This window comes from Candidatus Methanomethylophilus sp. 1R26, assembly GCF_001481295.1.
Taxonomy (GTDB): domain Archaea; phylum Thermoplasmatota; class Thermoplasmata; order Methanomassiliicoccales; family Methanomethylophilaceae; genus Methanomethylophilus.
Window position 1 is genome coordinate 56,333 of record NZ_LOPS01000027.1, and the last position, 50,469, is coordinate 106,801.

The window sequence follows — 50,469 nt, forward strand, 5'->3', positions numbered from 1 at the left end:
TGTAGCTGCCGTAGCTCTCCGCCTCATGCAGGTACGACTCGTCGACGAACCTGTTGGCGAACTGCACAGAGTTGGAGAAGCCGAGGTCGGACATACTGTACCTGAGGGTGCTTGAGTTCGCCTCGACGATGTCGGCGATATCGTACTTAAGCTGCGTCAGGGTCCCGTCCTCGTCCGCGTAGACGTAGGTGATGTTGCTGAGGGCGTCCTTGATGTAGGTCTCGCTGAGTCCGGTGGAGCTCACGCAGGTGCTCACCAGTGCATTGTAATTATCGGACGAAGTGTCGCTGAGGGCCGCATTGACCCAGTTGACCGATTCGATGTATCCGGCGAGGAACCTCTCGGTGACGTCCTGGTGGCTGTTCACATAAGAGGAATAACCCGCGAGGACGCAGCAGGTGTGCCCGGGGAAGAAGTAGTTGGTGAGACCCAGGCCCTGGAATGCCGTGCCTTCGGCATCGATGACTGCAGAGTACTGAGGTTCCCATATGATCCCGATGTCCGGATGGGGAGTGTCGTTCATGATCTTGCTGGCATTGGTGAACGTCGAGATGTACGCCACCTGGCTGGATGACACCGATGTCCCGGATTCGTACAGCACGAACGAAAGCCCCATCGAGGTAACTATCTGGTTCATCTGAACGTGCTGGATGGAGGTGTTTCCCGGGGTTCCGCATATGAGGCCTCCCCAGGCAGCCGCATTATCCGAACTGACAGAATATACTAGATTTCCCTCAGAGTCCGCAGAGGGAGTGTAGAAAGGAGTACCGTTCCTGTAGGGGACGTTCACGCTGTATGTTACCTCTGAACCGTCGACGGTGGCGGTGAACGTCGTACTGACAGTGGATTCCACTTCGTCCTTGTCAATGTATATGCCCGATCCCTCGGTGTTCACACGTGCCAATATGTTGTAGACGTTGTTAGAGCCGTTGTCATCGTTGATGGATTCATCGTAGACGATGATGCCGGCCATCGCGCCCATGATGGCGACGACGATGATGGCGGTGGACCAAAATTTAGCGTTCATGGTATGCCTTTCTGTTGAAATCGAATCTGGCTGGATTCTATATGTACCTTTGTAAAATATTTTCCAAAAAGGATAAAATTTCGGGGATTATCGAAATTAATTCCTAATTCGGGGAGAACTTGCAATCAAGGGATAATCAATCCAGTAAATGATATCAGATCGCCTTCTCGTTATCCTTTTATCAATAATCCTTATTGGGAGAAGCATGGCAAGCATCGTCGACACCATATCGAAGGACAGGGTGAAGCCGGAGGAGTTCACCGCCTTCGTCGAGATCAGCAAAGGCAGCAAGATGAAGTATGAACTTGACGAGGAGACCGGTCTTCTCGCTGTCGACAGGATCCTCTACACCTCAACGGCCTACCCCTGGAACTACGGGCTCATCCCCCTGACCGTCGCTCCCGACGGGGACCCGCTCGATGTCCTCATCATCAGCAGCGTGCCTATCCAGGCAGGATGCCTGGCCAAATGCCGCCCCATCGGCATCATGAGGATGAACGACAGCGGCGACCAGGACGACAAGGTCCTAGCCGTCATGCCCAAGGACCCTATGTTCAAGGACTTCACCGACATCGCCCAGCTGCCCAAGCACCTCGGCGAGGAGATCCAGCACTTCTTCAACGTCTACAAGGCGCTCGAGGGCAAGAAGACCCAGACCGGAGAGATCGAGGGCCCCGAGGCCGCGAAGAAGACCATAAAGGACTGCATGGACGCCTACGCGGCCAAGCACTGACCGAAACCTTTTAGGGCCTTTGGACAGGGCCCACAATCGGCCTCTGGCCCGGTAATCAGTTATATATGCCAGAGGCCGTGGCATCGCATCATGGCGAAATACGTCTGCACGCTGTGCGGATACGTCTACGACGAGGACAAGGGCATACCCGAGAGCGGTATCGTCCCCGGTACCCGCTTCGAAGACCTTCCGGACGATTGGACATGCCCTATGTGCGGTTCGCCCAAGAGCATGTTCAAGAAAATCGAAGAAGCCCCTGCACCATCCGAGCCTGTCTCCGCAGGCCCGGTGAAAGATGCCGTATCCATCCCCGCCGGCGAGGGAGGCGACCGCATGAGGGAGATGTCCTTCGCGGAGATGGCCGACCTCTGCTCCAACCTCCAGAGGGGATGCGAGAAGCAGTACCTGACCGAGGAGGCCGGCCTCTTCGGCGAGATCTCGGATTACTACCGCAAGCGCGCGGAGCCTGCCTCGGACCTCACCGACGAGCGCCTTCTGGCACTCATCAACGAGGGGCTTGCCGCCTATGACTCGGCGGATGCCGCGGCAGGAGCGGCAGGAGACCGCGGGGCCAAGCGCGCCATGCTCTGGAGCACCAAGGTGGCCCGCATCCTGCAGGCCCTGGTGGAGCGCCTCGGCAAGGAAGGCGAGGGCTTCCTGGAGAATACCGGCGTCTGGGTATGCGACATCTGCGGGTTCATCTATGTCGGGAACGACCCGCCGGAAATCTGCCCTGTCTGCAAGGTGCCGCGCGACAAGCTGGTCAAGATCGAGAGGAGGCAGATCTGATGCATGCGATAAGGAATCTGAAGATGTGCGAGAAGGAATGCCTCTGCCTGTACGTATGCCCCACCGGGGCGACGGACACCGAGACGGGGCAGATCGACTTCACCAAATGCATAGGGTGCGGGATGTGCGTCCGCAGCTGTCCCAGCAAGGCCCTTTCACTGGTGCCGGACCTGTATCCGCTCCAGCAGCCGAAGGCCGCGGAGATCTGCGATGCCGTGTTCGCGCAGGCCCGCTGCCGCGTCGCCGCCGAATCGCTGTGCCGCGGGGCGGCGGAAGCTGCCCGCGACCCCATCCGGAAGCAGACCGCCGAGGCGATGGAGCTCTCCTTCCGCCGCCAGGCCGAGGACCTCTACCGCGAAGCGGGCTACATGATCCCCCAGTCCCCGAACGTCAGAAAGATGCTCGAGGCGATGGCCGGGTCGGACGACCCCGCCTTCCCGAAGCAGGCGGCCGCCCGTCTGCTTGAGCTCCTCCAGCGCCAGGGGCATTGAGCGCCGGGCGGGCCATGCCCGCCCCCCGCTCTCACCGACCAATTCTTAAATCTGCGTTAGGCCATCCATATGGCATGGCAATGATTACGCCCAAGATGAAGGCCCTGTTCGAGGACCACAAGAAATCGCACAAGTACTTCGCGCTTGCCACCGCCTCCAAGGACGGTGTCCCCACGTCGTCCCCATCGGCTTCCTGTGGGTTGCCAATGACAAGGAGATCTGGGTCATCGACAACTACATGAACAAGACCCTTGCGAACATCAAGGAGAACCCTGTCGCCGCCGTGTACGCCCTGGCGGGAGAGGGCCATGACTGCATACAGGTCAAGGGCGCATGCATGTACTTCGACTTCGGCCCCGATTACGAGGCCGCCGTCAAGATGGCGCACGAGAAGAACCCCGCCTTCCCTGCGAAGGGTCTCATAAAGATCGCCGTCACCGATGTGTACGACACGGCCCCCGGCGAGCACGCCGGCATGAAGTACAAGGAGTGACCGGCGCTCAGTCGTCGGGCGCTCCGTCCATGTACTTGACCGTATAGGCGCCGATCACGGCGCCGAATACGATCATGAGCATGTAGAAGAGCGAGTCGTACATGAGCCACCCGACCCACCCCACGGCGAAGCCCACGGCTCCGCCGATGATGGCCGCCCACTTCATGCGGTGGCGGGTCATGGCGGTGGTCTTGGAGCCCATCACTCGACCTTCCTCTCCAGAGCGGACTCGACAGCGTCGACCATCTTGTCGACGATCTCGCCGGAAGCTCCGGTGTAGCCTGCGGGGTCCATGACTGCGGCCAGCTCTTCCTTGGTGAAGCGGTCGCGGACCTCTTTCCTCTCCCAGAGGGTCTCGGAGAGGTCGATCTCCCTGTCCTCGGCCTCCATGGAGGCTTCTCTCACGATCTCGTGGGCGTCCTGCCTGCCGATGCCCTTGCCGACGAAGGCCATCATCACCGGCTCGGCCATCACAAGGCCGTGCGCCGAAGCGATGTTCCTGAGCATCTTGTCGCGGTGGACCTCGAGGCCGGAGAAGACCTTATTCATCTTATAGAGCATGTAATCGATGAGCGTGAAGACGTGGGGCAGGGTGAACCTCTCAGCGCTGGAGTTGGAGAGGTCCCTCTCGTGCCAGAGGACCTGGTTCTCGAAGGTCGGCATGACGAAGCCCCTCAGTATGCGGGCGAGGCCGCAGACGTTCTCGGAGTTGATGGGGTTCCTCTTCTGGGCCATGGTGGACGAGCCCACCTGGTGCTCCTTGTCGAAGTACTCTGAGACCTCGCCGATCTCGGATCTCTGGAGGTTCCTGACCTCCGTCGCGTACCTCTCGAGGGAGGTCCCGAGGGTGGCCATGAGGCAAATCAGCTCGGTGTACCTGTCCCTGCCGACGACCTGGGTTGCGGCCGGCTCGTAGGTGAGCCCGAGGTCCTGCATGACCATGGCCTGGATCTTATGGAAGTTCTTCCCGAGCGCGGCCCCGGTCCCGACGGCGCCGGCCATCTTGCCGCAGCAGGCCCTGGGCATGATCTCGATTATCCTCTGCCTGTACCTGAGGATCTCAGCGATGTACCCGGCGATCTTGAAGCCGTAGGTAATGGGGATGGCGAACTGAGCGTGGGTCCTGCCGATCTCCAGGGTGTCCCTCTCCCTCTTGGCCAGCTTGGCGAGGGTGTAGGCGAACTCATCGATGTCGTCCGAGACCAGCTTGAGGGCGTCGGCGATCTGCATCGCGGTGGCGGTGTCGACGATGTCGTTGGATGTGGCCCCGAGGTGCACGTACTTCCCGGCATCGCCCCTGCATTTCTCGGTCATCGCCTTGACCATGGCCATGAGGTCGTGGTTGGTGAGCTTCTCGATCTCCTTGATCCTCTCCACGGTGACCTCGCCGGACTCGGCCACGCGGGTGATCTCGTCGGCATCGGCCTGCGGGATCTCTCCCAAGGAGGCATGCGCCCTGGCAAGGGCCGCCTCGACCTTCATCTGGTAATTGATGCGGCTGGTCTCGGAGAAGATTGACTTCATCTCTTTGCGACCGTACCTGTAGTCCAAGGGACAGACGTAATCACTCATGCTTATCTCTGGAATCGGATAGGCTTACATTATTTAATAGAACTTATGCGCGCAGCCCCTGCTCGGCAATCGATTGCAGCCATTGCGGATGCCGTATGCGTCTGCAGAATCACATTATTCTGGCCAACTGCAGCCACTGGTCCTGACATTTTCCGGAGCGCCCGAAAAGGACCGATAATCCTACGTGTTTTGTGATTCCAGTACTAAACTTTATAAGGGATACCATTATAGAGCGCTTAAAAGTGGGCCACGCTTTGAATCATGGCCAAAACGAACGTGAGTGATATTTTTATGACTGACGAGGAAAAAGTCCAGGTTGAAGACACCGAACAGATGGCCGCCGAGCAGGCCGAGAACGAGCAGGAGCCGGAGAACGCCCAGGAAGAGCAGCAGGCCGAGAGCGAGCAGGTCCCTTCCGCTGAAGAGGCGGAGCCGACCCCCGAGGAGAAGGCCAAGCTGGCCGACCTCGAGGCCCAGAAGACCATCCTCAACAACGAGGCCGAGGTCCACAGGCAGAAGAGGGACGAGCTGAACGCCCAGACCAAGGAGTGGAAGTCCAAGAGGGACGCCCTCAACGCCCAGGTCAGGGAGCTCGTCGAGGAGGCAGGCAAATCCCGCGAGGTCCGCGACGGCTTCAACCAGAAGGTCCGCGAGTCCAAAGCAGTCAGGGACGAGTGGAACAAGAAGGTGTCCGAGATCAGGGCCAAGATCAACGAGATCCGCCCCGAGAAGAAGAAGGAAGGCGAAGAGGAGAGCCTCGGCCAGATGAAGGCCCGCCTCGACCGCATGGAGATGCAGCAGCAGACCATGCCCATGGGCGCTGACAAGGAGAAGGCCCTCGTCAAGCAGATCCAGGAGCTTGCCAAGCAGATCGGCGAGCGCGAGAAGGTCGAGGAAGGCGATGAGGAGATCCGCGGGCTCGTCCAGGAGCTCAGGGACGCCAAGGCCAAGGCCGAGGAGGCCCACAAGCAGGTCTCGATCAACGCCGAGGAGGCCCAGAAGGCCCACGACAACATGCTCTCGCTCTACCAGCGCGCCGATGCCATCCGCAAGGAGGCCGATGCCGCTCAGGCGAAGTTCGTCGAGTGCAAGCAGAAGGCCGATGAGGAGCACCGCCTGCACATCGAGTCCATCAAGTCGGTCCATGCGGTCGGAAAGGACGCCGACGGCATCAAGAACAAGAAGAACATCGCCAAGAAGAAGCGCACCGACTACGAGACCAAGAAGAAGGCTGAGGAGATCTTCGAGAAGTTCAAGGCCGGAGAGAAGCTCTCGACCGAGGACCTCATGATCCTCCAGAAGTCCGGGTACCTCTGAAAGTCACTCACGGAAACCCTTTACTTCCTCCGGGAACGGAGGAAGACACTTTTCAATTTTGTATAATCCGTTTCAGAATGCCGAACTGATTCGTAATACTGCTTATCACTCTATCCGGCATATATCCCCATGCAGAAGGCTGAGGCGGAAGCCGAGCCTTCCCAGGAGGAATCTGAATGGACAAGAAGGATCTTCTGAATGCCCTCGCGGATGCAGTGGAGTCCTGTAAGCCCGAAGTCGCGACGGAGGTCGCGAAGAAGCTCTTGACTCCGGAATGGATCCTGTAGAGGCCATCAACGAGGGCCTCGTGGTCGGAATGGACAGAATCGGCGAGCATTACGCCGCAAGGGAGATGTACCTCCCTCAGGTGCTCGTCGCCGCGCATGCCATGTACAACGGGCTGGATGTCCTGCTGCCCGCTATACCCAAGGCCGATCTCGCCGACGCGAAGAAGGCCGAGACCGCCGTGGTCATGGGAGATGTCCATGATATCGGCAAGAACATCGTGAAGACGATGCTGACCGCGTCGGGCTACATCGTCAACGACCTCGGAAAGGACGTCGATCCCAAGGTCATCGCTTCCACCGCCAAGGAGCAGGGGATCGGCGTGGTCTGCCTGAGCACGCTCATGACCCCGACTATGGACAGCATGGCCGCCGCTCTGAAGGCGCTCGAGGAGAACGGATACCGGAAGAAGTGCACCGTGACCATCGGCGGGCCTCCGACGACGGACGGGTTCGCCAAGGAGATCGGCGCGGACCACAGGGATACGGACGCGACCAATTGCGTCAAGTGGCTGAAGGAGGAAGGTCTATGAGCATGAGCTGCAGGGACAGGGTGCTCGCGGCCATGCACCGCGAGTCCCTTGACAGGCCGCCGGTGGCGATCTTCACCACCTGCGACACGATCGACATGATGAACGCCTGCGGGGCGGCGTGGCCGGAGGCTCACTCCGATCCGCAGAAGATGGCCACCCTGGGATGCGCCCAGGCCGATTACTTCGGGCTGGAATCCGTCAGGGCGGGGTTCTGCCTCACGGAGGAGGCCGAGCGCCTCGGGTGCAAGATGAGGATGGGCTCGAAGACATCGTCCCCGATGATCCTCTCCCACCCGTACACGTACGACCCCCAGAAGAGGATATTCGACGACCCCGAGAAGCTCCAGGAGATAATGCCCCTGGATGACTTCTGCAAGGGCGGCAGGGTGAAGACCGCCATCGACGCGATGGCGATCATGCACAAGACCCACGGGGACAGGTACGTGGTCGTCGGAGGGAACACCGGAGTGTTCACCCTCACCGGGCACATCCTGAACGCGGAGAACCTGATCTACTCGGTGTGGACCGATCCCGACAGGGCCAAGTCCTGGCTGAAGGCGGTGGAGCCTTACTGCAGGAAGTTCGGCGAGGAGCTGCTCGCGAACGGCGCGGACATCGTCCAGATGTCGGAGCGTCGGCGTCCACGGATATCCTCTCCCCCGACGATTTCCAGCAGATGTCGATGCCCTACGTGCACCATGCCCTCGGGGAGCTGCCCGGGATGACGATCCTGCATATCTGCGGGGACACGAGGAAGATCATCCCCTACATGTACCAGACAGGCGCCACGGGGATCTCCGTGGAGGAGAAGGTCCCGCCGGAGGAGGCAGTGAAGATCGCGAACGGCCGCGGAGTGCTGGTCGGTAACGTGGGATGCGCGTTCCCCCTGTTCAAGGGAACGCCTGCCGACTGCGCCGCCGCCGCGACGCGCTCTGCGGATGCCGGGTTCGACGTCATCTCGGCAGGATGCGGAGTGCCCATCGGGACGCCTGCGGACAACATCCGCGCGATGGTCAAGGCCATCAAGTCCCGCGCACCCGAGTGAAACATCTTACGGGCATATGCCCGGACCCTCTCCGGCCCATTTTTCCTGGCTCGGGCCGGGGACGGGATCGATGATGAGAAGCGCTCCTGCTCGATCATCTGAATCGCGGAGAGTATTCTCTCCGGCCGGCCGCCGCCAGTCTGACATCACATGCATATGTGTACTGAATCTCCGATGAATGTCAGGCCTGGGCGTGTCCAGCATGGATACGTAAACCTAAGCAGTTAAATATCGGATATGGTTTATGATATAATCGGGAACAGGTCAGTTCTGTAGAGTGCATCCCATCCCTTCTGACTGGCTGGCCTGTCCCGTACTTCTTCTGATCCTTGCTTGACAGGTGTTTTCTCCGCTCCGGCGCATCTTCGATTCGTTCCGGCCATAGTATCTGACGAATCCCTGTTCCGCACACAATCCCGTCCGCCGGCAGGGTTTCGGCCCTATACTAATAATAAAATAACCACCAGCGCATGGGGTGGTGATTAAATGGTAATGGACGGATTGGGAAAATCCCTCAGAGGCGTCCTCGACCGCATCAAAGGTTCATCCACGGTCGACGAGGATCTCATCAAGGAGGTCTGCAAGGAGCTTCAGCGCGCGCTCCTCCAGGCGGACGTCAATGTTCAGCTCGTCCTGAGGCTGACCGGCAACGTCCGCGAGCGCGCCCTCAACGAGAAGCCGGCCGCCGGCCGCTCCGCGAAAGAGCATGTGACCCGCATCATCTACGAGGAGCTCGTGGCCCTGCTGAAGAACGGCGAGCCCCTCGAGGTGAAGCCCCAGACCATACTCCTTGTCGGGCTCTACGGACAGGGTAAGACCACCACGGCCGGGAAGCTCGCGAACTACTTCATCAAGAAAGGGCTGTCCGTCGGCCTCATCGGCGCAGATGTGTACAGGCCTGCCGCTTACGACCAGCTCAAGCAGCTCGGCGACAAGGTGGGCGCGGAGGTCTTCGGGGACCCCACCCATCAGGAGAAGGACGCCGTCAAGATCGCCCGCGAGGGGATGGAGAGGTTCAGGGACAAGAAGGTCAGGATCATCGACTCCTCCGGACGCCACGCGCTCGAGGACGACCTGATCAAGGAGATCACCGACATCGCGGATGCGACCGACCCCGACGAGAGGATACTCGTCCTCGATTCGCAGGTCGGGCAGCAGGCCGGCCCCCAGGCGGACGCCTTCAACAAGGCCGTCGGGGTCACCGGTGTCATAGTCACCAAGATGGACGGGACGTCCCGCGGAGGAGGCGCGCTCTCCGCGGTGGCCACCACCAAGGCCAGGATCGTGTTCATCGGGACCGGGGAGCACATCAGGGACCTGGAGCCCTTCGATGCCGACAGGTTCATCTCCCGCCTCCTCGGCATGGGAGACCTCGCCGGGCTCGTGGAGATGGCGAAGGACAGTTTCGACGAGGACGTGGACGTCGAGGAGATGGCCCGCAGGATGACCTCCGGAAAGTACACCCTCAGCGACATGTACACCCAGATGAAGGCCCTCGGTAAGATGGGCACCCTCCAGAAGATCATGGGCCTCCTGCCCGGCATGAGCAAGATGTCCGACAAGATCGACTACGAGGCCACCCAGTCCAGGCTCTCCAGGTACAGGATCATCATGGACTCCATGACCGCCCGGGAGAAGGACGAGCCCTCGATCATCAAAGGGAACAGGATCGACAGGATCGCCGTAGGCGCAGGAGTGCCGGCGTCCGAGGTCAGGGACCTCCTGAAGCAGTACAACAACAGCAAGAAGACGATGTCCGCCGTGTCCAAGGACCGCAAGATGCGCAGGCAGCTGGCGAAGCAGATGGGCGGCATGGACCCTGATGCCCTGAAGGAGCTCAAAGACATCGAAGGCGGGGAGAAATGAGATACTTCGTCATCACCGGCCACAAAGCATTGGCGGACGGGTCGTTCAAGCTCGACGATATCGCCGGAGGGGCCGGGCGCGCCGACATCCTCGCGAGATGCGTGAACTCTGCGTTCATGCTCAGCCACGGCATCAGGAAGGACGCCGAGATCTACCTCGTCTTCGAAGGCGGGGACGATTCCCCCAAGACGGTGAGGATAAACGGGTCCCTGGTGCGCTACCTCAACCCCGACGAGAGGAGCACGGCCTCCCTCCTCAGGAACGCCCTGCTGAAGAAGATCCCCGAAGGGAAGGAGGCGGTCTCGTCTCCCGGCGTCTTCGTGTCGAAGATGTCATTCTACGATGTGATCGACATGCTGTCCGGGAAGGGGAGTTTCGTCTACCTGAAGGAGGACGGCAGCGACGTGAGGGGCTTCGACTTCCCCGAGAACCCCATTTTCGTCCTCGGGGACAACAGCGACCTGACGCAGAACGAGGAGAAGGCGCTCCTAGAGAAGGGGCCGTCCACCATCTGCCTCGGGCCGGTGAGCCTGCATGCCGACCACTGCATCATCCTGGTGCAGAACGAGATGGACAGAAGGGGGCTCTGAGACGGCCGAGGAGCAGCATACCGCGAAGATCCCGCAGCACAGGCACTGCAGGCGCTGCGGCAAGGCGTTCATCGGGGAAGGCCCCTACTGCTCGGACGAGTGCAGGGACCTCGACGGGCAGGCCGCGAAGAAGAAGCTCTACAGGTACATCGCCGAGATCGCCGTCCTCTGGGCGGTCGTCATCGCGGCGGTCCTGGTGATCGGGTTATGAAACAGTCCGCGGTCGCCGGCACGTTCGACGTGCTGCATGACGGCCACCGCGCCCTCATCGAGCGGGCGTTCGAGGTCGGGGATTCCGTTTTCGTCGGCATCACCTCCGACAGGTTCGCCGCCGCCGGAAGAGGGGAGCACCTTCCCCTCTATCTCAGGCGCAGGGCCCTCGAGGACCTGCTCTCGGAGCAGGAGAAGCCCTGGAGGATCGGGGTCATCGACGACATGTACGGCCCCCGTGAGGAGATGGACAGGGTCTCCGTCCTGGTCGTCTCCGAGGAGACCCTGGAGAACGGCAGGGAGCTGAACAGGGACCGCGCCTCCCGCGGGGTCCCTCCGCTGGAGCTTTCGGTGGTCCCGCTCGTGATGGCGGACGACGGCTCGAAGATAAGCGCCCGGAACATACTCAGAGGGGAGTACGGGCGCACCGGCAGGCACGGCGTGAAAGACATCGCCGTCGGCTCGCTGAACCGCGTCAAGGCGGAGGCCGTCCGCTCGGTCATGGAGCGGATATTCGGCGATGTGAGGATCACCGCCTGCGACGTCCCGTCGGGCGTCCCGGAGCAGCCCTTCGGTAAGCAGGCCCGCGAGGGCGCGATGAACCGCGCCCGGAACGCCCTGGGCGGCCATGAGCTGGCCGTCGGCATCGAGGCGGGGGCCTTCGAGATGGAAGACGGGCTGTACGATTACCAGTACTGCGCGGTCCTCGATAGGAACGGGAGGTTCACCGTCGGCACGGGATCGGGGTTCATGTACCCGCCGAAGGTGGCCGCCCTCGTCAGGGGAGGATCGACCGTGGGGGACGCCATGGGGAAGGTCTTCGGGCAGTCGGAGGTCGGGAAGAGGATGGGCGCCGTCGGGATCCTGAGCGGCGGCATCATCGACAGGAAGGCCCTCACGGAGGAGTCCGTCATGGCCGCCATGATACCCAGGCTCAATGATTCGTACAAGGAGGGAGATCGATGAGGTTCATCGTCCTGATCAAAGCGGGCCCGTCGGGAGAATCGCCCGATGCAGGGTCATTATCCGCCCTCGCCGCGGCGGAAGGTCTGAAAGAGGAAGGGGACACCGTCACCGCAGTGTCCATGGGGCCCGAGACGGCCGCCGGGGCCCTCGGGAGATGCCTGGCAGCCGGCGCCGACGATGCGTTCCTGCTCTGCGATGAGGCTTTCAGTTATGCCGACGTCTACGCGACCGCCAGGTGCCTGAATGCCTTCATCGGCAGGGAGGCTCCCGATTATGCGCTGATAATCGCCGGGGGAGGCATCGTCCGATTCGGGCACGGGCATGCTGCCGGCGGAGCTTGCCGAGATGCTCGGGAGGGACCAGTTCTACTACACCTCGAAGATCGAGCGCGACGGGTGCTGGTTCCTGATGACCCAGGACTACGGGGACGAGGTCCGCGTGTGCCGCACGTGCGGAGGCTCCGTGGTCTCCGTCCTCTCCGGCGCCTATCCGCCGGCGGACGCCCCCGAAGGGGACCCTTCCGCGGTCAAGAGGCTGGGTAGGATCGATCTGGGTCTCGGGACCTTCTCGGTCGGCGAGAGGGGCTCGAAGATCGTCCTGAAGGACATGGGGGCATCGGAATGAGCGGCTGCGAATCCTGCTCGTCCGGATCGTGCTCCAGCTGCTCCAACGGGCGCGTGAGGGACCTCCCGCCCGGGATGCTGCAGGCGTACAAGCTCAACTCTCCCCGCTCGGACGGATTCCTGGTGTGGATCGAGGTGGAGCACCGGCCCGAGGGCCCGCGCATAGCCCGCGTCAGCGAGGAGATCCTCTCCAGGATCCGCGAGGTGAACGAAGGCTCCCGCGTCTGGGGCGTCATCTTCGGCCATTCGGAGCTCAGGCCTCTGCGCAGAGAGCTGTTCTCCTACGGGATCGAGACCCTCTACGAGGTCCACGATAAGCGCCTCGTCGGTTTCGAGCCCGAGGCATACGCCGACTGCCTGGCCAAGATAATCATCCGCACCGAGGCGGCCGCGGTCCTCATGGGGGCCACCCGCCGCGGGAAAGAGCTCGCTCCCAGGACGGCCGCCAGGCTGGAGGCGGGGATGGAGGCCAACTGCGCAGGCTTCGGAGCCGACGGGAGGGACCTGGACATTGAGATCGGCGTGCAGGGCAGGCGCTGCAGAGCGGAATACGCTCATTACCCCCAGTTCGCGACCGTCGTCCCGGGCGCGCTGCCCCTCGGGAAACCGGATACCGGGCGCACCGGGACCGTCATCTATTGGCAGTACGAAGGGGACGACCTGAAGGACATCGTCCCCTCGGAATACCGGGCGTGAGCGCCCGCCGGGAGGGCTTATCCTCCCGGCCTTCTCATCTTATTCTCAGAATTCTGCCGGGCTGTCGTCGACGTAATGCTTCAGGGTGCCGTCGAGGACGCGTTTCGCATGGCCGGTGGCCTTGACGTTGCGCCAGGCCTCCTCTATAGTCCCATCCTTGCCGACGAGGTAGCTGGAGCGGATCGTGCCGGTGACCTCGCGGCCGTAGAGCATCTTCTTGCCCCATGCCCCGCATTCCGCGGCATACTTGTGGCCGGGGTCGCTCAGGAGCTTGACCTTCAGCCCGTACTTGTCCTTGAACTTCCGGTGGGACTCGATAGGATCCCCGCTGACTCCGATGACCGGGACGTTCCTGAGCTGGAACTTGGGGTAGAGGTCGGTGAACTCCTGGGCCTCCTTGGTGCATCCGGGCGTGCCGTCCTGGGAATAGAAGAACAGCACGAAGCGGATGCCGAGCAGGGCCGAGGAATCGATCCATTCCCCGTTCTCGTCCTGCAGGCGGAACGGGGGCATCTTATCTCCCTTCTCCATCAGAACAGCCTCCCGGAGCGCTCGGCGGCCAGCCCGCTGATGTCCATCTCCACGGCGATGACGGGGTGCGTCATCTCGTATCCGGCGATGACCGCGGGCGACATCTCTCCGAAGATGCCGATCCTCTTCCCCTTGTACACTATGAAGGCGCCCCTTCCGGCGATGAAGGTGGGGTAGGAGCAGGGCTCGAGCGAGAAGTCCCCTCCGATCTCACTCAGTATGGCCTCGGTGAGGGACTTGGCCTCGGTGAACGAGCTCTTGGACGCCGCCTGCAGGGCGCACAGGTGCAGGACGGTCTTCGCATCCCTGATGACGAACCCGGTCTCGAATATCCTCTGCGGGAGGTCCCTGTGCTTGTTGTGCCTCAGGATCCTCATGAGACTGGGCAGGAGATAGGAGCGCAGGCAGGTGTGGTCCTCGGTTATCGGGTTCTTGACGGTCACGGAATCGACCTCGGGGAGGCCGGAGATCTCGAACTCGTCCCGGTGGTTGGACAGGGTCAGGGTGGTGACCTCGGTGTAGCCGAGGCCGATCATGACGTCCTTGAGCTTCTCGGAGAAATCGGTCTCAGGGAGGAGCCTGCCGAAGGTCTGGGTCACCGGGACCTTCTGCTTCCCGTAGTTCCCGAAGCCGTACCCTATGGCCACGTCCTCGTAGACGTCGGCGGCCGCCAGGAAGTCCATCCTGTAGGCGGGGATGACGGCGGTGAGCCTGTCGCCTTCGCAGCCGGCGTCCAGCCCCATCCTCCTCAGCGAGGCGACAGCGTCCTCCGGGGAGATCGGCACTCCGATGAACTTCCGGCACTCAGCGAGGGAAACCGTCATCTTCCTGGGCTCCAGGTCGGGGTAGCTCTCCTTCGGAGCGCCTTCCATGTGGACGCGGCAGATGGTGCCGCCCCTCTCGGCCAGGGCCGTGGCGACGATGTTGACGCATTCCTCTACGGCCGATGCATCGAAGCCGGTGACATCGATGAGCAGGTTGCGGGTGTTCACGGTGACGGCGGTGAGCGCCCCGTTGATGATCGGGGGGAAGCTGAGCACGCTGCCGTTGGCATCGGTGATGAGCGGGTACCTGTCGAAACCGTCGAGCAGGCGGGCGTACGCCCTGCCTTTCTCGTGTTTCTCGAGGATCTCCCTCATGGTCATCTTCTGGGTCTTCGCGAGCGGAACGAAGGAGGTCTTATCGGGGTCGGCCGCGGAGAAGGTGAACGGGGGGACGACCTTGTCGAGATCGTGGATCCCGATGGCGACCTTCGTCCTCTTCCTTCCGACGGTGATGTGCAGCTTCTCCTGCAGCTCCATCATCGAGCGGAGGACGGTATCGTCAATCTCCACCCCTTTGACGGCGGCGCACATGAAGTAGGGACGGATCTCTCTGACCTCAGGGGTGACGATCGCCTTTATGTCCGAGTCCTCGACCTTGTAGGTCTTCAGCCCGGGCTCTATTCCGAGGTACTGCCTCATGGCCCTCGCGATGCCCTCGACGCTGTACAGGTCCGGCCGGTTGGGGAAGAACTCCACGGTCATCGCGTCATCGCCGGGGACGGTGTCGCCCGTGTCCGATCCGATCATCTGGAGGTCCTCGAGCGCCTTGTCCTGCGGCAGCTCCTTCCCGATGAGCTTCTCCAAGTCTTTGTAGCTGAAATTGACGTTGGTCATGCTTTGTTCCTCCCCAGCTGTGCGTGGGCCCTGCCGAGCTGGCCGGCGGCCTGGGCGGCCAGGGTCGACAGCTCGCCCGCGAGGACGGTTCCCGCGAGTATCTCGGCCAGTTTCCTGGCCTTGCCCTCGCCCTTGCAGCCCATCATCTCGAGCGCCTCGCGCTGGCACGGCAGGCCGGTGCCGCCGCCGACGGTCCCGAGCTCGACCGCGGGCATCCTGACGCTTATGTACAGGTCCCCGCCGACGTCCTCGCAGTCGGTGAGGGTCATGCTCCCGCCCACGACCTGCGCTGGGTCCTGCCCGGTGGCGATGTAGAAGGCGGCGACCATGTTCGCGGCATGGGCGTTGGCCCCGAGGGTGCCGGCGAGGGAGGAGCCGACGAAGTTCTTCCTCACATTGGTCTCGACGATGAGCGCGGTGGTCGTATGGAGCTTGGACTCCACCAGGTCCTTGGGTATGAGGGCCTCGGCGACCACGGTCTTGCCGCGCCCCTCGATCATGTTGACGGCGGCGGGTTTCTTGTCCGAGCACAGGTTCCCGGAGACCGAGACCATGACAGCTCCCGTGGCCTCCTCGATGACGCGGCAGGCGGCCTCCGAGGCGATGGTGGCCATGTTCATCCCCATGGCGTCCCCGGTCTCGAAGGAGAGCCTCAGGTAGAGCGCGCGGCCGGTGGGGAACTTCTCGATCCTGACCAGCCTGCCGTGCTTAGTGGTCGAAGCGGCGGCCGCCTTGATGTCGTCCTCATGCGCGTCGATCCATTGGATGACCCTGCAGGCGTGCGCCAGCCCGTCCACCCTGAGGACGGGCGCGCGGGTCATGCAGTCGGAGAAGACCTTCGTCCTGGCGCCGCCGGCGGCCGTGATGACGGACATGCCGCGGGAAATGGATGCCACCAGCGCCCCCTCGGTGGTGGCGAGCGGGACCAGGAACTCCCCTTCGGCGTACTCCCCTTCGACCTTCAGGGGCCCGGCGAAGCCCAGGGGCATCTGCACGGCCCCGATCATGTTCTCGATGTTGTGCTCCGCATCCTCTGCCCTGAAGCAGTATTTGGAAATCTTCTCGAGATCCGCGCCGGTGAACTGCTCGACTGCCCCGCGCCTCTCATCGACGTCCGCATGGGTGTGGCCCCTGTTCTTGAGCCCGGTACCGTCAGTCATGCTCCGAGCGAACCTTTCATGGATATTATAATTATTTATGCGCCCGCGGGAAGGCAGCTGATGCGCGGACGGACGCGCATACGGACGGGCGCATCTTCCGGGCCGTCCATGGAAGTTTTATATACCTTCCATGAATCTCCGCAATCACGGATTTGGATGCCGTTCGGTATCTGCCGTGGAAGGAATTGCTCCTTCGGGGCGCGCGGGGCCTTCGGGCGAACGCGTGCAGTGGTTTTTTCGCTATTGCTTCAGTGTCAGCGTTAGCGCCAGTTGTTTTTATATACATGAAGCGGCTATTCCGCCCTGCGGTCGCGCATACTTCACGGTAAGCGCGGCAGAAGGATGAACAAATGGTAACAGTCTACGACGTTCCCGCAGAGAAGCTCATTCTCAGGCTTTCTGAGAAGCTCAAAGAGAACGACAAGATCGTTGCTCCCGACTGGGCCGAGTTCGCTAAGACCGGTATCCAGGCCGAGAGGGCGCCCGTGCAGGGCGACTGGTGGTACACCAGGCAGCCTCAGTCATGAGGAAACTGTATGTCAAGGGCCCCATGGGCACCTCCAAGCTCGCAGGCGAGTACGGAGGATACGTCGACAGGGGAAGCAAGCCCAACAGGGCCGTCAAGGGAAGCAGGAACATCATCAGGAAGATCCTGATCCAGCTCCAGGACGCAGGGCTCCTCGAGGCCACCAAGGACCTCCAGGGACGCAAGGTCAGCCCGGCCGGCCAGAAGCTCCTCGACAGCGTTGCGAAAGAGGTTTTCGACGAGGCCAAGAACTGAAGGGGCGAACGGCATGGACGACGATCCTGAATTGGAGGCTATCAGGCAGAGAAGGCTGCAGGAGATGCAGCAGAACCAGCAGAACCAGGCGGCCCAGGAGCAGCAGGCGAAGCAGATCGAGGCCCAGAAGCAGTCCATCCTCAGGCAGATCATGTCCCCCGAGGCACGCGACAGGCTGGCGAACGTCAAGCTCGCCAATCCCCAGCTCGCCGCCTCTGTTGAGAACCAGCTGATCCGCCTTTACCAGAGCGGCAGGCTTCAGCAGGAGATCAGCGACGCCATGCTGAGAGAGATCCTTCAGAGCATGGTTCCGCAGCACCGCGAAATCAAGATAGAGAGGAGATAAACATGTCATCTACAAAGCCCCCGGCAATGAAAGAGAGGCTCAACAAGAAGATCAAACAGAACCGCCGCGTCCCCGCATGGGTCATGCTCAGGACCAACAGGCAGTTCCTCAGGCACCCGAAGAGAAGGTCGTGGCGCATGGGCAAGCTCAAGGAGTGATTCCGATGGCAGACGAAGTAACCAGGATTATCGTCATCCCCCTGAGGGATGCAAGGCTCGCGCCCAGGTCCAGGAGGACCGAGCGTGCCGTCAAAGAGGTCAGGAAGGCCATCATGCGCCACATGAAGGTGGACGCTGAGCACGTCTGGATCGACAAGACGGTCAACGAGAAGGTCTGGGAGAACGGAATCCGCAACCCCCCTACCAAGATCACCGTGAAAGCGGTGAAGTTCGACGACGGCCTCGTAGAGGTCTCGCTCGCCGACAAGAAGGAGTGAACCGCATGGCAATGAGGCTCTCGAGGGTAGCGGGCACGCCCAACATAGGAGTTGAGGCCGCGGTCAGCGAGAACCTCGCCATTGTCTCCTCTGAGGCCGACGAGGCGTTCATAAAGGACATCTCCGAGGTCCTCGGCGTCAGGTCCGTCCCGACCACGGTCTCCGGGTCCCATGTGGTGGGCTCGCTCGTGGCGATGAACTCGCATGGGGCCGCCGTCTCCGGGCTCATCGAGTCCGCCGAGGCGGACCTCATCGGGAAGGAGCTGCCTATGGTCCTCCTGCCCGATTACTGCAACGCCGCGGGGAACAACATCCTCGCGAACGATAACGGCGCGGTTCTTTCGCCCGAGATCGACGCGAAGACCGCTGACAGGATCTCCGAGGCGCTCGGCATCGAGTGCGTCAGGTCGATGATCGCGGGCTGCGTGTCCGTCGGGTCCGTCGCATGCTGCACCAACAGCGGCTGCGTCGTGACCACCGAGGCCACCGACGACGACCTGCAGCTTCTCAGGGAGGTCCTGAAGGTCGACGTCGTCCGCACGACCGTCAACCACGGTTCCAGATACGTCGGTTCCGGCATCATCGCCAACTCCAGGGGAGCGCTCGTCGCGACGCCACGACCCCCATAGAGATGGGCAGGATAGAGGACGGCCTGGCCCTCTGAGGGCGGGCCCCTTCCTCTGTTCCTTTTTTTCAGGCTTCTTTCTCCGGCCGTCCCGGCCGCTTTCACGACTGGTCGAAGATCCAGTATCCTGTGAAATCCGCTATGTCCCCGGCCGTGAGCTCCACCTCGTTCCCGACATGGACGAACGAATCCGGGTCCTTGCCTTCGGCGTAGCTCGACAGCGGCGACAGCGGCAGCGTTATCCCGCCCGTCCTGTAGCCCACCGGCACGATGACCTTGGGCGATACCGCCGACAGCATCTCGTCGGCGCGGGCGATGGGCAGGGTGCCGAACTCGCCTACCGGGACGAAGACGATGTCCGCGCCCTTCATCCGGGCGATCTCCTCCTCCCCCGGGATGTCCCCGAGGGCCCCGCAGAAGACTATTCTCAGACCGTCCATCTCGAACATGTAGACCGAGTTCCGGCCGCGCTCCTTCCCTCCGGACGCGTCGGCGAACGACGGGAGCCCTTCGAAACTGAAGCATCCGCACTCCTGGCGGCCGAGGGCCTCCGTGAAGTCCTTATGCTTCCCGGTGAGGGAACGGAAGCAGTTCCTCTCGTACGAGTTGTGGGTGCACAGTGCCACATCCGCCGAGGCGGCGGGTTTGGCGATCCCGATGGAACGGCCGTCGTGCGGATCCGTGACGACCCTTACGGAATCGTCCGAGAAGAGGAAGCAGGAGTAGCCGAACCACCTGATGTACATACTCGCCCTCTAATACGTGTCTTCTATAAATCGTCGTATGCCGGGCCCCGCTCCTCCGCGCCGCAGTGCTCAGCATAAAATATGCGCGCGATGATACGAAGGCGATGAAGAAGACCCTGATCCTCGCTGTCGACCGCGATGACGATTTGGCGCCAAAGGAGGCGTCGAATCGCCGGCGATAGGCATGGACGCATGCTACAAGGCGGCCGCCGCCCTGGGCACCGCGGATCCCGAGGATTCCGATACCAACGCGCTCTACGCTGCCATGAACATCTACCGGCAGATGGAGGCGGACGGAGATAATCCGCCTGGGTCCTTCGAAGTGGCGCTCATCTGCGGCAATAAGAAAGTCGGGTACAAGTCCGACGAGGCGCTCGTGGAGCAGCTCGACAGGGTCATCGAGGAGGTCAAGCCCGACCGCGCGGTCCTCGTCAGCGACGGCGCGGAGGATGAGTACATCTACCCCATCATATCCTCGCGTGTCCCCATAATCTCCGTCAGGAAGGTCTACGTCAAGCAGGCCCCCGGGGTCGAAGGTACGTTCTACATCATCCAGAAGACCCTCGAGGACCCTCAGAAGAAGGAGCGTTTCCTGGCCCCGATAGCCTGGATCGTCCTGATAATCAGCGCTGTGTACCTCGTGGTCAACATGTACGACTGCGACAGCGCCGAGGAGTACGTCCTCAAGTCCACCACCCCGCTGATATTCTTCATCGTCGGGGTCCTGCTGATCATCTATTCGTACAGCCTCGACGACAGGATCCACAACCTCATCAAGAGGTCCGACAGGGACGCCCTCGACCTCATCTTCCTCCTGGCTGGTATGGCCTCATAGTCGTAGGAGTCGTCTTCGGTTACTTCTCCCTCTCGGAGTACTACACCCCCCGCATCACCCAGAAAGCGTACATCTTCCTGTCCAACGCCCTGTGGCCGGCCATATTCGGGCTGATGACCTTCACATTCGGCTCGCTGCTCGACGAGTACTTCTCCAAGGGCAAGGTCAAGATCGTCTACGTCGTCCGCTTCCTGGACCTGGTGGCGATCGGCCTCATCCTGTGCGGCGTGTTCGACCTCATCGGCGAGTCGGTGGACATCGTCGACCTCAGCACCACCGTCGTCGGCCTCGAGCTGATTGGCGGCTTCCTGATGGCCATCTTCGCGACCGTTATGCAGATCGCCGTCCACCGCGGGCAGGCCAAGAAAGAGGAAGAGGATGAATTACCAAGAATGGGAGCCTGAGTACCTCGAGATCTGCAGGGACATGGGATACGACCCGGCCCAGGACACGATGTCCGCCAGGGTCCTCCTCGCCGTCACCCAGAACTCGGACCTGCGCATGGGCTCGGACTTCGAAGGGCTCATGAAGGGAACGGTCACGGTGCTCGGAGGCGCCGGATGCCTCGAGAAGGACATCGCCGAGCGCCCTCCCGAGGGCTGCATCATCGCCGCCGGGTCCGCCGCCGGAAGGGCCGGCATAACCCCGGACATCATGGTCACGGACCTGGACGGCGACCTGCAGGCCCAGATCGGCCTGAGCGCGGCCGGGGTCCCCGCCTTCATCCTGGCACACGGCGATAACGCTGAGACGGTCGCCCGCTGCGCCCCGCTGTTCAAAGGGCCCATAGTTCTGACGACCCAGGGGGAGCCGTTCGGCATAGTCGAGTGCCACGGGGGGTTCACCGACGGCGACAGGGCCGTCTGCCTGGCGAAGGAGGCCGGGTCGCAGAGGATCCTCCTCAGGGGGTTCGATTTCGGCAGCCCGATGCCCAAGGCCGGGTCCGACCCGGCGGTTAAGCTTCGCAAGCTGTCCTGGGCGAAGAGGATCATCGAGGAGCACGGCGGCGCGGCCGTCCGGTTCTGAGCGTACGGACGGAGACCCGGGATCGCATCCGCATGCGCAGAAGGGTTCAGGCCTCGGATCCCTCTCTGTTCATACCGTGCGTTCGGGACAGCGGCCCGGCGCCCAATAACGCTATAACCGCGCTCAGGATTAGGGAGGACCGATATGAGCGCGACCGGATGGATACTCCTAATCCTGACCCTTATCTACATCCCGCTGTGGGTGTGGGTGTGGAAGAGCCCCCGCGCTCAGAAGCTGGGCCTCCAGAAGTACGGCCCGATTATCAAGATCAATACCCAGCTCGGCAAGAAGTCCATGGACAAGGTCTGCCGCTTCCATCGTTTCTGGAGGGCGATGGGCGTCTTCTCGCAGGCGGCCTCGTTCATCATGATGGTCCTGATCGTCTACATGGTGGTCGTCGCCGTCATCAACCTGCCCAACCGCCTCAGCAGCGGGACCTCGATAGGCATCGAGTATGTCCTGGCCATCCCCGGCATCAATCCCCTCCTGCCCTTCTGGTACGCCCTCATCGGCCTGATAATCGCCCTGGTCTGCCACGAGTTCGCCCACGGCGTGCAGACGCGCTCCAACGGCATGAGGGTGAAGAACACCGGCCTCCTCTACGGGGTCGTCCCCCTCGGGGCGTTCGTCGAGCCGGAGCAGGAGGATGTGGAGAAGGCCAGCCGCAGGGTGAAGCTCGACCTCTACAGCGCCGGGATCACCACCAACTTCATCATCGCCGGTGTCGCGTTCCTGATAATGTCATTCGGGATGCTGGGGTCGGTCTCCTCCGATTATTCGGACAATTGCGCGGTCTACATGGAGGCCGAGGACTCGCCCGCCTACAATGCGGATATCTCCGCAGGCGACATCATCTCGGAGATTAACGGCGAGACGTTCTATTTCTCGGACGATTTCGATGACGGCCGCACCTATTCTTGGTCTCCCGGGGACCTCGTCACCGTGACGTGCATCTCCGAAAACAGCACCTATAGTGCCCAACTCGTGTGGGGGGTGTACATCAGCAAGATCGCGGAGGATTCCTCCGCGGACAAGGCCGGGCTGGGAGAGGGCATGTTCATCCTATCGGCCGAGCGCGACGGCGTCACGTACAAGTTCTACACCCAGAACCAGTTCTCCGACTTCATGTCCTCCACGAGCGGCGGGGACACCGTGACGTTCACGGTCATGCAGCGTACCTCCGGCGGAACATATACGACAAAGACTGTCGACGCCGTCCTGGACGAGAACAACGGCATCGGATACCTCGGGGTCTATGCCAACACCTCGGGCATGGTCCTCACGACCCCTGAGATCATCCTCGAGACCGCCTCGAATCCCTTCTACGGCGCCGACGGCATGCTGGACTACGTTCAGAGCTCGCTGTCCTACCTGGTCCTCCCCATCAACGGGTTCGACCCCATACCGTCGAGCGTCCAGTGGTGGTACGGTGAGAGCGATGCCTTCTGGATGGCCGCCGAGCTGCTGTACTGGATATTCTGGATCAACATCCTGCTTGGCATCTGCAACGCTCTGCCCGCGGTCCCGTTCGACGGTGGCTTCATATTCATGGGCTGGGTCGACTGGGTCCTCGAGAAGACCGGGAAGAAGGACAGGGCTGCGCGCGAGAAACAGGCCGAGGAGATCACCGGGAACATATCGATACTGATGATCTTCCTCTATGCTATCGTGATCGTAGCGGTGCTCGTCTGATAAGGGCGCAGGCGAAAACTGCTCATTCCTATGAACTCGCATGCTGCAAAATGTCTGCATCCGATGGCAGATGGGTGCCGGAGGACCGTCCCGGGTATGAGATAGGATGGATTGTGTCGGAACTGCAAATTCGAACACTTGGACGATCCCCCGGTGTGCAATCCCATCCGCACACCGAATGACTGGCATATTTCCAGATTACCGCTGGGTATTTAATTAAATTTGAATCCGAACTGATAACATTGCACCCCTGTTAATTTATCCGATTCTTTATCATATCTTTTACCAAATGAAATAGCCAGAATCATAAAAAATCGATTCTCTTGATCAAATGCCCCGAAACAGTGCATGGAATCAATTATAAGAGTGCTGACCATTCATCTCTTCATGTTCAGTCCCGAAAAGGACCTGAGCAGGAAGATAATTGAGCTTCTCGGCAAAGATGGGATGTCGATTAGTTCGCTGGACAAGGAACTATCCAGGCAGGGCATAAAGGACCACCGCCTGGTCCTCACCGGATATCTGAGGGCGATGACCGACCTCGGATACCTCAGGATGAGGGATGTTCCCCCGGCGAAGATCTACGTTCCTGCGAAAAGGCTGCCCGATAACATCTACGATGCCGTGACCGCCGGCGCCCGTGCCTACTCCGGCATAGACACCGACGAAGTGATACTGTACTGCCTGAACCGCCTGTTCCGCAGGCCGGTGTTCGAGTCGGAGCTCCGCCGCTGCGGGATCATGCGCCCTGTAGGCGAGAGAGCGGGCGATGATGCAGTGGCCGACGCCGCGAAGGTCCTGAAGAGGGCCGGCAACATCGTCCCGAGCGATGCCGCCTATGTTCCGGTGAAAGAATATCCTGAGGAATACGACGCGATTGTGGCCGCCGCCGTCCTGGAGGCCACGGACTCCGGGCACCTGGTCATGACGACCAAGCAGACGAAGCTCTTCTGAAAAGGTTAATATCCGCGGGTGCGTGCCTGGGGAATATGGCCCTGCAGGAGGTTATCGACGCCATCCGCGGATTCCCGGGCGCACCAGGAAGGGAAAGATACACGAGGTCGTCGACCTGTTGCCGACGGATTCGTTCGCTAACGTGGCCGCCGCCGAAGGCGAGGACGCCGCCGCCATCGATGACGGCGACCACTACATCCTCTTCGCCGCCGACGGCATCATGGAGTCGCTGGTCGAGTCTGACCCGTACATGGCCGGCTATTTCGCGGTCCTGGTCAACATCAACGACATAGCCGCCATGGGCGGCAGGGCGACCGCCATGGTGGACGTCATGTCCATGTCCGACGAGGTCCTCTGCGGGAGGATGCTCAGGGGCATGGAGGAGGGCGTCCGCAGGTTCAGGGTCCCGATCGTCGGAGGCCACACGCATCCTGACTGCGATTACCATGCCATCGACATCTCCGTCATCGGCAGGGTCAGGAAGGACGCCCTGGTCCGGAGCAGCACCGCCGCCGACGGGGACGACGTCGTCATGGTCATGGACCTGGACGGCCACTATCCAAAGACCACACCGTACGCATGGGAGACCACCCTCGCCAAGGACCCCAAGCTCGTGAGAAGGCAGATGGAGGCCGCCGCCATCGTGGCGGAGAACCACTGGGTGCACGCCGGCAAGGACCTCAGCAATCCAGGCAGCGTGGGCACGCTCGGCATGCTCCTCGAGACCTCGGAGATGGGCGCTGAAGTGGATATCCGCAGCATCCCCATACCGGAATCAGAGAAAGGGGAAGGCCTCATCCGCTGGCTCCTCGCCTATCAGGGATGCGGGTTCGTGTACTCGTGCCCTCCGGAGCATTCTGCCGACGTCATCGCCGAGTTCGCCAAGGTCGGCTGCGCCGGGGCGGTCGTGGGGAAGATCAACTCCTCCCGCAGGCTGACCCTGACCATGGACGGAGAGAAAGGCGTCCTGTTCGATTTCACCAAGGACATCATCACCGGATGCAGGCCGAAAAGCCGCCGCAAATCGGAATGATCCGCGGCCCCTGCATCCGGGCCGGAAGAAATACCGCCCGATCGAGAGAAAAGTGTTAGGCACGGAAAGGTGGACGTCACTTCCGCGGCCGGTAATCCATCTCCCTCCTCAACCCTGTATCCCCGCAAACGTCGGTAGCTCGAGGTTAGGCTGCTCCCGTCAGGGCCTGGCCCGGTCCCCCCGATTGGCGCGCTCCGCGATCCCCTCCGGGAACGAAGGACGCGTACTCCAACTCTGCAGGACAAAGTATCATCGTCGTTCGAAGGGCCGGCCGTTTCCGCTCCGCCGCCCCCTCCAGTCGCCCACGCTGTGACGATTGCGTGTTCAGGGCACGCCAAGCTCCCCGGCCAAGCCTAACGTGGTGGTAAAAGGACGGTCCGTATTTAACAAGTATGCTTTTCGGAAACTTCCTCTTCCTCATATATGATTGAACAAGCGATTTCAAGCACTGCCCTGAACCGCACGGCCATCAGCTCGCCATGGCCGAATTTCCAGATCCGGCCTTGTATCCTCGTAATCAACTGACCGGCCTATATAGCTGCAACTAGGCCTACAGAGACGTTTTCTCTGCAATCATTTATTAACGTCCCGCCCGTGAGGATGGCTGAGTGGTCCATTGAACGATGTTCAGACCTGCCTGCTGTCGATGTACAATGACATTGCCGCCGTCCTCGACGCGCACGGGTTCCGCTATTACGCTTTGTACGGCACGGCCATCGGCACGGTGCGCCACAACGGGTTCATCCCGTGGGACAACGACATCGACCTGGGGGTCTGGGCGGAGGACCTGCCGGCGGTCATGGACGCCCTGGAATCGGACCTAGACAAAGAACGCTACTACGTCCACGACCCTACCGCCGATACCCATCCCCATGTCATGCTCAGGACGGAGGACATGGAGAAGGGCCTGGGTTCCGAACAGACCCCGTTCATCGACATTTTCCCGATCGAACGCTATCCGGAGGGCAGGTTCAGGCGCGCCGTCTCCTTCGCAGCGGTGTGGGGCCTCCACATATGGGTCACGGCACTGAACCGCGTGAGGCCGCTGGCCGTCCACCGCATGCTCTCCTGGATACCGGCAGGGCATATGAGGCTGGCCGAGCTCATGCCCGAGGAAGGCTCGCGCACGACCGCCATCTACACGACAGCGTTCGCGAAGGAGCTCTTCCCCGCCGATTGGTACGGCACCCCTGTCAGGCACAGGTTCGAGGACACCGAGATCCCCCTCCCGGAGAAATGGGACCTCCTCCTGACCGCGGAGTTCGGGGATTACATGACGCCACCTCCCGAGGACCAGCGCACCGGGGCGAAAGGGTTCCCGCTGAGCGTCCTGAAGGATTACATAATGGAGAAACGGGGCATCGACTGCCGCCGCATCCGCAGGCGCCGATTCATCTGTCGCCGCAGAGGATGCAGCTCCCGTGGCCGGAGGCGATGAACCTCGGGTCGGCGCCCTCGAGCTCCTTCAGGAGCTCCCCGTACTTCTCGCGGCTGGGCATGAAGTGCCTGTCCACGGTCGTCAGGACCTTATCCCAGGTGTCCTCTTGGATCTTCCCGTCGGACATGCCGCGGAAGAACAGGTCGGAGCTGTAGAAGACGCCGCTGCCGCGGTCGAGGCAGAGGACACCGTTCTGGAGATGGACCTCGGACGGGTACTTGTAGAACCTGAGGGCGAGCTCGCGTCGTTGATGCCGTTTGCCGAATCGCCGACTATTATCCTGCCTTTGTATCCGAATCCCTGCATCTCCTTCGCGGTGAACGAGGAGCAGATGACGGAGATCTTCGGATACTTTTTGTGGAACAGCATGTACCCGCCGCACTCGTCGGATTCCATATGGGATATGAAGAGGTACTTCAGCGGTTTCCCGCCGAGTATGCGGTCTATGCGCGGGAGTATCCATTCCGCCTGGGACGCGGTGCCGGTGGCGAACATGATGGGGGGATCGGAGGCCAGCAGGTACTGGTGCACCGGCATGGCCATCATCCCCACGTTCTGCGAGAACTGGTAGAGCTTCCCGAATATCGGCGATTCGCGGTCCATCACTTTTTCCCCGGGCCGTCCGCGAGGGACCTGCCGACGGAGAAGGCCTTGGCGATTTCCCCGCCGACATGCATGTACCTCCTGGTCTCCCCGTCGAACACCAGGGGGTCGAGCTTCGCGATGTCTATCTTCCCGTCGGTCAGGATCCTCTCGTCGGCGCTGACATTGACGATCTCGGCCACCACGCGGATCGTGTCCTCGGCGATGGTGTCATGCGATACAACCTTGCACTCGAACGTCAGGGGGAACTCGTCGATGACAGGGGCGTCCACGTGCGCGCTCGGGTGCGAATGCAGGCCGGACCTAGCGAACTTGTCGGGCGTCTTGTTGGCGGAGACGATCCCGAGGTAGTCCGCTTCCTTCACGTGCGCGGCGTCGGCGATGCTGACAGTGACCGCTCCCCTCTCCATGAGGGACACCGACGTGTGGTGGGAGGCGGTGAGGCAGATCCCGATGCGGTAATCATCGTCTATGCCGGCCCACGCGGCCATCAGGGCATCGGTCTTCCCCTCTTTGTCGTAGGCGGCGACGATAACGGCGGGCATAGGGTACAGCAGGGTCTTCCTTCCCAGGTCTTTCCTCATGCGGACCGTATCGGAAGGCGGTTATATCAGCTGTTCGCGCCGATGATCGGTGCCGTCAGCATCTCTGTTTATATACAAGGAGCGGATAATCCTGAAGCGTGCTACGTGTTAGCACGGTGTACGTTGATAGATATGTCTGCAATATTCGGGGAGAGTGCTGAAGAATGAGCATCATGGGCCTCACGGACCCTTGGATCATCGGGGCCTATGCGCTTTGCATCATAACAGTGGTGCTCTGCTGCCTCGTCGGCATTCTCGGAGGAGGACGCAAGAACATCTCCAAAGAGGATGCCGATGAGGGAGATGAAGACGGGGGCATGGACCAATGAGCGGCGTTTCGCTGCCCATATTGGCCGTCATGATCGCCGTCTTCGGAGCGGTCACGGTCTACCTCGGATATTACGGATACCGCAACACGCGCGACAACAAGGAGTTCCTGCTGGGCAGGAACAAGACCAACTCCGTCATCATCGGGCTGTCGTACGGCGCCACGTTCCTCAGCGCCAGCGCCGTCATCGGGTTCGGGGGGCAGGCCGCGACGCACGGCCTCACCCTGATGTACCTGTGCTTCCTCAACCTGTTCGTCGGCCTGTTCGTGGCGTTCCTGTTCTTCGGTCCCAGGACCAGGCGCATCGGCAGGAGGCTGCACGCCTCCACCTTCGCCGACATCCTCGGAAAGATGTACTCGTCCAAGGGGATACGCGCGTTCACCGCCATCCTCATCATCGTGATGATGCCGATCTACTGCGCTGCCGTGCTCAAAGGGGGCGTCAACTCCGTCGCCGTCATCACCGGGCTGAACGACTACTACGACGAGATCCTCGTGATCATGGCCGTCATCGTCGGCCTCTACGTCATCTACGGCGGGATCATCGCGGTCATGTACAACGACGCGCTGCAGGCCGCCGTCATGTTCTGCGGCATGGCGGTGATCCTCGTGGTCACCTTCGCGGAGCTCGACGGCGTCACCGCGGCGTTCGAGAGCCTGGCGGACCTGCCGGCATCATCGGCTTCCGGGGTGCTCCCCGGGTTCGAGGGCTGGGACAGCGTGGCGGACTTCGAATCTTCGGAATGGATGCTGGTGGTAACCACGTTCCTGATGGGCGTAGGCCTGGGCGTGCTGACCCAGCCGCAGCTGATCGTCAGGTTCATGTCCGCCAAGGACGACCGCATGCTCGACCGCTCCCTCATAGTCGGGAGCATCTTCATGTTCGTCATCGTCGGCACCGCCTACACCTGCGGAGCACTGTCCAACGTCTTCTTCTGGAACAACGGAGAGGGGCTGGCGGCGGCGCACGTCGCGAGCATCTACGGCAGCGGGTCCACCGACTTCATCATCCCCCAGTTCATCCTCGAGCTCTTCGACGGGAAGACCGGAGGCGACTTCATCGTCTGCCTGTTCCTCCTGTCGCTGATCTGCGCATCGATCTCCACCATAAGCGCGCTGATGCACACCATCGGGGCGGCCGGGGGGATACGACCTGTACACGCTCGCCAGGCAGCGCAGGGAGCGCAATGAGGCAGATTCCCAGAACATCAGGGTGAACAGGATCTGCACCGCCGTCATGCTGGTGCTCGTGGTCGTGTACTGCTACATCATGCCCAAGGACATCATAGCCAAGGCCACGTCGCTGTTCATGGGCATCACCGCCGCGGCCCTGCTGCCGGCCTTCGTGCACGGCCTGTACACCAAGCGCACCCCCGACAGGAAAGCGGCGCTGGCCAGCATCATCGTCGGCACCGTGTCCTACCTGTTCTGGGCGCTGTTCATCAATACCTCTACCTCGGTGTTCCTGCCGATCTGCAAGTGGATCACCGGGAACAGCGTGCTGTTCACGGATGGCTCCATTCAGTACTGCGATGCGCTCGTCGTCGCGCTGCCCCTGTCGATCATCGTCTTCGCGGCCGTCCTACTCATCGACCGCGCCAGGGAGAAGAGGCAGCCGTCCCTGCAGGCGTCCGCGGCCGAGTGAGGCCGCCGTCAAACATCTTCCTGCATGTGCCAGACCGGCGCCCGCCGACAGCGGGGGCCGGCCCTCCCGGCCGTGTTCCGCCCCGCAGGCGAACATGCCTGCAGGGCTCACCTTTTAGTCATGTCCAGTTTAAGCCCGCGCATGGAGAACGCACTCGAACTCTCCAACGTGTCCGTCGTGAAGGACGGGCATCGCATATTGGACCGCGTCAGCCTGACCATCGGGCAGGACGAGAACGTCGCGATCATAGGGCTCAACGGCTCTGGGAAGACCACCCTCCTCAAGCTGCTCCGCGGGGACATCTACCCCTATGACGATGACGAGGTCCCGTACTCTATGAAGATATTCGGAGAGAGGCACTGGAACATATTCGACCTGAGGACCAAGATGGGGGTCGTGTCGATGGACCTGCAGAACAGGTTCTCGCCCGTGACCACCGTCAGGGAGGTCATCGGTTCCGGTTTCTTCGGCAGCCTCGACATCTTCAGGAACATGGAGGTCAGGCCGGAGATGAAGGAGCTCATCCGCTACCGCGCGACGGAGATGGGGATCGAGGACCTCCTTGAGAGGACCATCGAGGGCCTGTCGCTGGGCGAGATGCGCAGGGCGCTCATAGCCAGGGCCCTGATCACTAATCCCAGGATGCTGATCCTCGACGAGCCGATGACCGGCCTCGACATCGTCATGAAGTCGAAGTTCAGGCAGATGTTCGACATCCTGATCGATTCGGGCGTCCGCATCGTGATGATCACCCACGACCTGACCGACATCCCGGTCAGCATCGGCCGCATCGTGATGATCCGCAAGGGCAGGATATTCGGCGACGGGAAGAAGGAGGACCTGCTCAACGACGAGAAGGTCTCCGAGCTCTACGGCGCGAAGATAAAAGTAGAAAGCACCAAAGGGATATACCGCATGTATCTGGAGTGAAGATGAGGTATTACTGCAGGGAATGCGGACACGAGATCGAGCCCGGGGCCGATTTCTGCTATTACTGCGGCGCTCTCAAGTCCAAAGCGATAGCCATAGACGACGAGGGGCGCGAGGTCTCTCCGGCGTACAGCCCGGACGGGGTCTGCCCGGACTGCGGCCACAAGAACATCGAGGGCGCCTCCTTCTGCTCCGAATGCGGCAGGAGGCTCTCCTCCGAGCGCCCACAGGAGGGGGCGGCGATGGCTGACCCCTTCGCGCAGCCGTACGGCCCCTACCCTGTCAAGACCCTCACCAGGAAGGACTACCTCGCCATGTTCCTGGCCTTCGTGCCTGGGATCGTCAACATCTTCGGCCTGGGGCACCTCGTCATGGGAAAGTGGTCCCGCGCGTTCATGTACCTGATGATCTCCGCCGTGGTGCTGTACCTCAGGTTCACCGTCGTGGCATCGTCCGGGACCGGCGTCTACATGCTCTATTGGTTCATCACCTTCGCCGTGTATTTCCAGCAGTCCATGGAGGTCGTGAGGCTGGTGTACGCCCCTCCCGGCGGCGGCAAGCAGGACGGGCCCGGCGGTGACAGCGGGACCGGAGGGCAGCGATGAGCGAGGACTGGAACGAGAAGTACCGCCCCAGGACGCTGGACGATGTCGTCGGGAACCCGACCGCCGTGCAGACCATGCGCGCCTGGGCGAAGTCCTGGGAGCACGGAGTCCCGGAGAAGCGCGTCCTGCTCCTGAAAGGCGCCCCCGGCATAGGGAAGACCTCCTCCGCCTGGGCCCTGGCCCGCGAGATGGGCTGGCCGGTGGTGGAGATGAACGCCTCCGACCAGAGGAAGGCGGAGGACATCAGGAACATAGCGCTCAGGGCCTCGCATTTCGACACCTTCTCGGACGACGGCAGCTTCTCCGCGGTCCGCAAAGGCGGGATGAAGATGATCATCCTCGACGAGGCCGACAGCTTCTCCCCGTCGGGGGACAGGGGCGCCCTGCCGGCGATCAGCGAGCTCATAAAGACCACCGAGCAGCCGACCGTGATGATCGTCAACGACTTCTACAACATCTCGAGGAGGTCGTCCGCCGTCAAGGACTGCACCCTGCAGGTCGATTTCAAGAAACCCCGTGCCGCTGCCGTCGAGAGGGTGCTCGCCCATATCTGCGAATCTGAGGGCGTGGACGCGGAGCCGGCGGCGCTGGCCGCCATCGCGGACAACGCCGACGGCGACCTGAGGGCCGCGGTCAGGGACCTGGAGTCCCTGGCGTACGGCGGAGTCAGGGTGACCGCGGAGGCGGCCCATGCCCTCTCCATGAGGCAGGCCGCCGGCACCAAGAGCATGTTCGACTTCATCGGGGCGGTCTTCACCAAGAGGGACCCGGCCCTGGCGTATTCCGTCCTGCGCGACGTCGATTCCGACCCGGGCACCGTCTCCGTATGGCTGGACGAGAACATACCGTACCAGGTGTCGGACACCGGGGAGCTCGTCCGCTGCTACGAGCGCCTGTCCCGGGCCGATATCTACCTCGGGAGGGTGAACAGGCGCATGTACTACGGGTTCTGGGGATACGCCAACAACCTGATGGTCGACGGCATCATAGAGTCCCTGCACAGCAAGCCCAAATGGACCCGCATCAACTGGCCGTCGTACCTCACCAAGATGTCCCGCACGAAATCGGTCCGCGCGGTGAGGAACTCCCTGGCCTCCAAGATCGGCCGCATGACCCATACCTCGGCCGCCCGCATCCTGGCGGATTCCCTGCCCTCGTACAGGGCGATGGCGAAGAACGACCAAGGGTTCCGCGTCATGCTGGTGAAGGAAGGGGGCCTGGACGAGGACGAGCTCGCGTTCCTCCTGGGCGCGAAGGTGGATTCGGCGGCGGTGAAGAAGACCTTCCTCGAGGCGTTCCCGCCCGAGGAGAAACCGGCCAAGAAGGCCAAGGGCAAGAAGACTGAGCAGGGGCCCGCTCCGGAGCCTGCTGCAGCCGCCCCGGCCGCCGAGGCGCCTGCAGAAGAAACGAAGACCGCGCAGGAGCCAGCTCAGCAGGCGGCTCCCGAGGCGCCTGCTCCCAAGCCGGCGAAGAGAGTGCAGACGAGCCTCTTCGATTTCTGAGGCACGGCCATGGACGAGGAATACCGCCAGACCCTGATCCGCCAGCATTACCGCGTCTACCGCGACCATGCCGCCGTCAAGCTCTGCGGATGGATCAAGGAGTCCCTCCTCCACGGGCGCCACTGCTACAAGCAGGACTTCTACGGGATAATGACGCACCGCTGCCTGCAGATGACCCCGGCCATCAACGAATGCACCCACATGTGCCCGTTCTGCTGGCGCACGGAGGGGCACGATTACCCGGTGACGGAATGGGCGGAGCCGAAGGAGATGCTGGACGCCCTCATCGAATACCACCGGTTCCTCCTGTCCGGTTTCAAAGGGGACCCGCGCTGCGACCCGAAGATGTTCGAGGAGGCCATGAACCCCAACCAGGTGGCCTGCTCGCTCGCCGGGGAGCCTACCGAGTACCCCTATCTGTCGGAGTTCTTCAGGGAATGCAGGTCCAGGGGGATGACCGTGTTCCTGGTCACCAACGGCACGAACCCGGAAAGGATCGCCGCCCTGGACACCCTGCCCTCGCAGCTCTACGTGACCGTGGCGGCGCCCGACCGGGAGACCTACGCGAAGGCCTGCAGGCCCAAGATCTCTGACGGCTGGGAACGCATAAAGGAGACACTGGCACTTATGCCGTCTCTTGAAACGAGGACGGTCATCAGGCACACATTGGTCCAGGGGATCAACATGTTCCGCCCCGAGGATTATGCCAAGATCGACAAGACCGCCGATCCCGACCTCGTCGAACCGAAAGGCTACGTTTTCGTCGGAGGCTCCAGGCAGAGGCTGACCGTCGATGCCATGCCCTCGTTCGAGGCCGTGAAGGATTTCTCGGCCAGGCTGGGGGAGGAGCTCGGCATGTCGCTGCTGCGCGAGAAGAAGGACAGCCGCGTCGCGCTCCTCGGTTATGAAGGCACGGAGCTGGACACCGCCCGGGCATGGGAGTCCGGGACGGCGTTCTCGCGCCGTTTGCACTGATGATCCGTCCTCTGCTCACGCCGTCAGTATAAGGATGATGGCGGCGATGTGCAGGACGAGGAAGACGTAGTTCGCGAGGAACTTCCGCTTCCTGGTCTTGTGGCGGAACGCATGCATCCCGGCGACCGCTCCCCAGGGAGCGATAAGACCCAGCAGGAGGAGCGTGCTCTCCTTTATCCTCCACTCGCCCTTCACGGCGCGGCGTTTGTCGATGCCGTAGACTGCGAATGATATCAGATTGAGCAGTATGTACGCCGCGGCTGCGGCCTCTGCCGGGCTCATGCTCTGAGCTTCTCGGCGAAGGCGGCCATGCTGATGCCCACTCCGTCCTTCTGCTCGTCCTTGTCCGGGAAGAAGGCGGAGAAATCATCCTTGCCGAACTCGACGGGCATGGACGCTTTTATCTTGTCGAGCTCCGCCTTGGCGCGCTCCCCCTTGTAGAGGCAGCAGATGAAAAGCACGGTCTGCTTCCCCGCGAGGGCCTCCTTGTTGGCCTCCGCCCACGACATCAGGGGCTTGTAGGGCTTGCCGGCATGGACGCCGGTCCCGAGCACGATCCTGTCGTAGCGGGAGATGTCGATCCTGGTCTGGTCCTTCAGGTTGAAAGTGTCGGCGCCGGACTGCTGTGCAGATACTTGGCCGCGGCCTCGACGTGCTTTCCGATGGAAGTCGAATAGATGATCGCTGTGCTTGTCATGATCCCATCCTCGGCACTCTCATGCCGAACTCCGTAAATAGCGTTTCGCAGGGCCGGCGAGATTGGACGGAACGTGTTTCGCAAGGTCGCAGAACGTTAATATTAACGTTCCATGTGCCAGTCCATGGTATATCAGACCGAGCTCATCTCCGAGGAGGAATCAGCGGCCCTCCGCGCCAGATACGCCCCCGGCCTACTGTATGCGGCCAAGGCGGACATCAACGGGGTCGTCATCGAGCTCTGCACCTCGGACAGGGACTTCACGGACATGTGGAGGGACAACTTCTACTCGGCCTCCGACCGCGTCCGCTCCCACGCCAAGCTCTTCGTCGTCAGGGAGCCGTCGGCGGGCGAGAGCGTGCTGAGGTTCGAGCCCAACTCGAAGACCGCGTTCCTCCTGAACTTTGATTACTACGGCTGGGTCAAGAGCATCGCGCTCGGGATCGCCGGGTACATCAACGAGGCAGCGCACGACATCTACTCGGTGCACGGGGCAGCGATCTGCGCCGACGGCGTCGGTGTCACCCTCATCGCGCCTCCGAAGACCGGGAAGACGACCCAGTCCTGGGGGCTCCTGAGGTCGGAGAACGCCTCGCTCATCTCGGACGACTGGTTCTTCGTCAAGTTCGGGACCTCCGGAAGGCCGCAGATCCGCACCTCCGAGAAGAACTGCTACATCGACGCCGACATCGGCGACGTGTGGGGGGAGTACCGGCCGCTGGTCAAGAACGTGAAGTTCGACAGCCGGGGCAGGGGCATCGCCAACATCCGCTGGGTATCCGGCGGGTCCTCGGTGGTGCACGAGTGCTCCCTGAGCCATGTCATCCTGATGAAGCGCGACCCGTCCGACGGGGAGAAGTGCAGGAGCATGGACGCCGAGGCCGCGCTCGAATACCTCTCCGCGGCCGACCTGTGCAACCCGCACCAGATCGTGAGGGATGCCTACAGGACCGGTCTGAGGAAGGAGTTCTTCAGGAAGCTGCTGAGCAGATGCGATGTCCATATGATCAACACTACCGGCACGCCGCAGGAGACCCAGGACATCATCCGCAGCATCGTGGGGGCGCATTGATGAAGCTGAGGGACGAGGAGAAGATACAGAAAGAGAAGGACAGGGCCGAGGCCCGCAGGAAGAACAGGGCCATGAAGGACGAGGAGGCCCGGAAGAGGACCATCGAGACGGAGAGGGACAGGGTGAGGCGCAACTATGCCAAGAACAGCGCCGGCCACCGCGAGATGCACAATCTCGGCGCTACCATCCTGAAGTCCTCGCTCATCATACTCGTCGCCGTGGCGGCGTTCGAGATCGCCTGCTTCATCCTCTACGACACCTGGGGGGACGGGTCCACCCATCTTATCAACCTGGCCGACAACAGCTTCGCGTTCATCGTAGGTCTGACCGCCATGGACGCCATCATGTACATCAACCAGGCGAACGGCCGCAAGAGGTCGGAGGAGAGGGCGATCATACGCCACAACAGGATCCTCCAGCCGGCCATCGACATGTACCTGGCCAGGAAGAACATGATGCTCACCCCTCCGGGGGACACGTCCGCACGTACCTGGTGAAATCCGGCCTGACCTTCAAGAGCCTCTCCAACATGTACGAGAAGTCCGACATCATCACCGATGCCGGCAGGACCAGGATCGAATGCTTCAGGACCCAGCACAAGGCCCTCGCCAAGGCGTTCATGAACACCGTCGAGGACATCGACTTCGACTTCAACCCCGAGATCTGCGATGCGGCCATGAAGTTCATCAACGCCTCCACCTACGGAGGCGCCGCCCTGGACTCCCTCATCGCCTACCAGTCGGACGCCATGAAGGGCGAGAAGGCCGCGGTCATCCGCCAGATCAGGGGATCCGACATATCCACGACCCTGGGCGACGCCGATGTCGAGCTCAAGAACGTCATGCTCCTGGCGGAGATGGTCCAGCAGGAGGAGGACGCCCTCTCGGAGTACATCACCACCGTCCGCGAGATGTCGTCCGTCAAGCTGACGGCCACCCACTACGAGCTCTGAGGTTCCGCCCGTCCGGGCGCCCTCTCAGGAGAGCGGCCCGGGCGTCCCTTTTTAAATACCGTCCTGCGTCAGGTGAACCGTGTACACCGTCCACTTCGACGTCTATCAGACCGCCATGATGGGTGCGGTCGCGCTCGCCGTCGGCATACTTATGGTCAGGCGCTCGAAGCTCCTGCGGAAATACTGCATCCCCGCGGCCGTCATGGGCGGGCTGGTGTTCTCGATAGCGTTCTGCGCCATCTACGAGGCGGACATCGCCGAAGTTTCCTTCGACGAGACCCTGAAGAACGTCTTCATGATGGCCTTCTTCTGCTCCGTCGGCTTCATGCGTCGGTGAGGATGCTGAAGAAGGGAGGGCGCCTGGTCCTGACCCTCCTGGCCCTCGTCGGTGTCCTGATCGTCTGCCAGGACGTGCTGGGCGTCTCCCTGGCGTCCCTCCTGGGCATGGACCCGGACATGGGGCTGGCCCTCGGCTCGATAAGCCTTGTCGGAGGGCACGGGACGGCGGGGTCGTTCGGCCCCGACCTGGTGGACATCTACGGCGTGGAGAACGCCGACACCGTCGCCATCGCCGCGGCCACCTTCGGCCTGGCCGTAAGCGGGTTCGTCGGAGGGCCGCTGGCCAAAAGGAGGATCGAGAAAGGAGATCTTTCCCCCGATAAGGACGACATCGCCATGGCCGAAGAGGAGGAAGAGGTGCGCAAGATCGATTCCGAGCGCTTCCTCTATGCCCTCCTGCTGCTGTGCATCGGCGTGGGCGCCGGGTCGTACATCGTCGCAGGCATCAAGGCCGCCGGCCTCACCCTGCCGGTGTACCTGGGGGCGATGCTCGTGGCCATGCTCATCCGCAACGTCGCCGACTGGAAGGGGATCGAGCTGCCGCTCAAGGAGATCAACACCCTCGGATGGATCTCGCTGTCGCTGTTCCTGTCCATCGCCCTGATGGTGACCCAGCTGTGGAACCTCGCCGATCTGGCCGGCAAGATGGTGGTCATACTCCTGGCGCAGACGGCGCTGGTCGCTGTGTACGCCTATTACGTCGTATTCAACGCCACCGGCAGGGACTACGAGTCCGCCGCCCTGGTGACGGCCACCGCAGGGTTCAGCCTGGGGGCGACCCCCAACGCCATGGCGAACATGGAGTCCCTGTTCGACAAGTACGGCGTCGCGCCCAAGGCGTACTTCGCCGTCCCCCTCGTCGGGAGCGTCTTCATAGACCTGCTGAACGTGGCGATAATCACCGTTTTCCTCAACATTTTATAACAGCCGGCATATACCTTACATCATGTCATCTGAAGAAGTCCCCAAAGACCTCAGCCCGTTCGATGCCGGAGAGCCCAACCCTTACGGAGCCCATTTCGAAGGCAAGAGCTATCTGAAGATGTTCGCCGAGTCCCCCCGTTGGCATCGCAACGTGACCTTCGAGCCGGGATGCCGCAACCACTGGCACATACACCATAAGGGCGGGCAGGTCCTGATCTGCATCGCGGGCTGCGGATGATACCAGGCATGGGGAGAGGAGCCGCGCGAACTGCATCCCGGCGATGTCGTCTCCATCCCGCCGGAGGTGAAGCACTGGCACGGGGCCGCCAAGGATTCCTAGTTCTCGCACATCGCCGTGGAGGTGCCCGCTCCCGGGGCCTCCACCGAATGGTGCGGGCCCGTCTCGGACGCCGACTACTCAAAGCTCCCGTGAGAGCTTCGCGTCGAAGCGCAGGGTGCGGGGAGTCTCGAGATTGTCGAACTTCACGACGTAGCACATCTCGCGCTCGGAAACCTCTTCCACCGTACCTGCTCCGAAGACCTGATGGATTACCCTGTCCCCGCGCCGGAACAGGTCGGATATCCTCCTGGCGCGCGCCGCCTCGGTGCGGACGCGCCCTTCCATCTCCTTGGCCATCTCCGGGTCCAGTTCGACGGCGTAATCGAGGTTCTCCCTTCCGATCTCGAAGACGAAACGCGAGGGGCTCTTGAACCCTCCCGACTCGGCCGGCCCCTCGGAGTCGGTTAGGTACAGGCCGTACTCAGCGCGGGTCATGGCGACGTACATCAGCCTGCGCTCCTCCTCCATCTCCTCCGGGCTGTCCGTCTTCTTCGAGGGGAAAACGCCCTCGTCAAGCCCGCAGATGAAGACGTACGGGAACTCCATGCCCTTGGAGGTGTGGACGGTCATGAGCTTCACCCTGTCCGGTTTCTCATCTCCGTTCCCGTCGAACAGCGACGCATGCACCAGGAAATCCTCCAGAGTGGCGTCCGGGTCCTCCCCGTACTCGGTTATCCCGCGCTTCAGCTCGGCGACGTTGTCCAGCCTCTCCTGGTCCCCCTGCAGCCTCAGGAACCTCTCGTACCCGGAGCGGTCCATCAGCGCCTGCAGAAGGTCGCCGAGCGACATGCTCCCGCGGAGCTCGCGGGCGGCCTCGATGCAGGATACGAAGCGTCCGGCATCGGTGCCCTTGAAGACCGGGTCGCGGATGCTGTCCCTCAGCGCCTCGTACAGCGTCCTGCCCCCGGCCTCCGCCCTCTCTGCCAGGAGCTCCATCTTCTTCCTGCCGATCTTCCTGGGAGGGACGTTGACCACCCTCCGGAAGGAGATGTCGTCGCCGTAGGCGACCATGCGCAGGTAGCAGATGAGGTCCTTCACCTCGCGGCGGGAATAGAACTCCGTCCCGCCGTAGATGACATACGGGATCTTGTTGCGCATCAGGGCCTCCTCCAGCGGGCGCGAGAGATGATGGGCGCGGTAGAGCACGGCGCAGTCCCCGAGCTTCCCGCCCTCCTTCCTGATGTCGGAGATGCGGGAGCAGATCCACTGGGACTCCTCGCGGTCGCTCTTGGCGTGGAAGAAGACGGGCTTGGTGCCCTCCTCTTTCACCGCCTTCAGGGTCTTGGGGTAGCGGACGATGTTATGGCTGATGAGCTCGTCCGAAGCGGCCAGGATCTCGGGGACGGAGCGGTAGTTGATATCGAGGACGATGGTCTTGGAATCAGGGAACTCCCTGTCGAAATCGAGGAACATCTTCGCGTGCGAGCCCCTCCAGGTGTAGATGGTCTGGTCCGGGTCGCCGACGATGAAGAGGTTGCGGTGGACTGACGAGAGTATCTTGGCGATGCCGTACTGCCTCGCACTGACGTCCTGGAACTCGTCGACCATGACGTACTCCATCCTCCCCGCCCATTTGGCGCGGACGTCCGGGAAGCGCTCGAGGATGTAGGTGGCGAAATTGATGAGGTCGTTGAAATCGAGGCCGAAGCTCTTCTTCTGCTCGTACAGATAGCGCAGGAAGATCCCCTCCTCCATGTCGTCCGTCGCCTCGAACCTCGCCCTCAGCTCCTCGTTGTTAAGCAGGTAGACGTTGTCGATGTAGTCCTCGGTGCGCAACTTCCGCGTCTCGAGGATGTTGTCGTTGGCCTTCTTCACGGTGATGTCGCGCGACGTCAGACCCATGTCGGAGAACACCTTGAGGAGGGTGTCCCTCACGTCCTCTTCGTCCATGATGATGAAGTCCTTGGGATAGTTGAGGACGTTGATGTCCTCCCTCAGAAGCTGCACGCAGAAGGCGTGGAAGGTGCAGATCATCCCCAGGTCGAGATCTCCCAGTTCCGCACGGATCCTCCGCTTCATGCGTCCGCGGCGCGGTTGGTGAAGGTGGCGCATAGGATGTTCGCCGGGGATATCCCCGCCTCATCCACGAGGTAGCAGTAGCGGGCGGTGAGGGCGCGGGTCTTGCCTGTTCCGGCACCGGCTATCACCCTCACCCTGCCCTCGGTGGTCAGGACGGCCTCCTTCTGGGCGTCGTTCAGCCTGTCGAGGTATCCTTTCATTCCGGTCTCCGGTCCATGCCGCCGTCGAGGGCTTCCAGGGCCCCGGCGGCGTCCGGGTCCCCGTACATGTCGGCGTACCGCAGGAGAGTGCGGCCGTTCGCCTCATCCTTCTCCACGCCCTCGCCGAACGCGAACATGCATCCCAGCTCGTAGAGCGCCTCGGCGTCCTTCTTCTCCGCGGCCTGCTTCAGCCAGTAGACGGCCTTCGCCATGTCCCTGTCGACACAGTTCTCGCCGTCGCGGTACCATTTGCCCATCTGGCACATGGCCCCTGTGCAGCCTTCGGCCGCCGCATGCAGGCAGAGCTTCACCGCTTCGATGGGATTGCGGTCGACCCCTTTCCCGCGGGAATAGAGGGATGAGAGCAGGTACTCGGCGTCGGCGTTCCCGCGGTCGGCCGCCCTCCTGAAGAGCTTGGAGGCCTCGCGGTAATCCTGCTCCGCGCCGTCGCCGGTCATGAGGATGATGCCGAGCCTCACCATGGCGTCGGCGTTGCCTTTGTCGGCCGACATGCGGTAGAGGGCGGCGGCCTTCTCCTTGTCGACGGGAACGCCGATCCCCTGATAGTAAACGCCGCCGAGGACGTAGAGATCGCCAGGATCGCTGGGCGGAGGTATCTCGCGGGCGCTGTCAGCAGGCTGTTCGCCGGTCATAGCTGACATGATGGAGAATCGGATTTTATAGTCAGCGGAAAGGGCGTGCTGCACCGAACGATTTCTCGACTGCAGGTTAATTCCGAAACGGGGATAAGAATCCCCGCAGCGGATCGCCTTGAATCGCTGCCTTCGCAGGCTGAGCCCCGCCACTTCCTCGAGGAAATAGCGGTGCACTCTGAGGTCCTTCGACAGTTCAGGGTGGAACGTGATGCCCAGTTGCCTTCCCTGGCGGGCGGCGACGATCTGCCCGTCGACCTTCGCGAGGACCTCGGCTCCCGGCCCTGCAGACTCTATTACAGGTGCGCGGATGAAGGTCATGGGTATCTTTCCGATCCCGTCGAAATCCTCCTCTGCGTAGAAGCTGCCGAGCTGGCGTCCGTAGGCGTTGCGCCTGACCTTGACGTCCAGGGTCCCGAACACCGGTTCCCCTCCGACGACCTCCTTCGCGAGGACGATGAGCCCCGCGCAGGTGCCGAAGACGGGAAGCCCGTCCTCGATCATCTTCCTGAGCGGGGAATAAAGACCCAGATCGCGGAGGAGCTTTCCGATGACGGTGCTCTCCCCGCCGGGGATGACGAGCGCGTCGAAATGCCTCTGCAGGTCCGCGCGCTGCCTGATCTCGAAGACGTCGGCGCCCAGCCTTTTCAGGGAGCGCTCATGCTCGATGAAGGCCCCCTGAAGTGCGAGGACGGCGGCCGTCGGCGTTCTCACTGCCCCCTTTCTGCCATTATGGTCTTGATCTCTTCGGCGTTTATCCCGACCATGGCCTCGCCGAGGTCGGTGGAGACCTCAGCAGGATCTTCGGGTCGTCGTAGTTGGTGACTGCCTGGACGATGGCCTTGGCGCGCTTGGCGGGGTTCCCGGACCTGAAGATGCCCGAACCCACGAACACTCCCTCTGCGCCGAGCTGCATCATGAGCGCGGCATCGGCGGGGGTGGCGACGCCTCCGGCGGCGAAGTTGACGACCGGGAGCTTGCCGTGCCTGTGGACGTACTGCACCAGGCTGACTGGAACCTGGAGCTCCTTGGCCTTCTCATAGACCTCGTCGGCCCTGAGCGCCTTCACCCTGGCGATCTCGGAGTTGACCGCCCTGAGGTGGTGGACGGCCTGCACGACATCGCCGGTTCCGGGCTCTCCCTTGGTGCGGATCATGCTGGCCCCCTCGGAGATCCTCCTGAGGGCCTCGCCGAGGTCCCTGGCACCGCAGACGAACGGAACTTTGAACTTGGTCTTGTCGATGTGGTAGATGTCATCGGCGGGGGTGAGGACCTCGCTCTCATCGATGTAGTCGATCTCCAGGGCTTCGAGGATCTGCGCCTCGACGAAGTGCCCGATGCGGCATTTGGCCATCACTGGGATGGAGACGGCGTCCTGGATGCCCTTGATCATCTTGGGGTCACTCATGCGGGAAACCCCGCCGGCGGCGCGTATGTCCGCAGGGATCCTCTCGAGGGCCATAACGGCGGCGGCCCCTGCCTCTTCGGCGATCTTCGCCTGCTCCGGGGTAGTGACATCCATGATGACGCCGCCCTTCAGCATCTGAGCCAGTTCCTTGTTCAGTTCATATCTGCTCTTGGCCATTTCTATCGTCGCTTGCCATGCAGACATGCTATTTAACAATATCCAAAAAGTACATTAATGTATTATTATGTACATTAACAATAGATTACAAAGTAATGTCCTTCATGCTGGATATATTTTTCCTAAGAAATGGAAAAAGATGCCTGCATTGAGGCATTTATTAAAGCATCTCAGGACCCAACAATCTGTGCGGTATGCCAGATCCGTTTCATTCCCCGTATTCCGCTTCGATAATATTTGGCAATTCGATCCAGGCCCGCGGATGCAGATGCGCTGTCTGGCACTTAGAACGGGAGGCGGGGCGCAGGCGAAATCGGGAGGGAAAAGCTCCCGATTCCGAGCCGATCATGTTCGGCGATCGATCCGGAAGAGGAGAGGACGGCGCCTTTCAGGCCGCCGTCCCCAGCACCTCGGCCTCGACGTTCTCATGGGAGGGCCAGTGCTTCTTGATGTAGCCGTTCATGACCGCGAACCAGATGCTCTCCATCATCAGCGACAGGACGCAGGGCAGGGCGGATTCGCTGGCGTCCAGGAGCACGAGGCACATGGTGGTCGCCAGGCCGGAGTTCTTCCAGACGGCGAACCCCATGTAGACGACGCCGTTGTCCCTGTCGGTCCCGTGCCTCTTCATGAACCAGACCATGGTCAGGCTGACACCGAACGTCCTGACCAGGCAGGCGGCGATGATGTAGAGGACCAGGTCGAGGTTGTCGATGATAAAGTCCCTGTTGTTCCCGATGGAGAAGACCATCAGCAAGAACATCATGATGTTGATGAAGATGACCTTCCCGTTCTGGTTGAGTTTCACCTTCTTGAGCGGTATGTTGACCAGGAGGGGGACGGCGATGAACAGGAGCACGTACTTGAAGATGTCAAGCGGGCTGACCGCATCCCCGATGAACACAGTGGTGAGCAGGGGGGTGAGGGCCAGGGCGATGAGGTAGATCACGGTCAGGGCAAGAACGGACATCACCCTGTTCCCCTTCATCATCAGCGAGAGGGTGATGACCGAGACCCCGGCGGGTACCGAGGCGAGCATGACCCAGCCGTACCAGAGGTCCTTGTAGGACGGGATGAAGAGGGCGCCCACGGCTAGCGTCAGCGCGGTGCAGATCCCGAAGCAGCAGACGAAGGACCAGAATATCGGCTTGGCATCCTTCTTGAAGTCATCCTTCCTGAACGACAGCCCTGCCATCGCCGCGATCATCTGCAGCATGAGGACAGCTATCACCATGTTGGGGACCTGATCGCCCAGGCTGCCCACGGCGAACGCCACGAAGATCGATGCTGCGACCCAGTACTTTATGTCCGTGAGGACGGACATCATTGCCATGACAGCACCCACCTAAAAGCCTGATATAAGCATTTTGCGTGCTTACGGAGCAGCCTGTCGTGACCGCCGCGTAAGAGGCAGGAGTCGGAGAAGTGTGCGGGGCGGGCGGCGCAAGGCCATGTCGCCCGGCCCGTCCGGTTTTAATTTTGAGCTACGCGGGTCTCTGAGACAGCGTTTTTGCAATGGATCGGGAGCTTATGGGCTTCCGCGCCCCGCACGGAACCGGGATGCCGCGTCCGGTATATTATCCCTGCCGGTCCGATCCATCTGCTCAGCGTTCATTCGGAGAAGAACCTGGCCGCGTCACCGACCGGATCGTCCGTGGGCACGGCCCCCAGCTGCCTCGCGTTCCTCGCGGCCCTGCTGTCGATGATGACCGCCATCCCGCGGTCGGTCTCGGTCCTGATCAGGCGGCCGATCGCCTGGCGGATTTTCCTGACCGCAGGCACTTCCGAGCAGTAGACCCATCCCATCCCGGCGCGTAGCGGGAGTCGAACATGGTCTTCATCGCGTCGGATTCCAGCGACGGCGGGGGGTACGGCATGCCGACGATCACGGCGAAGCACAGCTCGTCGCCCGGGAAGTCCATGCCCTCGGCCACCGACCCGCCCATGACGCAGACGAACACGCCGTCCCTGCCCCTGCGGAAGGCGTCGAGCGAGCGCATGGTGTTCCTCTGCCTCCCCTTCTCCTCCCAGTAGAGAGGCTTGTCGACGGCCTCCTCCAGGTACGGGCGTATCTTGCCCATCATGCTGTACGACGGCATGAAGACCAGGGTGTTCTTCCTGACGGAGTTGCAGAGCTTCGCGACCGTCCGCTGGATCTCGGGCCACATCGACGGGTTGGACTTCAGCTCGTCGTACTTCGTGGACAGGCCGCGGGTGTAGACCACGAGCCTGTTCTCCTTAGGGAACGGGGACGGGTAGGTCCTGGGTATCGAGTCGCCCGGCAGCCCCATCACCCTCGCATATTGAGCCAGGGGCTGCAGCGTTCCGGACATGTGGACCGCGCCCGGCAGGGAGCGCATGAACGTCACGATGTCCGCCGGATCTATGCAGGACGCAGTGAGGAACTCCCCGTCCGCATCGGCGCGGACGGCGCGGACGTACCTGCTGTCCGGGCTCTTGATCCACGCCTCCAGCAGGTGCCCCAGCTCCAGGACCGGCGAGGAGGGCGCGTCGGTGTCGGCAATGGCCTCCTCCCTCTTCTCCCCCAGCTCGATCAGCCTGTTCACGGCCGCCCCGAGCTGCGCATCGTCGATGCCCAGGATGGCGCAGAGGCTCCCCTCGAGAGCTTTGGGGGGCAGGGCGGTCTCCTTCCTATTGAAGCCGATGTACTTGGTTCCGAGGTCCTTCATGGCCCTCCCCACGGCGCGGACGAACTCGGTCATGGTGACGCCCTGGCACAGCTGCGGGGACCGACGCTGGGACGCCGCCGGCGTTGAAGCGTCGGAGGCATCGGTGAACAGCATGGCCTCGTCGTGGGCGGACGCCACGAGCCTGGCCGTGATGGTGAAGCTCTCCTGCTGCCTCACGGCGTCGATCAGGTTGTGGGCCTCGTCCACGATGAGCACGATGCCCTTCTCGTCCACGCCCATGTTTGTCAGCAGGTTCTTCCTGATCTCCGGGTCGATTATGTGCACATAGGGCGCGACGACGACATCGAAATCCTTCAGCAGGAGCTTCTTGGCCTCGTAGGGGCAGGCGCCGAGGTTCCTGCAGAACGCGTCCAGCTCCTCCGAGCGCGGGAAGCTCCTCCTGGCGTACATGGAGATGCTGTTCAGCCTCGGCTCCACCTGCTCGAAGAACTGGCACCCTCCGGGGCGGTTCTGCAGGCTCTTCTGCTTCCGGTCGGAGCAGAGGGTGGAGAGCGCGCTCGGGCTGAGGTCGGCGAAGTCCGGGCGCGACTGGAGCAGGGGGCAGGACTTGCTACGGCCGGTGAGCGTTATCCCGGAGACCGGCTTGAGGGAGGAGATCGCCTTGAGCTCCTTCATCACCTGGTCCGACTGGGATATGGTGCGGGTGGTGTAGATGATCTTCTTGCCGGTCTTCCTCGCGTGCTGCAGGGCCCCCGCCAGGGACACGATGGTCTTCCCGGTGCCGGTGCCCGATTCGATGACGATGTGCCGGTGCCGATCGAGGGCATCGACTATGTCGCTGATGATCTGCAGCTGGAACTCCCTGGGCTCGTAGGGCAGGAAGGGGGCCTTCATCTCGGAGGCGTCGGAGACCGTGGCAGGGCCCTGACGGTGTTCCGGGACGGGCTCCTGCATCTGAGGCCCGTCGGCTCCGAGCACGGTCCCGCAAGAAGGGCATGTGCCGACGCCCGGGAGGACCATCGCCCCGCACTGGGGGCAGAAGAATGTGCGCATCGCTCCGCCTAATCCCTCCGCCGTATATCAATGGGCGGAATCCCCGGACCGCGGGGGCTCGGCGCCGATGCTGAGCTTTACCTGCTTCATCAGGTACTTCTCGGCCTCCTTCATCTTGTGCAGACCCATGTACGCCTGGGCGATCTCCCCGCACAGCTGCGACAGCAGGTCCCTGTCCTCCAGGGCATGGCGGGCCTCGAGGTCCTCGAGGATCCTCTCGGCCTTCTCCGCATACCCGATGAACTCCTCCCCCTTGCAGAGCTCCGCGCGGCCGACGTAGGCGTCGACCAGCATGATGTCGTCCTCCAGCTCCCCGGAGGCCTGAGGGACTCCCCGGTGCGCACGGCCTCGTCGAAGTACTCCCCGGCCTTCTCCGGGTCCTCCGAGCCGGACAGGGCGTCCGCCTCCATGCTGCATGCCTCCATGTACCTGTTGCGGCTCCAGGCATCGTCCTTCCCGACGGTCTGGGACATGGATTTCTCCGTGAACGGCAGGGCGTCCGCGCCCATGTCCTCGTCGATGAGCGTCTGGGCGCAGTCGAGGCAGAAGTCGGCGATGGCCCTGCCGTCCGGGAAGTGCCTGGCGCCCGGCTTCAGCTGCCCGAGCCTCGTGGCGGCCAGCCTGAACTCCTCCGCGGCCTCGTGCACCGATTTCTCGACGATCGTCATCCCCTTCATGGCATGCGTCTTGACGTACAGCCCCGGGTCCACCGACCCTCCGGAGTCCTCGATCTCCGCGATGATGTCGGACGCATCATCGAAATCGCCGTAGGCGGAGACGTAGGAGTCCATCATAAACAGGACGCAGCCGCGGTTCACGAGGGCCTCGAGGAGCTTTTCCCTGGGCCCGCTGTCCTCGAGGGCGGAGACCTTATCGTTGTACTCCGCCAGGGCCCTCTCGAGATGCTCGTCCGAATTCAGCATGCGCCTCTATTCCTGCTATCGTTTCTTAAAAGTATCGGGGAGAGCAGGCGGGACCTCGGGAAATGGCCGAGACCCCCCTGTCATTCTGTGTTTCCCTGTGCTTCCGCCGCAGGCGCATTCCCTGTTCGCGGTTGTTTAATACGCGGTGGCCCATCAATCGGGCATATGCAGCAGAAACGCGTTCTCGCCGTCCACGACATCTCGTGCGTCGCAAATGCTCCCTGACCGTCGCCCTGCCGATCATCTCGGCCGCCGGCGTCGAGTGCTCCGCCCTCCCCACCGCCGTGCTCTCCACCCACACTGGCGGGTTCAAGGGCTACACTTTTCGCGACCTCACCGACGACATCGAGCCCATACTGGCACATTGGAAATCCCTGAATGTGAGATTCGACGGCGTGTACACCGGCTACCTCGGGTCCGCCCGGCAGGTGGCGCTCGTCGAGGAGATCTTCGCGTACGCCAAGGGGAACGGGGCGCAGATCTTCGTCGACCCGGTGATGGCCGACGACGGCAAGATGTACCCTGGGTTCGACATGTCCTTCGCGAAAGGCATGAGGGACCTCTGCACCCGCGCGGACGCATTATGCCGAACATCACCGAGGCGGTGTTCATGCTCGGCGAGGAGTACAGGCCGGGCCCGTACACGGAAGAGTACATCGAAGGGCTGCTCAGGCGCCTCTCCGCGCTCGGCCCGAAGAAGGTCATCCTCACCGGCGTGCACTTCGACAGCGTGAAGCTGGGCGCCGCCTGCTACGATGCCGGCACCGGGAAGACGGAGTACTTCTTCCGCGACCGCATCCCCGGATACTACCACGCACGGGCGATATCTTCGGGTCAGTTATCGTCGCCTCCGTAATGAACGGCCTCACCCTGGCCAGGGCGACGGAGCTGGCCGTGGACTTCACCTGGAGGAGCATCGTCAGGACCCACGACGCCGGCACCGACGTCAGGTTCGGCGTGAACTTCGAGGCCGGCTTCCCCCGGCTCCTCGATGACATGGGGCTCAGGAAGGACTGAGGCAGGGGCCCTGCCCCTCGGGAACGGGCTCTTCCCGAGGGCATCAGAGCCGGATTTAAATGAGGCAGAGGTCGGATTATGGGCGACAACAAGTACACAGTCCTGCAGCTTCCGGTTCAGGGCATATTGGAAGATGTCAGGAACGGGAGGATCGCGATACCGGAGATCCAGAGGCCGTTCGTCTGGAAAAGGACGCAGGTGCGTGACTTCATCGATTCTCTGTATAATGGCTATCCGACCGGATATCTGATAACTTGGCTGAACCCATCAGTGAAACTCAAAGACGGCACATCATCCGGCAGCAAGAGGATATTGATCGACGGACAGCAGCGCGTAACTGCCCTCATGGCCTCGCTTCTTGGAATCAAAGTGCTGGATGATGACTATGAATTGAAGCGCATCACGATTGCCTTCAATCCTTTTCCCGAGTCTGATGAAGAACGCTTCGAGGTCCAGAATTCATCACACCTGAAGAGCAGGAAGTGGATTCCGGATATCTCAGTTATATTCAAAGCAGGATTCGACTCGTTCACATTCGTAGAAGAGTATCGGAAGGCCAACCCCGACATCAACCCGTCCGACTTCAACCGTGAGTTCAACAAACTGAAACGGATCGAGCAGCTTCAGCTCGGAGTCATCGAACTGGCCCCCGAACTGGATATCGAAACGGTCACGGAGATCTTCGTGAGGATCAATTCAAAAGGCACTGTGCTGGACCAGTCCGACTTCGTCATGTCCAGGATAGCCACGGATACGGAGAACAACGGAGGCCGGCTGAGAAAGACAATAGATTACTTCTGCCACGTAGTCAAGCGGAACGGGTTCATCGACATTATGGAGAAGAACGACCCGGAATTCTACAATGACAAAGGCAAAAGCATGGAATGGGCGTCCAAACAGAAATTGCTGTTCGAACCGTCATACGGCGATGTTCTGAGGACCACGTTCATATATGCTTTCGGAAAAAGCAAGATGGCGGATCTAGCCAGTCTGCTTTCCGGACGCAATTTCGAAACAAAACCTACGATGATGAGATCATCAAGGATACTTTCTCTGCCATGACGGCCGCGGTGGACGAATACATCAATCCGTACAACTACCGCAGTTTCATATCATGCCTGGAATCGGTCGGATTCGAGAATCCTGCTCAGCTGAGATCGAAGATGACGGTTGATTTCGTCTATGCTCTTTATCTCATGCTGCAGCATGATTCGCACATTCCCAATACCAAAGTGAAACCGCTGGTGGGGCGGTGGTATGTCATGTCTGTGCTGACGGGACGCTATGCTTCCTCTCCCGAAAGCTCCATGGGCCGCGACCTCCGGCTGATCCGTGAAAAAGGATTCATCAACTGCCTGGAGGAGATCGAGCGGTCCGATCTGCCGGAGTCATTCTGGGAGTACAAATTGGTTCAGGGCCTCGAAACACCGCTGTTCGCATCGCCCGCATTCCTCACATATGTGGCCGCTCAGGTATTCCTCAACGACAGTTCGCTGCTTACAGTCAACACGAAAGTGTCCACATTGATCAAGCTCGGCGTCGGGGATGTGCACCATATCTTCCCCAAAGCTATCTGAAGAGCAAAGGATTCGCCAAATTACAGTACGACCAGGTAGCCAACTATGCTTATCTGGACAAGAGCATCAACATAGCCATCTCCGATTCGGCGCCCTGCGACTACTTCAGCAGGATCAGAGATCAATGCAGAACGAATACCACGGACAAGAGCAACATATCTGACATAGACGGACTCATGGCCAATCTGTCCGCAAACTGCATCCCTGAAGATGTATTCGATATGGATTTCACCAGATATGACGAATTCCTTCAGAAGAGAAGGGTGTTGATGGCCAGGAAAATCCGGGATTATTATATGAAGGTCAAAGCCTGCTGCGGATCCAACGAATCCTGTCCTGATAACTATCCTGCAAAAGAATGACATATTTGGATCGGCAACACGAAAACTGGATTACGGCCTGTATGTCTGTTGTTCGGTAAACAAAACGCAAACAGATTCCAAGCCTTATCTTTTACATTACGACATAAAGATACAGGTTCCCGATTCGTGCGTTTGGTACCTTTTGGCATATAAATCATTCAGGAAAAACTGCCTTTGGCAGTTTTGTGTTTGGCAATTGAAACATTCCGAAAGGCTGCTTTTTATTGCTGGCGGTCCAAAGAATGAATGACAGTCCCAGCATCGATCACTCTCCAACTGCAAACCTGAGTTGAAAATAATCTGTATTGAAGCAGTTGAAAATCCATCCCAAGAAAAATTTCCTTAAAGAACATCGGCTGAATAATGGTATTATAATACAATTTTCGTCGAAAAATCGCCCAAGAATTGTATTATAATACAATTTTTCCAGACGCAAA

56 protein-coding genes, 1 other RNA gene and 9 pseudogenes (1 of these 66 running past the window's edge) are annotated in these 50,469 nt (G+C 61.4%); 44 read left to right on the forward strand and 22 right to left on the reverse strand.

From position 1 onward, the window contains the following. A protein-coding gene (locus AUQ37_RS05635; protein ID WP_058747763.1) for a hypothetical protein crosses the window boundary here: on the reverse strand, nt 1-1,027 show its 5' portion. 239 nt of this gene lie to the left of the window's left edge; only the first 1,027 of its 1,266 coding nucleotides appear in the window; it begins with the start codon at nt 1,025-1,027; its stop codon lies beyond the left edge, outside the window. 205 nt (nt 1,028-1,232) lie between these two features. Between AUQ37_RS05635 and AUQ37_RS05640 the strand changes: the two genes are divergently transcribed. From AUQ37_RS05640 to AUQ37_RS12415, 5 genes are all read left to right on the forward strand, one after another. Further along, nucleotides 1,233-1,760, forward strand: a complete 528-nt coding sequence (locus AUQ37_RS05640; RefSeq protein WP_058747764.1) for an inorganic diphosphatase — start codon at nt 1,233-1,235, stop codon at nt 1,758-1,760. Between the two features lie 90 nt (nt 1,761-1,850). After that, entirely contained in the window at nt 1,851-2,549 is a 699-nt protein-coding gene (locus AUQ37_RS13200; protein WP_058747765.1) for a rubredoxin, read from the forward strand. Further along, a complete protein-coding gene (locus tag AUQ37_RS05650) occupies nt 2,549-3,040 on the forward strand; it encodes a 4Fe-4S binding protein (protein WP_058747766.1) in 492 nt (163 codons plus the stop codon). Before AUQ37_RS13200 ends, AUQ37_RS05650 begins: the two co-directional genes overlap by 1 nt. Before the next feature lie 74 nt (nt 3,041-3,114). Further along, nucleotides 3,115-3,282, forward strand: coding sequence for a pyridoxamine 5'-phosphate oxidase family protein (locus tag AUQ37_RS12410; RefSeq protein WP_235584967.1), 168 nt, complete (start codon nt 3,115-3,117; stop codon nt 3,280-3,282). Next, nucleotides 3,267-3,533 (forward strand): hypothetical protein, encoded by a 267-nt coding sequence (locus AUQ37_RS12415; protein ID WP_235584974.1) that lies wholly within the window; start codon nt 3,267-3,269, stop codon nt 3,531-3,533. The genes AUQ37_RS12410 and AUQ37_RS12415 overlap by 16 nt, the downstream gene beginning before the upstream one ends. Nucleotides 3,534-3,540: 7 nt before the next feature. On the opposite strand, the gene AUQ37_RS05660 is transcribed toward AUQ37_RS12415, so the two are convergent. Together AUQ37_RS05660 and purB are read right to left on the reverse strand one after the other, a co-directional pair. Then, complete coding sequence (locus AUQ37_RS05660) at nt 3,541-3,735, reverse strand: hypothetical protein (protein ID WP_058747767.1); 195 nt, start codon at nt 3,733-3,735, stop codon at nt 3,541-3,543. Further along, nucleotides 3,735-5,105 carry an adenylosuccinate lyase gene (purB, locus tag AUQ37_RS05665; RefSeq protein ID WP_058747768.1) on the reverse strand — a complete coding sequence of 457 codons (1,371 nt, stop codon included), beginning with the start codon at nt 5,103-5,105 and terminating at the stop codon, nt 3,735-3,737. The genes AUQ37_RS05660 and purB overlap by 1 nt, the downstream gene beginning before the upstream one ends. A gap of 333 nt (nt 5,106-5,438) precedes the next feature. Between purB and AUQ37_RS05670 the strand changes: the two genes are divergently transcribed. The 11 genes and pseudogenes from AUQ37_RS05670 (at nt 5,439) to AUQ37_RS05720 (ending at nt 13,235) form a co-directional block, all read left to right on the forward strand. Then, the gene (locus AUQ37_RS05670; protein WP_058747809.1) at nt 5,439-6,422 is read left to right on the forward strand and encodes a coiled-coil protein; all 984 of its coding nucleotides are present in this window, start codon (nt 5,439-5,441) and stop codon (nt 6,420-6,422) included. A 274-nt stretch (nt 6,423-6,696) separates the two neighbouring features. After that, entirely contained in the window at nt 6,697-7,239 is a 543-nt protein-coding gene (locus AUQ37_RS05675; protein WP_235584968.1) for a cobalamin-dependent protein, read from the forward strand. After that, nucleotides 7,236-7,964 carry a uroporphyrinogen decarboxylase family protein gene (locus AUQ37_RS13005; protein ID WP_058747769.1) on the forward strand — a complete coding sequence of 243 codons (729 nt, stop codon included), beginning with the start codon at nt 7,236-7,238 and terminating at the stop codon, nt 7,962-7,964. The genes AUQ37_RS05675 and AUQ37_RS13005 overlap by 4 nt, the downstream gene beginning before the upstream one ends. After that, the gene (locus AUQ37_RS13010) at nt 7,922-8,284 is read left to right on the forward strand and encodes a uroporphyrinogen decarboxylase family protein (protein WP_058747770.1); all 363 of its coding nucleotides are present in this window, start codon (nt 7,922-7,924) and stop codon (nt 8,282-8,284) included. The genes AUQ37_RS13005 and AUQ37_RS13010 overlap by 43 nt, the downstream gene beginning before the upstream one ends. A 486-nt stretch (nt 8,285-8,770) precedes the next feature. Further along, a complete protein-coding gene (locus AUQ37_RS05690) occupies nt 8,771-10,150 on the forward strand; it encodes a signal recognition particle protein Srp54 (protein WP_058747771.1) in 1,380 nt (459 codons plus the stop codon). Continuing rightward, nucleotides 10,147-10,740: a tRNA (pseudouridine(54)-N(1))-methyltransferase TrmY gene (trmY, locus tag AUQ37_RS05695; RefSeq protein ID WP_058747772.1), complete on the forward strand. Its 594-nt coding sequence runs from the start codon at nt 10,147-10,149 to the stop codon at nt 10,738-10,740. The genes AUQ37_RS05690 and trmY overlap by 4 nt, the downstream gene beginning before the upstream one ends. Continuing rightward, entirely contained in the window at nt 10,685-10,951 is a 267-nt protein-coding gene (locus AUQ37_RS05700) for a DUF2116 family Zn-ribbon domain-containing protein (RefSeq protein WP_082662433.1), read from the forward strand. The genes trmY and AUQ37_RS05700 overlap by 56 nt, the downstream gene beginning before the upstream one ends. After that, on the forward strand, nt 10,948-11,916 hold the full coding sequence (yjjX, locus tag AUQ37_RS05705) for an inosine/xanthosine triphosphatase (protein WP_058747773.1): 969 nt from the start codon (nt 10,948-10,950) through the stop codon (nt 11,914-11,916). The genes AUQ37_RS05700 and yjjX overlap by 4 nt, the downstream gene beginning before the upstream one ends. Beyond that, nucleotides 11,913-12,197 (forward strand): annotated as a pseudogene (locus AUQ37_RS13640) (electron transfer flavoprotein subunit beta); the annotation flags it as partial. The gene yjjX and the pseudogene AUQ37_RS13640, both read left to right, overlap by 4 nt. A 40-nt stretch (nt 12,198-12,237) precedes the next feature. Continuing rightward, entirely contained in the window at nt 12,238-12,540 is a 303-nt protein-coding gene (locus AUQ37_RS12425; RefSeq protein WP_058747775.1) for a hypothetical protein, read from the forward strand. Continuing rightward, a complete protein-coding gene (locus AUQ37_RS05720) occupies nt 12,537-13,235 on the forward strand; it encodes a hypothetical protein (protein WP_058747776.1) in 699 nt (232 codons plus the stop codon). Before AUQ37_RS12425 ends, AUQ37_RS05720 begins: the two co-directional genes overlap by 4 nt. A 45-nt stretch (nt 13,236-13,280) precedes the next feature. On the opposite strand, the gene AUQ37_RS05725 is transcribed toward AUQ37_RS05720, so the two are convergent. The 3 genes from AUQ37_RS05725 to hmgA are packed head-to-tail and all read right to left on the reverse strand — an operon-like array spanning nt 13,281 to nt 16,584. After that, nucleotides 13,281-13,766: a peroxiredoxin gene (locus AUQ37_RS05725; protein WP_058747777.1), complete on the reverse strand. Its 486-nt coding sequence runs from the start codon at nt 13,764-13,766 to the stop codon at nt 13,281-13,283. Next, nucleotides 13,766-15,424, reverse strand: coding sequence for a phenylalanine--tRNA ligase subunit beta (gene pheT, locus AUQ37_RS05730; protein WP_058747778.1), 1,659 nt, complete (start codon nt 15,422-15,424; stop codon nt 13,766-13,768). The genes AUQ37_RS05725 and pheT overlap by 1 nt, the downstream gene beginning before the upstream one ends. Next, a complete protein-coding gene (gene hmgA / locus AUQ37_RS05735) occupies nt 15,421-16,584 on the reverse strand; it encodes a hydroxymethylglutaryl-CoA reductase (NADPH) (protein ID WP_058747779.1) in 1,164 nt (387 codons plus the stop codon). The genes pheT and hmgA overlap by 4 nt, the downstream gene beginning before the upstream one ends. Nucleotides 16,585-16,934: 350 nt before the next feature. On the opposite strand from hmgA, the pseudogene AUQ37_RS05740 reads away from it, so the two are divergent. From AUQ37_RS05740 to AUQ37_RS05760, 5 genes and pseudogenes are all read left to right on the forward strand, one after another. Continuing rightward, nucleotides 16,935-17,365: pseudogene (locus AUQ37_RS05740) on the forward strand (30S ribosomal protein S19e). Nucleotides 17,366-17,378: 13 nt separating this feature from the next. Next, nucleotides 17,379-17,711 carry a DNA-binding protein gene (locus tag AUQ37_RS05745; protein ID WP_058747780.1) on the forward strand — a complete coding sequence of 111 codons (333 nt, stop codon included), beginning with the start codon at nt 17,379-17,381 and terminating at the stop codon, nt 17,709-17,711. 2 nt (nt 17,712-17,713) lie between these two features. After that, nucleotides 17,714-17,869: a 50S ribosomal protein L39e gene (locus AUQ37_RS05750; RefSeq protein ID WP_058747781.1), complete on the forward strand. Its 156-nt coding sequence runs from the start codon at nt 17,714-17,716 to the stop codon at nt 17,867-17,869. 5 nt (nt 17,870-17,874) lie between these two features. Then, nucleotides 17,875-18,147, forward strand: coding sequence for a 50S ribosomal protein L31e (locus AUQ37_RS05755; RefSeq protein ID WP_058747782.1), 273 nt, complete (start codon nt 17,875-17,877; stop codon nt 18,145-18,147). Nucleotides 18,148-18,152: 5 nt separating this feature from the next. Continuing rightward, entirely contained in the window at nt 18,153-18,776 is a 624-nt protein-coding gene (locus AUQ37_RS05760) for a translation initiation factor IF-6 (RefSeq protein WP_201013788.1), read from the forward strand. A gap of 97 nt (nt 18,777-18,873) precedes the next feature. Here the strand turns inward: AUQ37_RS05760 and AUQ37_RS05765 are convergent, their stop codons facing one another. Beyond that, nucleotides 18,874-19,518 (reverse strand): MBL fold metallo-hydrolase, encoded by a 645-nt coding sequence (locus AUQ37_RS05765; RefSeq protein WP_058747783.1) that lies wholly within the window; start codon nt 19,516-19,518, stop codon nt 18,874-18,876. Between the two features lie 157 nt (nt 19,519-19,675). Between AUQ37_RS05765 and AUQ37_RS13015 the strand changes: the two are divergent. From AUQ37_RS13015 to AUQ37_RS05795, 6 genes and pseudogenes are all read left to right on the forward strand, one after another. Continuing rightward, a pseudogene (locus AUQ37_RS13015) lies at nt 19,676-20,353 on the forward strand (DUF373 family protein); the annotation flags it as partial. After that, nucleotides 20,350-20,757 carry a DUF373 family protein gene (locus tag AUQ37_RS13020; protein WP_255354891.1) on the forward strand — a complete coding sequence of 136 codons (408 nt, stop codon included), beginning with the start codon at nt 20,350-20,352 and terminating at the stop codon, nt 20,755-20,757. The pseudogene AUQ37_RS13015 and the gene AUQ37_RS13020, both read left to right, overlap by 4 nt. Continuing rightward, on the forward strand, nt 20,732-21,379 hold the full coding sequence (locus tag AUQ37_RS05780; RefSeq protein WP_058747786.1) for a 6-hydroxymethylpterin diphosphokinase MptE-like protein: 648 nt from the start codon (nt 20,732-20,734) through the stop codon (nt 21,377-21,379). The genes AUQ37_RS13020 and AUQ37_RS05780 overlap by 26 nt, the downstream gene beginning before the upstream one ends. A 144-nt stretch (nt 21,380-21,523) precedes the next feature. Next, the gene (locus AUQ37_RS05785; protein WP_058747787.1) at nt 21,524-23,071 is read left to right on the forward strand and encodes a site-2 protease family protein; all 1,548 of its coding nucleotides are present in this window, start codon (nt 21,524-21,526) and stop codon (nt 23,069-23,071) included. A 387-nt stretch (nt 23,072-23,458) separates the two neighbouring features. Next, nucleotides 23,459-24,025, forward strand: a complete 567-nt coding sequence (locus tag AUQ37_RS05790) for a hypothetical protein (protein ID WP_058747788.1) — start codon at nt 23,459-23,461, stop codon at nt 24,023-24,025. A 118-nt stretch (nt 24,026-24,143) separates the two neighbouring features. Next, nucleotides 24,144-25,058 (forward strand): AIR synthase related protein, encoded by a 915-nt coding sequence (locus AUQ37_RS05795; protein WP_235584970.1) that lies wholly within the window; start codon nt 24,144-24,146, stop codon nt 25,056-25,058. A 53-nt stretch (nt 25,059-25,111) separates the two neighbouring features. Here the strand turns inward: AUQ37_RS05795 and ffs are convergent. Then, an RNA gene (ffs, locus tag AUQ37_RS09600) (signal recognition particle sRNA) lies at nt 25,112-25,417 on the reverse strand. 257 nt (nt 25,418-25,674) lie between these two features. Here ffs and AUQ37_RS05800 point away from each other — a divergent pair. Further along, on the forward strand, nt 25,675-26,496 hold the full coding sequence (locus AUQ37_RS05800; RefSeq protein ID WP_058747789.1) for a phosphorylcholine transferase LicD: 822 nt from the start codon (nt 25,675-25,677) through the stop codon (nt 26,494-26,496). Here AUQ37_RS05800 and AUQ37_RS11200 read toward each other — a convergent pair. From AUQ37_RS11200 to AUQ37_RS05810, 3 genes are read right to left on the reverse strand one after another with little or no spacing between them, the layout of a single operon-like run. Further along, a complete protein-coding gene (locus AUQ37_RS11200; RefSeq protein WP_201013789.1) occupies nt 26,450-26,623 on the reverse strand; it encodes a hypothetical protein in 174 nt (57 codons plus the stop codon). The two genes, AUQ37_RS05800 and AUQ37_RS11200, sit on opposite strands and share 47 nt — an antisense overlap. Continuing rightward, nucleotides 26,578-27,099 (reverse strand): hypothetical protein, encoded by a 522-nt coding sequence (locus AUQ37_RS05805; RefSeq protein WP_201013790.1) that lies wholly within the window; start codon nt 27,097-27,099, stop codon nt 26,578-26,580. Before AUQ37_RS05805 ends, AUQ37_RS11200 begins: the two co-directional genes overlap by 46 nt. Then, on the reverse strand, nt 27,099-27,683 hold the full coding sequence (locus tag AUQ37_RS05810) for a flavin reductase family protein (protein WP_058747790.1): 585 nt from the start codon (nt 27,681-27,683) through the stop codon (nt 27,099-27,101). Before AUQ37_RS05810 ends, AUQ37_RS05805 begins: the two co-directional genes overlap by 1 nt. Before the next feature lie 164 nt (nt 27,684-27,847). On the opposite strand from AUQ37_RS05810, the gene AUQ37_RS09980 reads away from it, so the two are divergent. From AUQ37_RS09980 to twy1, 7 genes are all read left to right on the forward strand, one after another. Beyond that, nucleotides 27,848-28,012, forward strand: a complete 165-nt coding sequence (locus AUQ37_RS09980) for a hypothetical protein (protein WP_157844303.1) — start codon at nt 27,848-27,850, stop codon at nt 28,010-28,012. Continuing rightward, entirely contained in the window at nt 28,009-29,202 is a 1,194-nt protein-coding gene (locus AUQ37_RS05815) for a sodium:solute symporter (RefSeq protein ID WP_201013791.1), read from the forward strand. Before AUQ37_RS09980 ends, AUQ37_RS05815 begins: the two co-directional genes overlap by 4 nt. A gap of 16 nt (nt 29,203-29,218) precedes the next feature. Then, nucleotides 29,219-29,656 carry a hypothetical protein gene (locus AUQ37_RS13025; protein WP_255354892.1) on the forward strand — a complete coding sequence of 146 codons (438 nt, stop codon included), beginning with the start codon at nt 29,219-29,221 and terminating at the stop codon, nt 29,654-29,656. Nucleotides 29,657-29,797: 141 nt separating this feature from the next. Next, complete coding sequence (locus tag AUQ37_RS05820) at nt 29,798-30,586, forward strand: ABC transporter ATP-binding protein (protein WP_058747791.1); 789 nt, start codon at nt 29,798-29,800, stop codon at nt 30,584-30,586. 2 nt (nt 30,587-30,588) lie between these two features. After that, complete coding sequence (locus tag AUQ37_RS05825; protein WP_058747792.1) at nt 30,589-31,191, forward strand: zinc ribbon domain-containing protein; 603 nt, start codon at nt 30,589-30,591, stop codon at nt 31,189-31,191. Further along, nucleotides 31,188-32,693, forward strand: a complete 1,506-nt coding sequence (locus tag AUQ37_RS05830; RefSeq protein ID WP_082662435.1) for a replication factor C large subunit — start codon at nt 31,188-31,190, stop codon at nt 32,691-32,693. The genes AUQ37_RS05825 and AUQ37_RS05830 overlap by 4 nt, the downstream gene beginning before the upstream one ends. Before the next feature lie 9 nt (nt 32,694-32,702). After that, the gene (twy1, locus tag AUQ37_RS05835; protein ID WP_058747793.1) at nt 32,703-33,668 is read left to right on the forward strand and encodes a 4-demethylwyosine synthase TYW1; all 966 of its coding nucleotides are present in this window, start codon (nt 32,703-32,705) and stop codon (nt 33,666-33,668) included. Between the two features lie 15 nt (nt 33,669-33,683). Here twy1 and AUQ37_RS05840 read toward each other — a convergent pair whose 3' ends face one another. Both AUQ37_RS05840 and AUQ37_RS05845 read right to left on the reverse strand, forming a co-directional pair. Then, nucleotides 33,684-33,950, reverse strand: a complete 267-nt coding sequence (locus tag AUQ37_RS05840) for a DUF1294 domain-containing protein (RefSeq protein ID WP_058747794.1) — start codon at nt 33,948-33,950, stop codon at nt 33,684-33,686. Further along, the gene (locus AUQ37_RS05845; RefSeq protein ID WP_082662436.1) at nt 33,947-34,267 is read right to left on the reverse strand and encodes a flavodoxin domain-containing protein; all 321 of its coding nucleotides are present in this window, start codon (nt 34,265-34,267) and stop codon (nt 33,947-33,949) included. The genes AUQ37_RS05840 and AUQ37_RS05845 overlap by 4 nt, the downstream gene beginning before the upstream one ends. 222 nt (nt 34,268-34,489) lie before the next feature. On the opposite strand from AUQ37_RS05845, the gene AUQ37_RS05850 reads away from it, so the two are divergent. The 5 genes and pseudogenes from AUQ37_RS05850 (at nt 34,490) to AUQ37_RS13645 (ending at nt 38,085) form a co-directional block, all read left to right on the forward strand. Next, nucleotides 34,490-35,437 (forward strand): hypothetical protein, encoded by a 948-nt coding sequence (locus tag AUQ37_RS05850; RefSeq protein WP_058747796.1) that lies wholly within the window; start codon nt 34,490-34,492, stop codon nt 35,435-35,437. After that, a complete protein-coding gene (locus AUQ37_RS05855) occupies nt 35,437-35,934 on the forward strand; it encodes a hypothetical protein (RefSeq protein WP_058747797.1) in 498 nt (165 codons plus the stop codon). The genes AUQ37_RS05850 and AUQ37_RS05855 overlap by 1 nt, the downstream gene beginning before the upstream one ends. After that, a complete protein-coding gene (locus AUQ37_RS05860) occupies nt 35,931-36,389 on the forward strand; it encodes a hypothetical protein (protein WP_058747798.1) in 459 nt (152 codons plus the stop codon). The genes AUQ37_RS05855 and AUQ37_RS05860 overlap by 4 nt, the downstream gene beginning before the upstream one ends. 151 nt (nt 36,390-36,540) lie before the next feature. Then, nucleotides 36,541-37,652 (forward strand): annotated as a pseudogene (gltS, locus tag AUQ37_RS05865) (sodium/glutamate symporter). A gap of 22 nt (nt 37,653-37,674) precedes the next feature. After that, nucleotides 37,675-38,085 (forward strand): annotated as a pseudogene (locus AUQ37_RS13645) (cupin domain-containing protein). On the opposite strand, the gene AUQ37_RS05875 reads toward AUQ37_RS13645, so the two are convergent. The 9 genes and pseudogenes from AUQ37_RS05875 to AUQ37_RS05910 form a co-directional block, all read right to left on the reverse strand. Then, nucleotides 38,071-39,405, reverse strand: a complete 1,335-nt coding sequence (locus AUQ37_RS05875) for a 3'-5' exonuclease (RefSeq protein ID WP_235584976.1) — start codon at nt 39,403-39,405, stop codon at nt 38,071-38,073. The pseudogene AUQ37_RS13645 and the gene AUQ37_RS05875 overlap by 15 nt on opposite strands. A 30-nt stretch (nt 39,406-39,435) precedes the next feature. Beyond that, nucleotides 39,436-40,211: pseudogene (locus tag AUQ37_RS13650) on the reverse strand (UvrD-helicase domain-containing protein); the annotation flags it as partial. After that, nucleotides 40,208-40,873: a tetratricopeptide repeat protein gene (locus AUQ37_RS13655; RefSeq protein WP_394325623.1), complete on the reverse strand. Its 666-nt coding sequence runs from the start codon at nt 40,871-40,873 to the stop codon at nt 40,208-40,210. The pseudogene AUQ37_RS13650 and the gene AUQ37_RS13655, both read right to left, overlap by 4 nt. Before the next feature lie 150 nt (nt 40,874-41,023). After that, nucleotides 41,024-41,578: pseudogene (gene pdxT / locus AUQ37_RS13660) on the reverse strand (pyridoxal 5'-phosphate synthase glutaminase subunit PdxT); the annotation flags it as partial. After that, a pseudogene (pdxS, locus tag AUQ37_RS05895) lies at nt 41,575-42,449 on the reverse strand (pyridoxal 5'-phosphate synthase lyase subunit PdxS). The pseudogenes pdxS and pdxT, both read right to left, overlap by 4 nt. A 388-nt stretch (nt 42,450-42,837) precedes the next feature. Next, entirely contained in the window at nt 42,838-43,782 is a 945-nt protein-coding gene (locus AUQ37_RS05900) for a bile acid:sodium symporter family protein (protein ID WP_082662438.1), read from the reverse strand. A gap of 278 nt (nt 43,783-44,060) precedes the next feature. Next, entirely contained in the window at nt 44,061-44,231 is a 171-nt protein-coding gene (locus tag AUQ37_RS11220; RefSeq protein WP_201013795.1) for a helicase C-terminal domain-containing protein, read from the reverse strand. Next, nucleotides 44,189-46,153, reverse strand: a complete 1,965-nt coding sequence (locus tag AUQ37_RS05905; protein WP_058747802.1) for a helicase C-terminal domain-containing protein — start codon at nt 46,151-46,153, stop codon at nt 44,189-44,191. The genes AUQ37_RS11220 and AUQ37_RS05905 overlap by 43 nt, the downstream gene beginning before the upstream one ends. Nucleotides 46,154-46,263: 110 nt before the next feature. Then, on the reverse strand, nt 46,264-47,076 hold the full coding sequence (locus tag AUQ37_RS05910) for a hypothetical protein (RefSeq protein WP_058747803.1): 813 nt from the start codon (nt 47,074-47,076) through the stop codon (nt 46,264-46,266). 165 nt (nt 47,077-47,241) lie between these two features. On the opposite strand from AUQ37_RS05910, the pseudogene AUQ37_RS13665 reads away from it, so the two are divergent. The 4 genes and pseudogenes from AUQ37_RS13665 (at nt 47,242) to AUQ37_RS05930 (ending at nt 50,032) form a co-directional block, all read left to right on the forward strand. Continuing rightward, nucleotides 47,242-48,093, forward strand: a pseudogene (locus AUQ37_RS13665) (pyridoxamine kinase). A 78-nt stretch (nt 48,094-48,171) separates the two neighbouring features. Then, nucleotides 48,172-49,155, forward strand: a complete 984-nt coding sequence (locus tag AUQ37_RS05920) for a DUF262 domain-containing protein (RefSeq protein ID WP_058747804.1) — start codon at nt 48,172-48,174, stop codon at nt 49,153-49,155. Next, nucleotides 49,152-49,670, forward strand: a complete 519-nt coding sequence (locus tag AUQ37_RS05925) for a hypothetical protein (protein WP_058747805.1) — start codon at nt 49,152-49,154, stop codon at nt 49,668-49,670. Before AUQ37_RS05920 ends, AUQ37_RS05925 begins: the two co-directional genes overlap by 4 nt. 176 nt (nt 49,671-49,846) lie before the next feature. Beyond that, nucleotides 49,847-50,032, forward strand: coding sequence for a hypothetical protein (locus tag AUQ37_RS05930; RefSeq protein WP_058747806.1), 186 nt, complete (start codon nt 49,847-49,849; stop codon nt 50,030-50,032). The last annotated feature ends 437 nt before the right edge of the window (nt 50,033-50,469 follow it).

Excerpts from the sequence above, each read along its gene's own strand:
- AUQ37_RS05640 (WP_058747764.1), top strand. The coding sequence starts at position 1,233 with ATGGCAAGCATCGTCGACACCATATCGAAGGACAGGGTGAAGCCGGAG.
- AUQ37_RS13200 (WP_058747765.1), top strand. The coding sequence starts at position 1,851 with ATGGCGAAATACGTCTGCACGCTGTGCGGATACGTCTACGACGAGGAC.
- AUQ37_RS05650 (WP_058747766.1), top strand. The coding sequence starts at position 2,549 with ATGCATGCGATAAGGAATCTGAAGATGTGCGAGAAGGAATGCCTCTGC.
- AUQ37_RS12410 (WP_235584967.1), top strand. The coding sequence starts at position 3,115 with ATGGCAATGATTACGCCCAAGATGAAGGCCCTGTTCGAGGACCACAAG.
- AUQ37_RS05660 (WP_058747767.1), bottom strand. The coding sequence starts at position 3,735 with ATGGGCTCCAAGACCACCGCCATGACCCGCCACCGCATGAAGTGGGCG.
- purB (WP_058747768.1), bottom strand. The coding sequence starts at position 5,105 with ATGAGTGATTACGTCTGTCCCTTGGACTACAGGTACGGTCGCAAAGAG.
- AUQ37_RS05670 (WP_058747809.1), top strand. The coding sequence starts at position 5,439 with ATGGCCGCCGAGCAGGCCGAGAACGAGCAGGAGCCGGAGAACGCCCAG.
- AUQ37_RS05675 (WP_235584968.1), top strand. The coding sequence starts at position 6,697 with ATGGATCCTGTAGAGGCCATCAACGAGGGCCTCGTGGTCGGAATGGAC.
- AUQ37_RS13005 (WP_058747769.1), top strand. The coding sequence starts at position 7,236 with ATGAGCATGAGCTGCAGGGACAGGGTGCTCGCGGCCATGCACCGCGAG.
- AUQ37_RS13010 (WP_058747770.1), top strand. The coding sequence starts at position 7,922 with ATGCCCTACGTGCACCATGCCCTCGGGGAGCTGCCCGGGATGACGATC.
- AUQ37_RS05690 (WP_058747771.1), top strand. The coding sequence starts at position 8,771 with ATGGTAATGGACGGATTGGGAAAATCCCTCAGAGGCGTCCTCGACCGC.
- trmY (WP_058747772.1), top strand. The coding sequence starts at position 10,147 with ATGAGATACTTCGTCATCACCGGCCACAAAGCATTGGCGGACGGGTCG.
- AUQ37_RS05700 (WP_082662433.1), top strand. The coding sequence starts at position 10,685 with ATGCCGACCACTGCATCATCCTGGTGCAGAACGAGATGGACAGAAGGG.
- yjjX (WP_058747773.1), top strand. The coding sequence starts at position 10,948 with ATGAAACAGTCCGCGGTCGCCGGCACGTTCGACGTGCTGCATGACGGC.
- AUQ37_RS12425 (WP_058747775.1), top strand. The coding sequence starts at position 12,238 with ATGCTGCCGGCGGAGCTTGCCGAGATGCTCGGGAGGGACCAGTTCTAC.
- AUQ37_RS05720 (WP_058747776.1), top strand. The coding sequence starts at position 12,537 with ATGAGCGGCTGCGAATCCTGCTCGTCCGGATCGTGCTCCAGCTGCTCC.
- AUQ37_RS05725 (WP_058747777.1), bottom strand. The coding sequence starts at position 13,766 with ATGGAGAAGGGAGATAAGATGCCCCCGTTCCGCCTGCAGGACGAGAAC.
- pheT (WP_058747778.1), bottom strand. The coding sequence starts at position 15,424 with ATGACCAACGTCAATTTCAGCTACAAAGACTTGGAGAAGCTCATCGGG.
- hmgA (WP_058747779.1), bottom strand. The coding sequence starts at position 16,584 with ATGACTGACGGTACCGGGCTCAAGAACAGGGGCCACACCCATGCGGAC.
- AUQ37_RS05745 (WP_058747780.1), top strand. The coding sequence starts at position 17,379 with ATGGACGACGATCCTGAATTGGAGGCTATCAGGCAGAGAAGGCTGCAG.
- AUQ37_RS05750 (WP_058747781.1), top strand. The coding sequence starts at position 17,714 with ATGTCATCTACAAAGCCCCCGGCAATGAAAGAGAGGCTCAACAAGAAG.
- AUQ37_RS05755 (WP_058747782.1), top strand. The coding sequence starts at position 17,875 with ATGGCAGACGAAGTAACCAGGATTATCGTCATCCCCCTGAGGGATGCA.
- AUQ37_RS05760 (WP_201013788.1), top strand. The coding sequence starts at position 18,153 with ATGGCAATGAGGCTCTCGAGGGTAGCGGGCACGCCCAACATAGGAGTT.
- AUQ37_RS05765 (WP_058747783.1), bottom strand. The coding sequence starts at position 19,518 with ATGTACATCAGGTGGTTCGGCTACTCCTGCTTCCTCTTCTCGGACGAT.
- AUQ37_RS05780 (WP_058747786.1), top strand. The coding sequence starts at position 20,732 with ATGAATTACCAAGAATGGGAGCCTGAGTACCTCGAGATCTGCAGGGAC.
- AUQ37_RS05785 (WP_058747787.1), top strand. The coding sequence starts at position 21,524 with ATGAGCGCGACCGGATGGATACTCCTAATCCTGACCCTTATCTACATC.
- AUQ37_RS05790 (WP_058747788.1), top strand. The coding sequence starts at position 23,459 with ATGTTCAGTCCCGAAAAGGACCTGAGCAGGAAGATAATTGAGCTTCTC.
- AUQ37_RS11200 (WP_201013789.1), bottom strand. The coding sequence starts at position 26,623 with ATGTCCGACGGGAAGATCCAAGAGGACACCTGGGATAAGGTCCTGACG.
- AUQ37_RS05805 (WP_201013790.1), bottom strand. The coding sequence starts at position 27,099 with ATGGACCGCGAATCGCCGATATTCGGGAAGCTCTACCAGTTCTCGCAG.
- AUQ37_RS05810 (WP_058747790.1), bottom strand. The coding sequence starts at position 27,683 with ATGAGGAAAGACCTGGGAAGGAAGACCCTGCTGTACCCTATGCCCGCC.
- AUQ37_RS09980 (WP_157844303.1), top strand. The coding sequence starts at position 27,848 with ATGAGCATCATGGGCCTCACGGACCCTTGGATCATCGGGGCCTATGCG.
- AUQ37_RS05815 (WP_201013791.1), top strand. The coding sequence starts at position 28,009 with ATGAGCGGCGTTTCGCTGCCCATATTGGCCGTCATGATCGCCGTCTTC.
- AUQ37_RS05820 (WP_058747791.1), top strand. The coding sequence starts at position 29,798 with ATGGAGAACGCACTCGAACTCTCCAACGTGTCCGTCGTGAAGGACGGG.
- AUQ37_RS05825 (WP_058747792.1), top strand. The coding sequence starts at position 30,589 with ATGAGGTATTACTGCAGGGAATGCGGACACGAGATCGAGCCCGGGGCC.
- AUQ37_RS05830 (WP_082662435.1), top strand. The coding sequence starts at position 31,188 with ATGAGCGAGGACTGGAACGAGAAGTACCGCCCCAGGACGCTGGACGAT.
- twy1 (WP_058747793.1), top strand. The coding sequence starts at position 32,703 with ATGGACGAGGAATACCGCCAGACCCTGATCCGCCAGCATTACCGCGTC.
- AUQ37_RS05840 (WP_058747794.1), bottom strand. The coding sequence starts at position 33,950 with ATGAGCCCGGCAGAGGCCGCAGCCGCGGCGTACATACTGCTCAATCTG.
- AUQ37_RS05850 (WP_058747796.1), top strand. The coding sequence starts at position 34,490 with ATGGTATATCAGACCGAGCTCATCTCCGAGGAGGAATCAGCGGCCCTC.
- AUQ37_RS05855 (WP_058747797.1), top strand. The coding sequence starts at position 35,437 with ATGAAGCTGAGGGACGAGGAGAAGATACAGAAAGAGAAGGACAGGGCC.
- AUQ37_RS05875 (WP_235584976.1), bottom strand. The coding sequence starts at position 39,405 with ATGTTCCTCGATTTCGACAGGGAGTTCCCTGATTCCAAGACCATCGTC.
- AUQ37_RS13655 (WP_394325623.1), bottom strand. The coding sequence starts at position 40,873 with ATGTCAGCTATGACCGGCGAACAGCCTGCTGACAGCGCCCGCGAGATA.
- AUQ37_RS05900 (WP_082662438.1), bottom strand. The coding sequence starts at position 43,782 with ATGGCAATGATGTCCGTCCTCACGGACATAAAGTACTGGGTCGCAGCA.
- AUQ37_RS05905 (WP_058747802.1), bottom strand. The coding sequence starts at position 46,153 with ATGCGCACATTCTTCTGCCCCCAGTGCGGGGCGATGGTCCTCCCGGGC.
- AUQ37_RS05910 (WP_058747803.1), bottom strand. The coding sequence starts at position 47,076 with ATGCTGAATTCGGACGAGCATCTCGAGAGGGCCCTGGCGGAGTACAAC.
- AUQ37_RS05920 (WP_058747804.1), top strand. The coding sequence starts at position 48,172 with ATGGGCGACAACAAGTACACAGTCCTGCAGCTTCCGGTTCAGGGCATA.
- AUQ37_RS05925 (WP_058747805.1), top strand. The coding sequence starts at position 49,152 with ATGACGGCCGCGGTGGACGAATACATCAATCCGTACAACTACCGCAGT.
- AUQ37_RS05930 (WP_058747806.1), top strand. The coding sequence starts at position 49,847 with ATGGCCAATCTGTCCGCAAACTGCATCCCTGAAGATGTATTCGATATG.